Annotated in this window: 51 protein-coding genes (2 of these 51 only partly in view); 18 read left to right on the top strand and 33 right to left on the bottom strand. The window is 59.9% G+C overall.

Annotation, left to right across the window (positions count from 1 at the left end; translation table 11 throughout):
• The 15 genes from F3J08_RS06530 to F3J08_RS06460 all read right to left on the bottom strand — a co-directional run.
• Positions 1-277: the 5' portion of an OmpA family protein gene (locus F3J08_RS06530; RefSeq protein ID WP_023977364.1), read on the bottom strand. Its footprint begins 119 nt before the window's first position; only the first 277 of its 396 coding nucleotides appear in the window; its start codon is at positions 275-277; its stop codon lies off the left edge, out of view.
• 99 nt (positions 278-376) lie between these two features.
• Positions 377-2,062 (bottom strand): thiol reductant ABC exporter subunit CydC, encoded by a 1,686-nt coding sequence (gene cydC, locus F3J08_RS06525; RefSeq protein ID WP_166928863.1) that lies wholly within the window; start codon positions 2,060-2,062, stop codon positions 377-379.
• Positions 2,059-3,810, bottom strand: a complete 1,752-nt coding sequence (gene cydD, locus F3J08_RS06520) for a thiol reductant ABC exporter subunit CydD (RefSeq protein WP_166928862.1) — start codon at positions 3,808-3,810, stop codon at positions 2,059-2,061. Before cydD ends, cydC begins: the two co-directional genes overlap by 4 nt.
• A 303-nt stretch (positions 3,811-4,113) precedes the next feature.
• On the bottom strand, positions 4,114-4,428 hold the full coding sequence (locus F3J08_RS06515; protein ID WP_166928861.1) for a hypothetical protein: 315 nt from the start codon (positions 4,426-4,428) through the stop codon (positions 4,114-4,116).
• 131 nt (positions 4,429-4,559) lie between these two features.
• Positions 4,560-5,021, bottom strand: coding sequence for a type II toxin-antitoxin system RatA family toxin (locus tag F3J08_RS06510; RefSeq protein WP_062164453.1), 462 nt, complete (start codon positions 5,019-5,021; stop codon positions 4,560-4,562).
• Positions 5,021-6,004 carry a lipoyl synthase gene (gene lipA, locus F3J08_RS06505; RefSeq protein WP_370458677.1) on the bottom strand — a complete coding sequence of 328 codons (984 nt, stop codon included), beginning with the start codon at positions 6,002-6,004 and terminating at the stop codon, positions 5,021-5,023. Before lipA ends, F3J08_RS06510 begins: the two co-directional genes overlap by 1 nt.
• 8 nt (positions 6,005-6,012) lie before the next feature.
• Positions 6,013-7,416: a dihydrolipoyl dehydrogenase gene (gene lpdA / locus F3J08_RS06500; RefSeq protein WP_166928859.1), complete on the bottom strand. Its 1,404-nt coding sequence runs from the start codon at positions 7,414-7,416 to the stop codon at positions 6,013-6,015.
• A 3-nt stretch (positions 7,417-7,419) separates the two neighbouring features.
• On the bottom strand, positions 7,420-8,682 hold the full coding sequence (locus tag F3J08_RS06495; RefSeq protein ID WP_166928858.1) for a pyruvate dehydrogenase complex dihydrolipoamide acetyltransferase: 1,263 nt from the start codon (positions 8,680-8,682) through the stop codon (positions 7,420-7,422).
• 12 nt (positions 8,683-8,694) lie between these two features.
• On the bottom strand, positions 8,695-10,041 hold the full coding sequence (locus tag F3J08_RS06490) for a pyruvate dehydrogenase complex E1 component subunit beta (protein WP_166928857.1): 1,347 nt from the start codon (positions 10,039-10,041) through the stop codon (positions 8,695-8,697).
• Between the two features lie 3 nt (positions 10,042-10,044).
• Positions 10,045-11,067: a pyruvate dehydrogenase (acetyl-transferring) E1 component subunit alpha gene (pdhA, locus tag F3J08_RS06485; RefSeq protein WP_023977373.1), complete on the bottom strand. Its 1,023-nt coding sequence runs from the start codon at positions 11,065-11,067 to the stop codon at positions 10,045-10,047.
• A gap of 104 nt (positions 11,068-11,171) precedes the next feature.
• Positions 11,172-12,083, bottom strand: a complete 912-nt coding sequence (trpC, locus tag F3J08_RS06480) for an indole-3-glycerol phosphate synthase TrpC (protein WP_031239899.1) — start codon at positions 12,081-12,083, stop codon at positions 11,172-11,174.
• Entirely contained in the window at positions 12,080-13,198 is a 1,119-nt protein-coding gene (trpD, locus tag F3J08_RS06475; protein WP_166928856.1) for an anthranilate phosphoribosyltransferase, read from the bottom strand. Before trpD ends, trpC begins: the two co-directional genes overlap by 4 nt.
• Positions 13,199-13,795, bottom strand: a complete 597-nt coding sequence (locus F3J08_RS06470) for an aminodeoxychorismate/anthranilate synthase component II (protein WP_062164448.1) — start codon at positions 13,793-13,795, stop codon at positions 13,199-13,201.
• 74 nt (positions 13,796-13,869) lie between these two features.
• Positions 13,870-15,348 (bottom strand): anthranilate synthase component I family protein, encoded by a 1,479-nt coding sequence (locus tag F3J08_RS06465; RefSeq protein ID WP_166928855.1) that lies wholly within the window; start codon positions 15,346-15,348, stop codon positions 13,870-13,872.
• Positions 15,345-17,264 (bottom strand): peptidylprolyl isomerase, encoded by a 1,920-nt coding sequence (locus tag F3J08_RS06460; RefSeq protein ID WP_166928854.1) that lies wholly within the window; start codon positions 17,262-17,264, stop codon positions 15,345-15,347. The genes F3J08_RS06465 and F3J08_RS06460 overlap by 4 nt, the downstream gene beginning before the upstream one ends.
• Before the next feature lie 254 nt (positions 17,265-17,518).
• Here F3J08_RS06460 and tpiA point away from each other — a divergent pair, with 254 nt between their 5' ends.
• The 5 genes from tpiA to F3J08_RS06435 all read left to right on the top strand — a co-directional run bounded on the left by tpiA (position 17,519) and on the right by F3J08_RS06435 (position 21,669).
• Positions 17,519-18,268 carry a triose-phosphate isomerase gene (gene tpiA / locus F3J08_RS06455; protein WP_166929004.1) on the top strand — a complete coding sequence of 250 codons (750 nt, stop codon included), beginning with the start codon at positions 17,519-17,521 and terminating at the stop codon, positions 18,266-18,268.
• Between the two features lie 34 nt (positions 18,269-18,302).
• On the top strand, positions 18,303-18,659 hold the full coding sequence (secG, locus tag F3J08_RS06450; protein WP_166928853.1) for a preprotein translocase subunit SecG: 357 nt from the start codon (positions 18,303-18,305) through the stop codon (positions 18,657-18,659).
• Between the two features lie 91 nt (positions 18,660-18,750).
• A complete protein-coding gene (locus tag F3J08_RS06445) occupies positions 18,751-20,382 on the top strand; it encodes a CTP synthase (RefSeq protein WP_166928852.1) in 1,632 nt (543 codons plus the stop codon).
• Complete coding sequence (gene kdsA, locus F3J08_RS06440) at positions 20,379-21,206, top strand: 3-deoxy-8-phosphooctulonate synthase (protein ID WP_062164444.1); 828 nt, start codon at positions 20,379-20,381, stop codon at positions 21,204-21,206. Before F3J08_RS06445 ends, kdsA begins: the two co-directional genes overlap by 4 nt.
• On the top strand, positions 21,196-21,669 hold the full coding sequence (locus F3J08_RS06435) for an OsmC family protein (protein ID WP_166928851.1): 474 nt from the start codon (positions 21,196-21,198) through the stop codon (positions 21,667-21,669). The genes kdsA and F3J08_RS06435 overlap by 11 nt, the downstream gene beginning before the upstream one ends.
• Here F3J08_RS06435 and F3J08_RS06430 read toward each other — a convergent pair.
• Complete coding sequence (locus F3J08_RS06430) at positions 21,657-22,145, bottom strand: DUF3429 domain-containing protein (RefSeq protein ID WP_166928850.1); 489 nt, start codon at positions 22,143-22,145, stop codon at positions 21,657-21,659. The two genes, F3J08_RS06435 and F3J08_RS06430, sit on opposite strands and share 13 nt — an antisense overlap.
• A 100-nt stretch (positions 22,146-22,245) precedes the next feature.
• Here F3J08_RS06430 and eno point away from each other — a divergent pair, with 100 nt between their 5' ends.
• On the top strand, positions 22,246-23,526 hold the full coding sequence (gene eno / locus F3J08_RS06425) for a phosphopyruvate hydratase (RefSeq protein ID WP_023977385.1): 1,281 nt from the start codon (positions 22,246-22,248) through the stop codon (positions 23,524-23,526).
• A 130-nt stretch (positions 23,527-23,656) separates the two neighbouring features.
• The gene (locus tag F3J08_RS06420; RefSeq protein WP_062164442.1) at positions 23,657-23,986 is read left to right on the top strand and encodes a septum formation initiator family protein; all 330 of its coding nucleotides are present in this window, start codon (positions 23,657-23,659) and stop codon (positions 23,984-23,986) included.
• 403 nt (positions 23,987-24,389) lie between these two features.
• On the opposite strand, the gene rpmG is transcribed toward F3J08_RS06420, so the two are convergent.
• Positions 24,390-24,557 carry a 50S ribosomal protein L33 gene (gene rpmG, locus F3J08_RS06415; protein ID WP_023977387.1) on the bottom strand — a complete coding sequence of 56 codons (168 nt, stop codon included), beginning with the start codon at positions 24,555-24,557 and terminating at the stop codon, positions 24,390-24,392.
• A gap of 236 nt (positions 24,558-24,793) precedes the next feature.
• On the opposite strand from rpmG, the gene lexA reads away from it, so the two are divergent.
• Positions 24,794-25,504, top strand: coding sequence for a transcriptional repressor LexA (gene lexA / locus F3J08_RS06410; RefSeq protein ID WP_122039363.1), 711 nt, complete (start codon positions 24,794-24,796; stop codon positions 25,502-25,504).
• A gap of 1,088 nt (positions 25,505-26,592) precedes the next feature.
• Here the strand turns inward: lexA and F3J08_RS06405 are convergent.
• The 4 genes from F3J08_RS06405 to F3J08_RS06390 all read right to left on the bottom strand — a co-directional run bounded on the left by F3J08_RS06405 (position 26,593) and on the right by F3J08_RS06390 (position 31,139).
• Positions 26,593-26,997: a hypothetical protein gene (locus F3J08_RS06405; RefSeq protein WP_240149173.1), complete on the bottom strand. Its 405-nt coding sequence runs from the start codon at positions 26,995-26,997 to the stop codon at positions 26,593-26,595.
• 240 nt (positions 26,998-27,237) lie between these two features.
• Positions 27,238-27,843 carry a CDP-diacylglycerol--glycerol-3-phosphate 3-phosphatidyltransferase gene (gene pgsA / locus F3J08_RS06400; protein ID WP_166928849.1) on the bottom strand — a complete coding sequence of 202 codons (606 nt, stop codon included), beginning with the start codon at positions 27,841-27,843 and terminating at the stop codon, positions 27,238-27,240.
• Positions 27,844-27,943: 100 nt separating this feature from the next.
• Positions 27,944-29,851, bottom strand: a complete 1,908-nt coding sequence (gene uvrC, locus F3J08_RS06395) for an excinuclease ABC subunit UvrC (protein WP_166928848.1) — start codon at positions 29,849-29,851, stop codon at positions 27,944-27,946.
• A 298-nt stretch (positions 29,852-30,149) separates the two neighbouring features.
• On the bottom strand, positions 30,150-31,139 hold the full coding sequence (locus tag F3J08_RS06390) for a dipeptidase (protein WP_166928847.1): 990 nt from the start codon (positions 31,137-31,139) through the stop codon (positions 30,150-30,152).
• A 78-nt stretch (positions 31,140-31,217) separates the two neighbouring features.
• On the opposite strand from F3J08_RS06390, the gene F3J08_RS06385 reads away from it, so the two are divergent.
• Entirely contained in the window at positions 31,218-32,021 is an 804-nt protein-coding gene (locus F3J08_RS06385; RefSeq protein ID WP_166928846.1) for an exodeoxyribonuclease III, read from the top strand.
• A 142-nt stretch (positions 32,022-32,163) separates the two neighbouring features.
• Here the strand turns inward: F3J08_RS06385 and F3J08_RS06380 are convergent, their stop codons facing one another.
• Positions 32,164-32,883 (bottom strand): response regulator transcription factor, encoded by a 720-nt coding sequence (locus tag F3J08_RS06380; RefSeq protein WP_062164435.1) that lies wholly within the window; start codon positions 32,881-32,883, stop codon positions 32,164-32,166.
• 201 nt (positions 32,884-33,084) lie between these two features.
• On the opposite strand from F3J08_RS06380, the gene F3J08_RS06375 reads away from it, so the two are divergent.
• Positions 33,085-33,588, top strand: a complete 504-nt coding sequence (locus F3J08_RS06375) for a L,D-transpeptidase (RefSeq protein ID WP_166928845.1) — start codon at positions 33,085-33,087, stop codon at positions 33,586-33,588.
• A gap of 37 nt (positions 33,589-33,625) precedes the next feature.
• Here F3J08_RS06375 and F3J08_RS06370 read toward each other — a convergent pair whose 3' ends face one another.
• The 9 genes from F3J08_RS06370 to mutM form a co-directional block, all read right to left on the bottom strand.
• Entirely contained in the window at positions 33,626-35,479 is a 1,854-nt protein-coding gene (locus F3J08_RS06370; protein ID WP_166928844.1) for a sodium:proton antiporter, read from the bottom strand.
• Positions 35,480-35,530: 51 nt separating this feature from the next.
• Positions 35,531-36,823 (bottom strand): RsmB/NOP family class I SAM-dependent RNA methyltransferase, encoded by a 1,293-nt coding sequence (locus tag F3J08_RS06365; RefSeq protein ID WP_122049513.1) that lies wholly within the window; start codon positions 36,821-36,823, stop codon positions 35,531-35,533.
• 23 nt (positions 36,824-36,846) lie between these two features.
• Complete coding sequence (gene guaB / locus F3J08_RS06360; RefSeq protein ID WP_051395765.1) at positions 36,847-38,355, bottom strand: IMP dehydrogenase; 1,509 nt, start codon at positions 38,353-38,355, stop codon at positions 36,847-36,849.
• Between the two features lie 252 nt (positions 38,356-38,607).
• Positions 38,608-39,756: a hypothetical protein gene (locus tag F3J08_RS06355; RefSeq protein WP_166928843.1), complete on the bottom strand. Its 1,149-nt coding sequence runs from the start codon at positions 39,754-39,756 to the stop codon at positions 38,608-38,610.
• A 422-nt stretch (positions 39,757-40,178) separates the two neighbouring features.
• Positions 40,179-41,285: a DNA replication/repair protein RecF gene (recF, locus tag F3J08_RS06350; protein ID WP_166928842.1), complete on the bottom strand. Its 1,107-nt coding sequence runs from the start codon at positions 41,283-41,285 to the stop codon at positions 40,179-40,181.
• A 20-nt stretch (positions 41,286-41,305) separates the two neighbouring features.
• Positions 41,306-42,430, bottom strand: coding sequence for a DNA polymerase III subunit beta (gene dnaN / locus F3J08_RS06345; RefSeq protein ID WP_023977400.1), 1,125 nt, complete (start codon positions 42,428-42,430; stop codon positions 41,306-41,308).
• A gap of 70 nt (positions 42,431-42,500) precedes the next feature.
• On the bottom strand, positions 42,501-43,946 hold the full coding sequence (gene dnaA / locus F3J08_RS06340) for a chromosomal replication initiator protein DnaA (protein ID WP_166928841.1): 1,446 nt from the start codon (positions 43,944-43,946) through the stop codon (positions 42,501-42,503).
• A gap of 249 nt (positions 43,947-44,195) precedes the next feature.
• On the bottom strand, positions 44,196-44,465 hold the full coding sequence (gene rpsT, locus F3J08_RS06335) for a 30S ribosomal protein S20 (protein WP_023977402.1): 270 nt from the start codon (positions 44,463-44,465) through the stop codon (positions 44,196-44,198).
• 135 nt (positions 44,466-44,600) lie between these two features.
• The gene (gene mutM / locus F3J08_RS06330; RefSeq protein WP_166928840.1) at positions 44,601-45,470 is read right to left on the bottom strand and encodes a bifunctional DNA-formamidopyrimidine glycosylase/DNA-(apurinic or apyrimidinic site) lyase; all 870 of its coding nucleotides are present in this window, start codon (positions 45,468-45,470) and stop codon (positions 44,601-44,603) included.
• A gap of 30 nt (positions 45,471-45,500) precedes the next feature.
• Between mutM and F3J08_RS06325 the strand changes: the two genes are divergently transcribed.
• The 5 genes from F3J08_RS06325 to F3J08_RS06305 are packed head-to-tail and all read left to right on the top strand — an operon-like array spanning position 45,501 to position 51,049.
• Positions 45,501-46,286 carry a class I SAM-dependent methyltransferase gene (locus F3J08_RS06325; RefSeq protein ID WP_122049509.1) on the top strand — a complete coding sequence of 262 codons (786 nt, stop codon included), beginning with the start codon at positions 45,501-45,503 and terminating at the stop codon, positions 46,284-46,286.
• 6 nt (positions 46,287-46,292) lie between these two features.
• On the top strand, positions 46,293-47,495 hold the full coding sequence (gene coaBC, locus F3J08_RS06320; protein WP_166928839.1) for a bifunctional phosphopantothenoylcysteine decarboxylase/phosphopantothenate--cysteine ligase CoaBC: 1,203 nt from the start codon (positions 46,293-46,295) through the stop codon (positions 47,493-47,495).
• Between the two features lie 6 nt (positions 47,496-47,501).
• Entirely contained in the window at positions 47,502-47,963 is a 462-nt protein-coding gene (gene dut / locus F3J08_RS06315; protein WP_166928838.1) for a dUTP diphosphatase, read from the top strand.
• A gap of 36 nt (positions 47,964-47,999) precedes the next feature.
• On the top strand, positions 48,000-49,715 hold the full coding sequence (locus F3J08_RS06310; protein WP_166928837.1) for an ABC transporter permease subunit: 1,716 nt from the start codon (positions 48,000-48,002) through the stop codon (positions 49,713-49,715).
• Positions 49,712-51,049, top strand: coding sequence for a nitrate/sulfonate/bicarbonate ABC transporter ATP-binding protein (locus tag F3J08_RS06305; RefSeq protein ID WP_370458676.1), 1,338 nt, complete (start codon positions 49,712-49,714; stop codon positions 51,047-51,049). The genes F3J08_RS06310 and F3J08_RS06305 overlap by 4 nt, the downstream gene beginning before the upstream one ends.
• Positions 51,050-51,175: 126 nt before the next feature.
• Here F3J08_RS06305 and msrA read toward each other — a convergent pair whose 3' ends face one another.
• Positions 51,176-51,721 carry a peptide-methionine (S)-S-oxide reductase MsrA gene (gene msrA / locus F3J08_RS06300; protein WP_166928836.1) on the bottom strand — a complete coding sequence of 182 codons (546 nt, stop codon included), beginning with the start codon at positions 51,719-51,721 and terminating at the stop codon, positions 51,176-51,178.
• A gap of 7 nt (positions 51,722-51,728) precedes the next feature.
• Positions 51,729-53,612, bottom strand: coding sequence for a CocE/NonD family hydrolase (locus F3J08_RS06295; RefSeq protein WP_240149200.1), 1,884 nt, complete (start codon positions 53,610-53,612; stop codon positions 51,729-51,731).
• A 245-nt stretch (positions 53,613-53,857) separates the two neighbouring features.
• Between F3J08_RS06295 and ilvD the strand changes: the two genes are divergently transcribed.
• The 3 genes from ilvD to F3J08_RS06280 form a co-directional block, all read left to right on the top strand.
• The gene (gene ilvD / locus F3J08_RS06290; RefSeq protein ID WP_166928835.1) at positions 53,858-55,708 is read left to right on the top strand and encodes a dihydroxy-acid dehydratase; all 1,851 of its coding nucleotides are present in this window, start codon (positions 53,858-53,860) and stop codon (positions 55,706-55,708) included.
• 712 nt (positions 55,709-56,420) lie between these two features.
• Complete coding sequence (locus tag F3J08_RS06285) at positions 56,421-57,458, top strand: hypothetical protein (protein ID WP_166928834.1); 1,038 nt, start codon at positions 56,421-56,423, stop codon at positions 57,456-57,458.
• Positions 57,459-57,666: 208 nt separating this feature from the next.
• Positions 57,667-57,671, top strand: partial view of a DUF1868 domain-containing protein gene (locus tag F3J08_RS06280; protein ID WP_166928833.1) — the 5' end (the start) only. It continues 811 nt past the right edge of the window; only the first 5 of its 816 coding nucleotides appear in the window; its start codon is at positions 57,667-57,669; its stop codon lies off the right edge, out of view.

The following is a 57,671-nucleotide window of genomic DNA, read 5'->3' as shown; positions in this document are numbered from 1 at the left end:
TCAGGGCTGCTGCGACAACCTTCGCTCGCTCGACGGACAGCATTTCATCAGCAGAGAGATTGCCGTGGGCACCGGCATGACCAATGACTTCAATCGTCTTGGCCTGCGTGTCGCGTGCGTCGGCCGCAGCCTGATCGATGATGTTCTGGGCACTTGCCGAAACAGTGGTCGAGGCCGGTTCGAAGAAAACAGGGTAACGGTCGCGATCTGCACCGCCATTACAGGCAGAGAGACCCGTCAGGGCGAACACCGACAACATCACAGGCAGACGACGCATCTTTATTTCCTTCTCGAATCGCCGTGACATCCACGGAGCCGTGACGATGTCACTGCCTCGTGGCTTACCGCCCGTCAAGCAGACGCCCCAACTTGCTCCCTAGAGCGGCAAGGGCGTCAGACTCCCGGCCTCGATACGCCAGGCACGATCGAGGTTTTCCAGCCCGGTCAGACGATGCGCGATGAGAATGACGGTGCGCCCCTGCATCGTGCGACCCAGCGTCCGCAGGAAGGCGCGCTCGGTCACGCTGTCGAGCCCCGTCGCAGGCTCGTCGAGAATCACAATCGGCGTGTCACGCAAGAGAGTCCGGGCCAGAGCGATGCGACGCCCCTGCCCGCCTGACAGCCGTGTTCCGCCCTCGCCCACCCAGGAATCAAGCCCATCGGGCAAGGCTTGCACGGTCTCGGCCATTTCGGCGCGCTCCAAGGCCGCCCATAGGGCCTCATCGCCCACACCCTCACGACCAAGCAGCAGGTTATTGCGTATGGTATCGGCAAACAGGTGGGTCGATTGGGACAGCCACCCGATCTGTCCGCGCAGGCTCGTCGTATCGATTGTTGAAAGATCGTGGCCGCCGAACAGGATTTGTCCGGATTGCGGGTGCGCTACCTTGAGCAGCAGCGCCGCTAGACTGGATTTCCCTGCGCCTGAAGGCCCGACCAGAGCGATATGCTCGCCTGCCCTTATGGTGAGATTGATGTCTCTCAAGACAGGCGCACGTGCCGGATCCCACCCGAAGGTCACATCGCGCAGCACAAGGTCGCCAGCCTCAGGCGCCGGGCAGTGAGTGCCTGCCGCGCTCGGTTTCGCCTCGGCAACCTCGACAACACGCTGGGCCGCCTGCCCAACCTGCGTCGCCAGCACACTGGTACGCGCCAACGTGCCGATGCTCTCGAAAATCATTCCGGTAAGGAATATGAGCGCGATGCCGGAGAGGTAATCGAGCGTCAGCTTTCCGAACCCGGCAAGACCTATAAGGATCAGTACAAGCGCTGCCTGACCGCATAGATAGGACACAGCCCCTGCACCAGCCATGGCGCGCGCCTGATCCAGCTGGGCATCATGAAGCCGCGCCTCCTCGATCATCAGACGCTCTGCAAGACGGCTCTCACCGCCAAAGGCCCGTGCCTCGCGCAGGCCAGTTGCCAGATCGACCGCTGCGACGCGCAGGGACGATTCAGCGTGAAGAATGACTGCACTGCGTGATGCAGCGCGCCGAGCGGATACGACCGGTACGACACCGGCCGCGACAAGAAAGAGACCGGACAGCGCCAAGCCAAAACGCCAGTTTGCATAGCCTGCAACGAATGCAATGACCGGCAGGGACAGCGCGATACCCAGCATGGGCATGGCAATACGCAGATAAAGATTATCGAGCAGTTCGACATCGCCGACGAGACGATTGAGCAGATCACCTGCGCGCCGAAAGCCGAGACCTGCCGCAGCGCCGGAAGCGAGATTGCGAAAAAACCACACCCGGAGGGCCGCCAGGGCGCGGAACATGGCATCATGGGCAAACAGGCGCTCGGCATAGCGCAGCACGATACGCGCGCCACCGAACGCCCTCAGCAAACCGAGCCCAGCGCCCATTCCGAGCGCAAGCGAGGTCACTCTGGCCCCTGCATTCCACATCAGCGCCATGCCGCTCAGCAGGGCGAGTGCGGAGAGGATCAGGCCAAGTAGCAGACGGCCGCCATAGGGCCGCCAAACCCGAAGAATGACCCCGAGAGCCTTCCCGACATCTGGCGTAGAAGAAGGCGAAGAATGAGACGATCTTGTCGTCATGCCGGTACCTCCGATCCTACGCGGACCGTGGAAGCGCTCGGTTTCGTTACTGAAGGTGATGGGCCGAGGCGCAGCCTCTTTGTCGCGAAAGCCTGCATGGCAGCAGAATGACTGCTGAGAATGACCGTCCGTCCTTTGGCCAGATCATGAAGGGCCGCGATGATACTGCGTTCTGTGTCTGGATCGAGATGCGCCGTTGGCTCGTCCAGCAACAGGAGCGGCGCATCCTTCAGATAGGCTCGCGCAATGGCCACACGCTGGGCCTGCCCTCCGGAAAGGCCGAAACCTCCCTCGCCAATCTCGGTATCCAGCCCCATCGGCAGGTCCTGCAGGAAAGCGTCCACTGCCGAAGCTTTGATAGCCTCATCCAGCTCTGCCTGATTTGCGTCAGGTCGGGCGAAAAGCAGATTGTCGCGCAGGGTACCGGCGAAGATGACAGGCTTCTGCCCAATCCAGGCAAGATGGCGGGCGATATCTGCCCCCCGCATCGTCGCGATATCCTCCCCGTTGAAAAGGATCGCTCCATGATCGGGCCGGATGAAACCAAGGATCAGTTCGATGAGGGTCGATTTACCAGCGCCTGAGGGCCCGTCGAGTAGCAATGTTTCTCCCGGCTGCACCGTGAAGGAAATATCGTCGAACACCGCGGGCCGATCGTCGGCCCAGCGATAGCCCAGATGCTGCGCCTCTACCATAAGAGGCCCCGGCACAACGGCGTTGGCAGCGTCCTGAGCCCCTTCAGAGCTTTCCCCATCCAGTCCATGCATCGCCTCAGCCGCGCCAGCAGCCTGGGCCCGATCCTGATAGGCCAGAGCCAATCCACGGAAAGGCGCAAAGAATTCCGGGACCAAAAAAAGCGCGAAAAGGGTCTGGGCGAAATGTGGTGAAGGTCGAACATGACCCGTCGAAGGCTGGTCCTGAACGCCGGTGACGAGATGGATGAAATGACCCTGCGTCAAAACGATCAGAATGATCGCCACGACCATCGCCACATCAATGGCCGCCGAGGAAAAGAACGCCACGCGCAAAATCCTGACCGTGCGCCGGCGCAACTCATCGGCTGAGCGTGCCAGAGACGCGGCTTCGGCGTCCGTTGCGTTTGAGAGAACTATGGTCGCGATACCGCGAACCCGATCGAGAAACCGTGCCTGAAGACGCACCATCGCCAGAAATTGGTTGCGTGACGCGAGTGCGGCACCGATGCCGAACACAGCCTGCGCTACCGGAACGAGCGCCCCGCATATCGCGAGAATCAAAGCTGCACGGGCGTCTACCGCCAGCACCGCGACGAGAACAATGGCCGGAAAGACCATCCATGTCATCGAGGCAGGCAACCAGCGGGCAAAATAGCCATCCAGCGCTTCAATACGATCGACCAGCAAGGCCGCAATCTCGGCCGAGTGCTGACGGCGCAGCAAGGCTGGCCCGACATTGAAAACCGAATTCAGGGCCGATCGGCGCAGCCGTTCGCGCGACTTTACGCCTGCACGGGCCGCATAATGCTCCTGCGCAAACAGACAGATTGCCCGCAGCAGGGAAAGCACGGCGAAGGCCCCGATAAGACCGGGAACCGACTGGTCGTAACCAACCAGAAGACGGCCGATTGTCGATGCAAGAAACCAGGCCTGACCGATACCGACCAATGTCGAGAAGCAACCGATCACTACGACGGGCAGGGCCGCACGTTTGGCTGGCCCCGCATATTGCCGCACCCAGGCCCGCACCAGTTTTTTATCAACACCGCTCATGATGGGGGCATATAGGCAATGCAAACGACGAAACATAGGGTTTCGAGAGGCAGATTGCAGAACATTTAGGCTGCGGCCTTGCCTACGACAGAAGCCCCCCCAATCGTCGGGGCTGATCGCAAGGCGCGCAAACACGGCAATAAAAAACCCTGCCTCATTTGAGACAGGGTTCAAGAGCCTCCGCACCAGAACGGGCAGATGTATCAGAAAAGATTCATCATGCCGAAATGGGCGGGAAGCCGCCATTCCTAATCATGCCACTCAGACCTCACGCCTGAACCACGAAAAGGAACGCTGGGTCAATTACTGACCCGAAGACGCCGGCATCGTTGAAGCAGGCATCTTCATGTTGTTGTCCATCGGCATGGGAGCCGGAGCCGGTGCTGTGGCATTGGCCATCGGCGCGGCAGCCGGGGCGGTTGCCGGGACAGGGGTCTGGGCCTGCTGCAGGCTGCGCGCATTCAGGTCTTCGGTAGATGCCGAGCCCTTGTCGGCCTTCTGGTGGTGCATGGCGGTCTTGCTGGCATGAGCCTTGTGGCCCGTGTGCTTGGCAAATGCCGGGGTTGCAACAGCAAAGGTAGCGGCCATCAGCGTGGCGCCCAGAGCAGAAATCTTCATCGTTCGTCCTTCCTTGACACACAGATATCGGGGCCGGATTTGGGTATCGCGACGCAAACCACACCCGTCTCTAAGCAGGAAACGTAACGAAGGCGTTGCAGTTGCGGTGAAATCAAAAAACGTCCGCGTGATTACTGGCGGATCACAGCACCGGGCTGCGACGATACCCCGTAAGTATCACGCGCCCGTTTGATGAAGGCTGATACCATCAACCGGACGCCCTCATTGAACACCACCCCTATTGCATTCTGCAGCAGGCGTGAGCGGAACTCGAAATCGACGAAAAAATCGACAAGGCAGCCCCGTGGCTCAGGCGTAAAGGTCCAGACATTATTGAGATATCTGAACGGGCCTTTCTCATACCGCACACGTATGCGGTGCGGTCTTTCCAGCGAGACACGGCTCGTGAACGTCTCGCGAAATGGCCCAAAACCAACAGTGAGATCCGCGACAAGCTCGTGTTCGGTGCGTGATTTGATGACTGCCTTGACGCACCAGGGCAGGAACTGGGGATAGGCACCCACATCGGCCACGAGATCGAAAAGCTGCTCAGGACTGTAAGCGATCAATCGTTGCTCGGCATGGGTGGGCATTATTGTTTCTCCGGCTGGAGCGCATCCTGCTTCAGCCTGTTCTGTCGCGCCTCACGAAGCGCTGCGAAATCGGAATCGGCGTGATAGGACGAGCGTGTCAGCGGGCTTGAACTGACCTGAAGGAAACCCTTGGCGCGAGCCATGCGGGCAAATTCCTCGAACTCATCGGGCGGCACGAATTTTGCCACGGCAGCGTGTTTGGGCGTTGGCTGCAGATACTGGCCCATCGTGATGAAATCGACATCGGCGATACGGAAATCGTCCATCACCTGTGCCACCTCCATCTTCTCCTCACCAAGACCCAGCATCAGCCCGGATTTGGTAAAGATCGAGGCATCGAGCGACTTCACGTCATCCAGCAGACGCACGGATTGGAAATAACGCGCGCCCGGGCGGATAGACGGGTAAAGCCGGGGGACGGTTTCGATATTATGATTGAAAACATCAGGCCGAGCCCGGACGACGACCTCAAGCGCGCCGGGCTTGCGCAGGAAGTCTGGCGTCAGGATCTCGATTGTCGTTTCCGGCGAGGCTTCACGTACCCGTGCAATCGTCTGGGCAAAATGCAGCGCGCCGCCATCGGCCAGATCGTCACGATCGACGGAGGTGATGACCACATGACGCAGCCCGAGTTTGGCCACCGCTTCTGCCACGCGCTGTGGCTCGTCGGCATCCAGCACTTTAGGCATGCCTGTCGTGACGTTGCAGAACGAACAGGCGCGTGTGCAGATCTCCCCCATGATCATCATGGTGGCGTGGCGCTGTGACCAGCATTCACCGATATTAGGACACGCTGCTTCCTCACAGACTGTCACCAGCCTGTTATCGCGCATGAGCTTGCGCGTTTCCTGATAGACGGGGCTGTTGGGCGCCCTCACCCGTATCCAGTCCGGCTTGCGCTGGATCGGGTTGTCCGGTCGGTTGGCCTTTTCAGGATGGCGAAGCGAGCCTGGCTTGCGATGATCGATGGTAATGCGCTGCATGGTCATGACTAGAAGTGGAGTGCTCCACCCCAGGCTGCAAGGACTGACTCATGCATCGTTTCCGAGATTGTCGGATGCGGGAAAACCGTCTCCTTCAGCTCGGCCTCGGTGAGTTCGGATGTGCGGGCGATCACATAGCCCTGAATCATCTCCGTCACTTCAGCGCCGATCATGTGCGCGCCGAGCAATTCGCCGGTTTCAGCATCGAAGATGGTTTTGGTCAGGCCATCCGGCTCGCCCATGGCCAACGCCTTGCCATTAGCGAGGAACGGGAACCGGCCAATCTTGAGCTTGCGTCCGGTTGCCTTGGCTTTTTCCTCGGTCAGCCCCACCGACGCCACCTGGGGACGGCTATAGGTGCAACCCGGAATATTGAGCAGATGAAGCGGCTCGGGATCGTGGCCTGCTATCTTCTCGACGCAGATCACACCCTCATGGCTGGCCTTGTGTGCCAGCCATGGCGCACCCGCCACGTCTCCGATGGCCCACAGGCCCGGCTCGCCGGTGCGGCAGAACTCATCGACAATGATATGGGTCTTGTCGACCTTGACCTTGGTCTGCTCGAGGCCGAGGTCTTCCACATTTCCGACGATACCAACCGCCAGAATGACCTTGTCGACAACAAGATCGGTCGTGCCCGATGCTGTCGTGATCCGGGTCGAGACGGTGCCATCCTTCTTGTCGAGCGGGCCAACCTTGGCACCAGTCAGCACCTTGATGCCCTGCTTCTCGAAGGCCTTCTGCGCCATGGCGCTGATTTCGGCATCTTCGGCAATCATGATACGATCGGCCACTTCGGCAATGGTCACTTCCGCGCCCATATTGCGATAGAACGACGCGAACTCGACGCCAATCGCCCCGGATCCGATGACCAGAAGACGCTTTGGCAGTTCCTTGGGCACCATTGCCTCGCGATAGGTCCAGACCAGTTCCCCATCAGGCTCGAGCCCGGGGAAATGGCGGGCGCGGGCACCTGTAGCCAAAATCACGTCGGGCGCAGCAATACGACCGGTTTCCTTGCCATCCTTGCTGATGGCCACGACATGTGCCTTGCCATCGCGACCGGCGAGCTTGGCGCGGCCATCGTAAACCTTGACCTTGGCCTTTTTGAGCAATCCGGCAACACCGCGCGACAGCTGACGCGACACGGCGCGCGAGCGCGCCACCACTTTCTCGATGTCGAAGCTCACCTTTTCGGCGCTGAAGCCGAACTCGGCAAGATTGTGCAGCTGATGATTAAGCTCGGATGCCCGCAGCAACGCCTTGGTTGGGATGCAGCCCCAGTTAAGGCAGATGCCCCCCAGATGGGTGCTTTCGACCACAGCGACATTCTTGCCAAGCTGCGCGGCGCGCAGGGCAGCGACATAGCCGCCCGGCCCGCCGCCCACGACGATCAGATCGAATTTGTCCATGGGTCAGATCACCAGTCGATAGGGGTTTTGCACGATGTCACGCAGGGCATTGAGCCATTTCGCACCGAGTGCTCCATCGACCGCACGATGGTCAACAGAGAGGGTGGCTGTCATGACAGTGGCAACCGCAAGCTGATCGCCACGCACGACGGCGCGCTTCTCACCAGCGGCAATGGCCAGAATACCGGCCTGGGGCGGGTTGATGATGGCGGCGAATTCACGCACGCCAAACATGCCCATATTGGAAATCGAGAACGTGCCGCCCTGGAATTCTTCCGGCTTGAGCTTGCCGTCACGGGCACGCTTGGCCAGATCACGCGCCTGCTCACTGATTTCACGCAGGGTCTTGCGATCGGCCTGACGGATGATCGGTGTGATCAGACCATCGGGAATCGAGACTGCCATCGAGATATCGATGTCGGGGAAATGCAGCGTTTCGGCTTCGGTGAACTGGACGTTCAGGCCGGGGCAATCGCGCAGGGCCAAAGCCACAGCCTTGATCATCATGTCATTGACAGAGATCTTGAACTGCCCCTCGCCCTCGCTGGGTGATGCTGCATTGAGCTGGCCACGCAGGGCAAGCAACGCATCAAGCTCGATATCGACCGAGACATAGAAATGCGGAACGTTCTGCTTGGACTCACTGAGACGACGCGCAATGACCTTGCGCATGGACGAATTCGGCACGCGCCTGGCTTCAGCCGGAGCGGAACCCCCAGCCGTCACCGTTGCCGGAGCCTCAACAGGCTTCGCGTTCTCGACGTCGCGGCGCAGGATACGGCCGTTAGGGCCTGACCCCTTCAGCGCAGCAAGATCGATACCCTTCTGCGCGGCAATGCGACGTGCCAGCGGTGAGGCGAAAACGCGCTTGCCGTGAGATGCCGCCACCGGCGCGGCCTGAGGCTGCGCGGGCGCAGCCGAGACTTGGGCGGGAGCCGATTGCACGGCGGTCTGTGAGGCCGTCTCGGGGGCAGGTGCGGCTTTCTGCGCCGGCGCCGACTCAACGGCGTCAGGCACAGCCTCGCCTTCCTCAACCAGAATGGCGATGGGCGAATTGACCTTCACCCCTTCGCTGCCTTCTGGCACGACGATACGGCCGAGGATCCCCTCATCGACCGCCTCGACTTCCATCGTGGCCTTGTCGGTCTCGATCTCGGCAATCAGATCGCCTGACTTGACTGTATCGCCTTCCTTCTTCAGCCAGCGCGAGAGCGTACCCTCGGTCATGGTCGGAGAAAGAGCGGGCATCAGGATATTGGTAGCCATGGTCGCAGCCCCTCAGAACAGTTTGCGAACCGCGTCCACCACCCAGTCAGGCTGCGGAAGCGCATGTTTTTCGAGATTGGCGGCGTAGGGCAGCGGAATATCCAGACCACAGACGCGCGCAGGCGGGGCATCGAGATAATCAAACGCCTGCTCACAGGCCACTGTGCAGATTTCGGCGCCAATGCCAGCGACCGGCCAGCCTTCCTCAACCGACACGATACGGCTTGTCTTCTTGACGCTGTTGATAATCGTCTCGGTATCGAGCGGACGGATGGTGCGCAGGTTGATCACCTCCGCCTCAATGCCCTGCTCGGCCAGCTTGGCCGCGGCTTCGAGCGCCACACCGACCATGATCGAGAACGCCACCAGTGTAACGTCCTTGCCCTCGCGTTCGATCTTCGCCTTGCCGATGGGCAGGATGAACTCCTCATCCACCGGGCACGGGAATTTCTGTCCGTACAGGATCTCGTTTTCAAGAACGATCACCGGGTTCGGGTCACGAATGGCGGCACGAAGCAGGCCCTTGGCATCCTCTGACGACCAGGGGGCAACGACCTTCAGACCGGGCACATGGGCGTACCAGCTGGCATAGCACTGCGAGTGCTGCGCACCCACACGCGCTGCTGCACCGTTCGGGCCGCGGAACACGATGGGACAGCCCATCTGTCCACCCGACATATAGAGCGTCTTGGCGGCGGAATTGATGATGTGGTCGATCGCCTGCATGGCGAAGTTCATGGTCATGAACTCCACGATCGGCTTAAGGCCTGTCAGAGCGGCACCGACGGCCATACCGGTGAAGCCATGCTCGGTGATCGGTGTATCGATGATGCGACGCTCACCGAATTCGTCGAGCAGCCCCTGACTGATCTTGTAGGCGCCCTGATACTGGGCGACTTCCTCACCGAGCAGGAATACATCGTCATCACGACGCAGCTCTGCGGCCATCGCATCACGCAGGGCCTCACGCACCGTGATAACCGAGGTCTCTCCCCATTCGCGGTCCGGTGTCGCCACCAGTTCCTGCGGCTTCTGGGGAGCCTTTTCCTCAACTGCGGTCTGAGCCGGGGTCGTCTGGGCGGGGGCCGGGCCGTTTTCCAGCGCCGAGATATCCTCGCCCTCTTCCGCGATGATGGCAATCTGCGTGTTCACGGCGACGTTCTCGGTGCCTTCCGGCACGAGGATTTTTGCCAGGATACCGCTATCGACCGCCTCGACTTCCATCGTGGCCTTGTCGGTTTCGATCTCGGCAATGACATCGCCAGAATTGATCTTGTCACCCGCCTTGCGGGTCCATTTCGAAATCGTGCCTTCGGTCATGGTAGGCGAAAGAGCCGGCATGAGAACAGGAGCGGCCATAACTTACGCCTCCACCAGAATATCGGTCCAAAGTTCAGAGAGATCAGGCTCGGGGCTGTTCTGCGCGAACTCGGCAGCGTCATTGACGATCTGCTTCACCTCGGCGTCGATCTCCTTGAACGCCTCGTCTGTCGTACCCTTCTCGGATAGCAGCTTGTGCAGCGCCTCGATGGGATCACGCGTGCGGCGCATTTCCTCGACTTCCGAGCGATCGCGATAACGCGCCGGGTCGGACATGGAGTGGCCGCGATAGCGATAGGTTTCCATCTCGAGCAGGAAAGGCCCCTTGCCTGCACGGCAATGCGCTACAGCTTCCTGAGCCGCCTCATGCACGGCAAACAGATCCATGCCATCCACCTTGCGGCCCGGAATCTTCCAGGGCGCTCCGATTTCGGACAGGTTGTGAGCCGCAGCACTGGAACGCTCGACGCTCGTGCCCATACCATAGCGGTTGTTTTCAATCACATAGATGCAAGGCAGCTTGTGCAGGGCGGCGAGATTGAAGCTCTCATAGACCTGCCCCTGCTGGGCGGCACCTTCGCCGAAATAGGCGACGCCCACTTCATCGGTCCCGCGATACTTGTTGGCAAAGGCCAGACCGGTGCCGATGGCCACCTGCGCGCCCACGATGCCATGACCGCCATAGAAATTCTTCTCGCGCGAGAACATGTGCATGGAGCCGCCCTTGCCATGCGAATAACCGTCCTTGCGTCCGGTCAGCTCGGCCATCACACCGCCGGGGCTCATGCCCATCATCAGCATATGCGCGTGATCACGGTAGGAGGTCACGATCTTGTCGCCCGGCTTCATCGCCAGCGACATACCGACGATGACCGCTTCCTGACCGATATAGAGATGGCAGAAACCGCCAATCAGACCCATGCCGTAAAGCTGTCCGGCCTTTTCCTCGAAGCGGCGCAGCAGAAGCATATCGCGATATGCCGTGCGTACGGTCTCCAGTGGCAGGATCGGTCCGTTGTGATCGGCGAGCGGCTGAGCCGCTCCCTTATGGGCTTTGCCGGACATGCTGAGTATCTCCTGGGCCAGATCGTTGTGTCATGCACAACTCAGGGACCGGTATTTACCAGTCCCGTTGAGCAAGTCCACAACCCGGGCTGTTAATATGTGCGTTAGAGCGTGCCGAGCAGACGGCGGGCGGCGATGCCAGGATCCTGCTCGCGCAGGAGACTTTCGCCAACCAGCACGCCGCTGGCCCCTACTTCACCCACACGCGTCACATCTTCGAGTGTGCGGATACCACTCTCGGAAACGAGGATGCGATCGGGCGGCACCAGCGGGGCCAGCTTGGCTGTCGTATCCAGATCGGTCACGAGCGTGCGCAGGTTGCGGTTGTTGATTCCAATGAGCGAGGTGTCGAGCGCAAGCGCCCGGTTGAGTTCGGCTTCGTCATGCACCTCGCACAGCACGTCCATATCAAGACCACGGGCAAGGGCGATGAGTTCGGCAGCCTCGGCATCGGTCAGGGCCGAGAGAATGATCAAGATGCAATCCGCACCGATCAGGCGGCTTTCATGCACCTGCCAGGGCTCAAGAATGAAATCCTTGCGCAGGATCGGCAGCGGGCAGATTTCCTTGACCGCCTTGAGATCCTCGATCGACCCATGAAAACACGAGCCTTCGGTCAGGATAGAAAGGCAGATCGCGCCTGCCGCCTCGTAAGCCTTCGCAATGCCAACCGGATCAAAATCCGGCCGAAGAATTCCGGCCGAAGGCGAGGCTTTCTTGATTTCGGCAATCAGCCCGACACGCCGATCGGCCGCCATCTGCTTGAGCGCCTGACCGAAACCACGCGTAGGTACACTGACCTCGCGGGCGCGAGCCGTTATTTCCTTGAGCGGCATGATCTGTGAGCGCTGTTCGACATCGATGCGCGTCCGGGCACAGATACGCGCCAGCACATCCGGCATGTCCACGCCGGAAACGGGCAATGCGGTCTCTTCCTGCACAATGGTTCCGGGCACCTGAACATCAGGAAAGCCGGCGGGCGTGTCATGCGTGGGAGTGGACGAATGATCGGTCATTTCAAGCCTGACGTCTGGATCAAATGGGAGGGGTACACCGCAACGGCAGAATCGGGCGCCTGCTTCTGCGCCTGAACGAGAGCCGACAGGGCCAGCCCTGTATCGATGGCATGTGCGGCGACCTCGACATTCCTGCGAAGAAGAGTGGGGACGATAGACGCGTTTTCAAGAATGGGGAAACGGCCAGAGACATGCAGGGCGACAGCCGTGTTGAGCAGCACGGTATCACGATACGCGCCCTCCTGGCCGGAGAGCATGTCGAGCAGCTTGCTTGCATTATGGGCGGGGTCACCGCCCGCAATCGCTGCGATGGGGCGATGCGGCAGTCCCGCCATATCCGGTGTCAGGACAAGATCAAGAAAGCGCCCTTCATCCCAGGCATGGATATGCGACTGGCCCGCGAGGGTGATTTCGTCACTCCCGCCAAGATCGGTCTCGCCATGCACGGCCCACACGCACTCTGCACCGAGCGATGCCAATGTCTCGATCACGGGACGCAGCCAACGCTGATCGTAGATACCGATCATCTGTCGGCGGACTTCAGCCGGATTGCAGAGCGGCCCGATCAGATTGAAGATCGTGCGAAAGCCAAGTGCCCCCCGGACCGGCGCGGCATGGCGCATGGCCGGATGATGCAGAGGGGCCGCGAGAAAAGCCAGACGGCCCTCACGCAGGCGGCGCGTCTGCTCGCCCAGATCCTCGCACGGGGCGATCCCCAGCGCCATGAGCGTGTCTGTTGCTCCCGCCCGGGACGACAGGGCGCGGTTGCCGTGTTTGGCCACCGGCACACCGAGACCTGCAAGCACGAAAGCAACGGCGGTGGAAACATTGAGCGTGCCGAGTCCGTCCCCCCCTGTGCCGCAGACATCCATTGCCCCTTCCGGAGCATTGGGCAGGGCTGTCATGCAGGCTCGGACGGCACGCACCGCACCGCTCAGCTCGTCGACAGTCTCGCCACGCAGGCGAAGCGCCATGAGAATGGCTGCAAGTTGCTCGCCGGGCACTTCGCCCTGCATGATGAGGGTAAAGAGTGCTTCGGTCTCTTCCCCCGAGAGACGCCGCCCCTCGGCGAGCCGACCCATGACCTGTTTGAGACGACCAGACTGCATTGTCATTCAGGCTGCTTGCGACTTCTGGCGAGCGGCACGGGCGATGTTGAGAAAATTGGCAAGCATCATCTGGCCATCTTCCGAAGCGATGCTCTCGGGATGGAACTGCACGCCATGGACTGGCAGGGTCCGATGACGCACGCCCATGATCACACCATCCTGCGACCGGGCATTGACGATAAGGGTGTCGGGTATCGTCTCGGGCGCCAGGGTAAGACTGTGATAGCGCGTCGCCTGCGTCGGGCTGGCCAGACCATGAAACAGGCCGGTGCCGTCATGGCGTATGCCGTCAACCTTTCCGTGCATCGGCACAGGCGCACGAACAACCGTCGCGCCAAAAACCTGCCCGATCGCCTGATGTCCAAGGCAGACACCCAGCACCGGCACATGCGGCGCCGCAGCTGCGATCAGGTCACAACAGATACCGGCCTCGTTGGGCGAGCATGGGCCGGGAGAAATCACGATGGCTTCCGGGCGGAGGGCAAGGGCCTCCTCAACACTCAGGGCATCGTTGCGACGAACGTCACAGGCCTCTCCCAGTGCCCCGAAATGGTGGACAAGGTTGAAGGTGAAACTGTCGTAGTTATCGATCAGCAATATCATGGCACTAAGATGGCGATGTCTCGAGTGAAGGTCAAATTCCGTTACAATGCCTGACTTTCCGGCGGTTCTGCCCGTCAGCCACCACCCCTGCTGGCCTGGATCACGGCCAGCTCCGCCGCACGGAAAATGGCGCGTGACTTGTGTCGCGTCTCCATCTCCTCACTCGCGGGATCGCTATCGGCCACGACGCCACATCCGGCCTGCACATACATCCGCCCCTTGTGCAGGATCGCCATGCGAAGGCCGATACAGGTATCCATATCGCCATCAACGCCGACATAGCCGATGCAGCCCGAATAGGGACCACGCCGGGTTACTTCCAGTTCGTCGATGATTTCCATGGCGCGGATCTTTGGAGCACCCGTCAGTGTTCCCGCCGGGAAAGCGGCGGACAGCGCATCCAGCGCGTCACATTCGGGACGAATCGTACCCTGCACCGTGGAGGAGATATGCATGACATGGCTATAGCGCTCGACCACGAAGGACGACGGCACGGTGACCGACCCCATGCGTGCCACACGACCCACGTCATTACGCCCCAGATCGATGAGCATCAGATGCTCGGCACGTTCCTTGGCATCGGCCAGCAACTCGGCTTCGAGGCGTTCATCTTCCTCGCGATCCGCGCCCCTCGGACGGGTTCCGGCGAGGGGGCGCACGGTCACGACCTGATCACGCAGCCGCACGAGAATTTCAGGAGATGAACCGACGAGCGAGAAGCCATCCATCTCGACAAGGAACAGAAACGGCGCAGGATTGACACGCCGCAGTGAACGATAAAGTGCCAGTGCAGGCAGAGGAAACCCCGCCTCGAAACGCTGGCTCGGTACGATCTGGAACGCATCACCGGCTGCAATATAATCCTGAGCCTTGCGCACCTTGTCCATGAACGCATCTGCCGTCATGGTCGAAACCGGAGCGTCGAGAACGCTGCCTTCGGACAGCTCAGGTGCTGTGTCGAGAGGCGCTGCTATGAGCGCCCTGCTGGCACGCTCAAGCAGGTTCAGACCTGCCTCGCGGCTCATCCCACCCTCGCGCAAGGGCACGGCAAGGTGCAGCTCGTCCCGCACCGAGTCGAACACGGCAAACAGTCCCGGACGCATCATCACGCCGTCGGGCAGGTGCAGATCATCCTGCGGCGCATTCGGCAGCGTTTCCATCTGCCGGACCATGTCGTAGCCTAGATAGCCGAAAATGCCCCCGATCATGGTGGGCAGTGAATCCGGCAACTCGGCACGGCTCTCATCGATGAGACGACGCAGGGAAACCAGCGGCGCCTCGTCAATCTCGGTAAATACCGACCCTGCGTCGTGCGGCGCAGTGTTGATTGAGACAACGCCATGAGCACAACGCCAGACGAGATCGGGCAACAGGGCTATGACCGAATATCGCCCACGCGCGGCGCCGCCTTCGACACTTTCAAACAGCAGGCGATATGGACGCCCCTCACCGCCACCCGCCTGAGCGGGCACCAGCGAGGAAAGCTTCATGAAAGCCGCGACCGGCGTCAGAAGGTCGGCAGCCTCGATACGCGTAAGAAATTCGGTCGTCATTCCTGTCCGGTTCCCGCCTTGAGCGCCTGCTGAAGCACCGGCATGTTCGGCACTGGCTTGATCTGCCCTTCCAGCGAATGGACGAACACCACCGGCACGTCAGTGCGCAGTGTGTCCTGCAACTGGGACTGCATGGAGGCGCGAAGCGCCTTGGTGCTCTCAGGGCTTGCGGGCCTGGTCGCCTTGACCGTGAACACATACAGCGCGTCACCATCGGCCATCATGCCAGTCTTGCCAACCGGGGTCGAAAAGATCTGCGACAGCAGGGCGGATGGCAGGTTACCATTCTGCATGCGCGAGATCATCAGATCCTTCTGCATCTGCGCCTCATCGGTCGTGCCGGCCACTGCCTTGTCGAGACCACCCGATTTGCGGGCTGCCTGCATGAGCGTGGTGGCACGCTCGTCTGCCATATGCATCTGACGCTCGCGAAGCCAGTCATGCCCCACCTGCTCACGCACGGTGTCATAGGGCTTCACATGGCCGGGCTCGATCTCGTCCACGAGCACAGCAAAAGCGCTCCCGTCCGGACCGTTGACCAGCGAGGGCTTCTCGCCCTTCTTCTGACTGAAGATGCGCGCGATGATGGCCTTGCGGACGGCATCGTTCCCCGGCAGAGGCGCAACCTCACCATCTTTCGTCAAGCCCTGCGCATCGAGCGACCCCTGAGCCGGCACGGCGCCGATATCGGTCGGTATCTGCTCGAGATCCGCACTGCCCGCTATGGCATCCTGCAGCGAAGCCACGCGTCCACCGAGGATTTGCGGGGCCTGCGAGCGGGCCACTTCATCACGGATGCCGGCTTTCGCATGGTCGAAATCGGTCTTATGCGGTGCATTGATTGCCGTGACGCGGAAAACAATCCAGCCTGCGGGGCTCTCGATCGGCCCTTCGATCACGCCGGAAGGCGCTTCAAAGGCAGCCTTCGCCAGTTCAGGGCTCGGGATATCGGCCTTGCGCGCATTGGGGAAGGCAACAGCTGCTGCGGCCGGATTCTGCTTCTGAAGAGCGGCGTAATCGCCACTGGCTTTCCAGGCTGCCAGAACGGCCTCGGCAGCCGCCCGGCCCTGAAGCGTCAGCACCTCGAGACTACGCGTTTCCGGCACGTCGTATTTCTGGATCTCGAATTCGTAGAAACGCTTGAGATCGGCATCAGGAATGGTGAGCGTGCGGGCAATCGTGTCTGCCGAAAGCAGGACAAGCTTGGCATGACGATATTCTGCCGAACGATAGAGCCACGGATGCAGATCATAGAAGCGGCGAAGCTGCGCCTCCTCGGGGGCTACCGGCACGGCCACAGAGGCGCTGTCGAGACGCAGAAGGTCCACCTGATGCGCAAGCGTATTGTAGGACAGAAGCTGATCAAGAACCGAACCCGGCACCTTCATGCTATTGCCGAGACCTTCGAGCAGGTTACGCGCACCGATATCATCACGCACCTTCGCCAGAAGATCGCGCTCCGTGATATGAATCTGGCTCAGCTTGCTATTGAAGAGCTTGCGGTCGAATTGCCCGTCCGTGCCATGAAACACGCTCATGCCGAAGATCTCGTTACGAACGAGGGCATCAGGCACTTTCATCCCGTTGCGGTCCGCCAGAGCCAGAACCTCGTTCTGGGCCAGCATGCGCTGAAGCACACCCTGGGCGACCTGCTCACGCACAGCAGGGGTCAGTTGTGATGGGTTGCTCAGCCCCATCTGCTGCGCAACACGCGGCATTTCGTTCTGAATGGCATTGGCGAGATCCTGGGCCCCGATCTGTCGGGTCCCGATCTTCACGGCAATATTGGCCTGATCACCGTTATAGCTGCCGACCATATCGCCGACGCCCCAGCCAACAAAGGCCAGAAAAATGAGAAGCGCAATGATGCGCCCAAGCCAGGAATCGACAACAAGATGCCGCAAAGTCGAAATCATACGCGTCCAGGATCCGCAATTCGCCAGGGATTGATTGGCAGGACCATAGTCTGACACGCTTCACTTGACCAGACGGCGCCCTTGCCCGGGAGACATCAAGCGCCCATTCCCGGTGCAACGCTTGTCATTCATCTGACGATAAGATGATGGAAAGATGACGGACAATCGCCGTTCCCCCCTGTCTCCGGTCCGAAAACTTCCGCTAAGCAGGAGCATCGCTCGCCGGTTAATGCAGGATCGTTGAAGGATACATGATGCGCCAGATGATCATGGGCAACTGGAAGATGCATGGCCTTCGCGGTCGGGGTTCGGAACTCGCTGCCGAAATTGCAGACGCAATCGAGCCCGTTCTGGCTGAGCGCGATGTCGTTCTGGCCCCGCCCTTTACCCTGACAGCTCTCATTGCACCCATCCTGCAATCCTCTGGCATCGGGCTTGGCGCGCAGGACTGCCATGCCGAAGCCGAAGGAGCCTATACGGGCGATATCTCTGCCCCCATGCTGGCAGATCTTGGCGTCAGACACGTGCTGCTTGGTCATTCCGAGCGACGAGAACATCATCACGAAGATAACACCCTCATCCGACGCAAGGCCGTGACGGCACAGAAATTCGGTCTTTGCCCGGTTATCTGCGTGGGAGAGAGCGCGACCCAGAAACGCGATGGACAGGCAGAGGCTTGGCTGACACGCCAGATCGTGGAATGTCTGCCCAGAACGTTCCAGGGCATCGTGGCCTATGAGCCGATCTGGGCCATCGGCACGGGCAAGGCGGCAACCGAACAGGATATCGAATCCCGCATGACGCTGATTCATGAGGTGCTCCGTCGTCATCTGGAAACGGATGACAAAACACCACGGGTCCTGTATGGCGGCTCAGTCAAGCCCGAAGATGCCGCGTCCATCCTCGCTGTTTCCGGTGTGGGGGGCGTGCTCGTCGGCGGGGCCAGCCTGTCTGCCGAATCCTTTCTCGGCATCGCGAAGGCAGGTCTCTCGTCGGCGTCCTGACGGCATATATATTGCGTTTACATGAAAGCCGGACATGACCACGCTGCTGCTCGTTCTCAATTTCCTTGTGACTATCGCCCTGATCGGCGTGATCCTTATCCAGCGTAGCGAGGGCGGTGGTCTTGGCATTGGCAGCAGCCAGGGCATGGGATCGTTCATGACGGGACGCGGCACGGCCAATCTGCTTACGCGCACCACTTCAGTGCTCGCAGGCGTTTTCATGGTGCTGTGCCTTTTGCTCGCGGTACTGAACCGCGGCGCCTCGACGAACGCAGGCAGTGACATTCTGGCGCAGCCCCCTGCTCCGACGGCGCCTGCCGCACCGGCCACCAGCGCGACCACCCGGGCGCCCGCCACAACACCCGCTCCGGCGGCGCCTGCGAAGCAGTAACGCAACAGAACGAAAAATTTCTTCCGCCCGGGCCATCGGGCGGCATTCTTCTCGTTCCCTCGGAACACGATCCGGTGTAGGAGAGCCTTCCATGACTCGGTTCGTATTCATCACCGGTGGCGTGGTTTCCTCTCTCGGCAAGGGTATCGCTTCTGCGGCTCTTGCGGCTCTCCTCCAGGCGCGCGGCTACAAGGTCCGCATGCGCAAGCTCGACCCCTATCTCAATGTGGATCCGGGGACCATGAGCCCCTATCAGCATGGCGAAGTGTTCGTAACCGATGACGGGGCCGAGACCGATCTCGACCTCGGCCATTACGAGCGTTTCACCGGGGTTCATGCCCGAAAGGCCGATAACGCCACGACGGGACGCATCTACTCGGAAGTGATTGCCCGCGAACGACGTGGCGATTATCTCGGTGCGACCGTGCAGGTCATTCCCCATATCACAGACGCCATCAAGGAAGCCGTCGTGGCTGGCACCGATGGCTATGATTTCGTGCTGGTCGAGATCGGCGGCACTGTGGGCGATATTGAAAGCCTGCCGTTCCTCGAATCGATCCGTCAGTTGCGCAACGATCTGGGCCCGGCGCACACCATGTGCGTGCATCTTACCCTCCTGCCCTACATCCCCGCAGCCGGTGAACTGAAAACCAAGCCGACCCAGCATTCGGTCAAGGAACTGCAGAATGTCGGCATCCAGCCGCAGATGCTCATCTGCCGCTCTGACCGCGAGATCCCGACCAATGAGCGTCGCAAGATCGCGAGCTTCTGTAACGTGCGTCCCGAGGCCGTGATTGCTGCGCTGGACGTCGACACCATCTATGCCTGCCCGATTTCCTACCACAAGGAAGGCATGGACAATGAGGTTCTGCGCTATTTCGGCCTGCCTGTGAATGGCGAGCCCGATCTGAGCCGCTGGACCAAAATTGTCGAAACGCTGCGTCATCCCGATGGCGAGGTCCGCATCGCCGTGGTTGGCAAGTACACCGCGCTTCTCGACAGCTACAAGTCGCTCATCGAAGCGCTGCTGCATGGTGGCATTGCCAACAGCGTCAAGGTTCGTCTCGAATGGGTTGAGTCAGAGACATTCGAGAAGAATCCCGAATCGATCGCAGCGCTCGGTCGGGTCGACGGCATTCTCGTGCCGGGCGGATTTGGCGAGCGTGGCTCCGAAGGCAAGATCGAGGCCGTGCGATATGCCCGTGAAAACGGCGTGCCCTTCCTTGGTATCTGCTTCGGTATGCAGATGGCGGTTATCGAATGCGCCCGCTCCCTGGCTGGTCTCGATAAGGCCTCTTCCACGGAGTTCGGCCCGACCGACGAGCCGCTGGTCGGTCTTATGACCGAATGGGCACGTGGCAACGAGATGCTGCGCCGCCGTGAGCATGGCGAAATGGGTGGCACGATGCGCCTTGGCGCCTATCCGGCCAAGCTCAAGCCCGGTTCACGCGCTGCCGAGATCTATGGCACGACTGAAGTGCGTGAGCGGCATCGCCACCGCTACGAGGTGAACGTGCACTATCGTCAGCAGCTCGAAGCCACTGGCCTCGTGTTTTCGGGTATGTCGCCCGATGATGTTCTGCCGGAAGTGGTCGAATATCCGGATCATCCGTGGTTCGTGGGCGTGCAGTATCACCCGGAATACATGTCCAAGCCTTTTGCTCCGCATCCGCTCTTTGCCGGCTTCATCGAGGCTGCCGTCAAGAAGGCCCGCCTCGCATGAATGATATCACTCTTGGTTCGCTCACCATTGGCAACAAGCAGCCCTTCACGCTGATTGCAGGCCCCTGCCAGATCGAATCCCGCGCCCATGCACGCGATATGGCAGCTGGTCTTGCCGAGATCTGTGGCGATCTTGGCATTGGCTGGATCTACAAGAGCTCGTTCGACAAGGCTAACCGGACGTCTCTCAAGGCGCAGAGAGGGATCGGCCTTGCCGAAGGGCTCGATATTCTGGCGGGCATCCGTGAGGAATTCGGCTGTCCGGTGCTGACCGACGTGCATGGTGCAGAACAGTGCAAGCCTGCTGCCGAAGCAGTCGATGTGCTGCAGATCCCTGCCTTTCTGTGCCGTCAGACCGATTTGCTGCTCGCGGCTGGCGAGACGGGTCGGGCTATCAATGTCAAGAAGGGTCAGTTTCTCGCCCCCTGGGACATGGCCAACGTTGCCGCCAAGATCGCGTCGACTGGTAATGAGAAGATCATGCTGTGCGACCGCGGCACGAGTTTTGGCTATAATACGCTGGTGAGCGACATGCGCGGCCTGCCGATCATGGCTTCGACCGGCTATCCGGTTGTTTTCGATGCCACCCACTCTGTTCAGCAGCCGGGCGGCCTTGGCGGTGCGTCAGGCGGGCAACGTGAATTCGTGCCTCCCCTCGCCCGTGCCGCTGTGGCTATCGGTGTTGCCGCCGTGTTTATTGAAACGCACGAAAACCCCGACCAGGCGCCAAGTGACGGCCCGAACATGGTGCCACTTTCAGAGATGCGCGAACTCCTGAAAACGCTTCAGGCTTTCGACAGGCTTGCCAAGTCCAATGGGTTCTAAGCGACACGTCTATTCGGTTCAGACCGAATGGACCGGCAATCACGGGCTCGGCACGCGTTCATGGCATGTCTATAGCCGCAACCATGATATTGCGGCCGAAGGCAAACCCATAATTCACGGCTCGGCAGATCCCAGCTTTCATGGTGATCCGACGGGCTGGAATCCCGGTGAACTGCTCCTCGCCTCGCTGAGTGCCTGCCACAAGCTCTGGTATCTCGGTCTTGCTGCAGGTGCCGGCCTTGTTGTTACGGCCTATCGCGACGCCGCCGAAGCCGTGATGATGGAGAACCCGCAAGGGGATGGTGAATTCGAGAGCGCTGTTCTGCGCCCCGTCATCACTCTGGCGAGCGGAAGTTCGGTCGAGCAGGCACAAAGCCTGCACGATCAGGCTCATGCCCATTGCTTCATTGCCCGCTCGGTAAATTTCCCCGTGATCTGCGAGCCTGTCTTTCAGATCGTGTAAGGCTGGAGCGGTGCGCTGAGGCAGGCGGCCAGACAAAGCACCACGACAGCGGTTAGCAGGGCGCGGAACGGGAAGTATCCAGCAGGCAGGGCGCCCTTGCGATAGGCAGCACGCTCGGCCATCAACAACAGAACAAAGCCGATCATTTCCATCAGGATACCGCCGCGCGGTGCCCAGACGACGCCTGCATAGATGGCGATCCAGCTCCAGAGCGACGGCATGACACCGAGGAACAGCCTGCGTCGGTTGATCGCTCCCATGCCCTGTGCCGGCATGATGGCAGGCTGCTCAAGCGCCAGCCCCCAGTGAACCGCCCCCAGGAACGACAGGATGCAGCCGCCATAGGCCAGCATCGCCACGCCAATATGGGTGACTGGTCCGAGACTACCCCAGAACAAGGCCGCCATAGCGAGGGTGATAAATGGCACCAGACCGGCGATACCAAGGAAAATGACGAGCGGTGACAGGGGTCTCACGGAATATCCATCCTCATTTCACATAACGCCAGTTGACAGCGCCGGTGTCTCGACGCCTTGTGATGCCCGAAGTTCGAACGTTCAAACAGGGAGCCCCCAAATGAGCGCCATTATTGATATCATTGCTCGCGAGATTCTGGATAGCCGTGGCAATCCGACTGTAGAAGTCGAGGTTGAACTGTCCTCGGGTGCCAAGGGCCGCGCTGCTGTTCCGTCCGGTGCCTCCACCGGTGCCCATGAGGCCGTCGAGCTGCGTGACGGCGACAAGTCGCGTTATGGTGGCAAGGGCGTTCTCAAGGCTGCTGCCTTCGCTGAAGGCGAGATCCTTGACGCCCTGCAGGGCGCCGAATCGTCCGATCAGATCGCCATCGACGAAGCCATGATCGAGCTGGATGGCACGCCGAACAAGGCGCGTCTGGGTGCCAACTCGATCCTCGCCGTCTCGCTGGCGACCGCCAAGGCGACCGCGCTTGAGCTGGATATCCCGCTCTATCGCTATGTCGGTGGCGTTTTCGCGCACACCCTGCCCGTGCCGATGATGAACATCGTCAATGGTGGTCAGCATGCCGATAACCCCATCGACATCCAGGAATTCATGATCCAGCCGGTCGGCGCACCGACGATCATGGACGCTGTGCGTATGGGATCGGAAATCTTCGCGCACCTGAAGAAGAACCTGCATGCAGCGGGCCACAACACCAATGTTGGTGACGAAGGCGGCTTTGCTCCAGGTCTGAAGTCGGCAGACGAAGCACTTGGCTTCATCTCGAAGTCGGTCGAAGGTGCTGGTTACCGCCTCGGTGAAGACGTCACCTTCGCGCTCGATTGTGCCGCCACCGAATTCTATCGCGATGGCCGCTACAAGATGGACGGCGAAGGCCGCGATCTCGACTCTTCGGGCATGATCGACTACCTGGCCGATCTCGCAGCACGTTACCCGATTGTTTCGATCGAAGACGGCCTTGCAGAAGACGACTGGGAAGGCTGGGCAGAACTGACAGCAAAGCTTGGCCACAAGCTGCAGCTCGTCGGGGACGACCTGTTCGTGACCAACACCGAGCGTCTGGTGCGTGGTATCGAGAGCAACACGGCCAATGCCCTGCTGGTTAAGGTCAACCAGATCGGCACGCTGACCGAAACGCTCCGCGCCATGGAAACCGCGCATCGCGCCGGCTACAAGTGCGTCATGAGCCATCGCTCGGGTGAGACTGAAGATTCGATCATCGCTGATCTCGCCGTGGCGACTAATTGCGGTCAGATCAAGACGGGCTCGCTGTCACGCTCGGATCGCACGGCAAAGTACAATCAGCTGATCCGCATTGAAAACGAGCTGGCAACCGCTGCCCGTTACGCAGGCCGCTCGATCCTCCCGCGCGCCTAACCTTTTTTGCACTACGCAAGCATGAGGGAGAGAGTCATTCTCTCCCTCATTGCGTTTACACGATTGTCAGCGGTGGCGAGCTAGGGCTAGTCTTGAGGCGTTACACCTTGCCTGAAATCGTGGAGTTCCCGTGCAGATCGTCCGAGCCATCCGTCGTTTTGTACGCGCCGTCGTCCCGCCGGCTCTTTTTCTCGGGCTCACGGCCTATTTTGGCTGGAATGCGCTACAGGGCGACCACGGAATCAAGGCCTATCATCAGCAACTCAAACTGATGGACCAGGCACTTCAAGCCCAGAAAGACGCGGACGCTGAACAGGCCGTCTGGAAGCGCAGGATCGGTAGCCTGAACGAACGCGCTCTGGATGCCGATATGCTCGATGAGCGCTCACGCGCGATGCTCAATCTGGCCCGCAATGGCGATACGGTTATCCCGTATGGCCCTCATGAAAAGCTTTATTGAGAGCCTGAGAGGCGAGCCTCTTCCGTACAGGAGTTTTTTGTCAAGAATCTCAAGAGCGGGCATTGTGTCACGCTGCTACCTCGGGCTGAAATAGCTCCGCATCCTCACGCAGTGCTGGCAGTCAGTCTCGCTTAAACGAGCGCACTGGCATTCAGGCTGAACACTACTGCCTCACCTGCGCTCCCCTCCCTGATCTCAAAGTAGAAGATTGCGCGGCGGCTGTGCCTTGGAAAGGCTGGATGCGCCTTCGTCGCCAAGCGGGCCGGTCGCCAGCCGGATCACACATTGATGAAGCGAGGTACGACCCTGCATAAGATCCGCACCGCGGGCCTCTCCCTTCGGGAGCAAGCGGGCACAAAAAAAGCGGCTCGAAAGCCGCTCTTTTCCGTCACGTCAGCCGATCTTACTTGATCTTGGCTTCGCGGAACGCAACGTGCTTGCGAACGACGGGGTCGTACTTGCGCACTTCCATCTTGCCGGTCGCCGAGCGGGCGTTCTTCTTGGTGACGTAGAAATATCCGGTATCCGCGGTCGAAACGAGACGGATCTGGATGACGTTGGTCTTGGCCATTGGGTCCTCGCAAACTGATCTGTCGCTGCGCGCGACATGAACGGCAGCGTTTTCAAGCTGGGCGCATAAATGCTTGCATTACGCCCGCGGGTCAAGTGTTTCCGCTCAAACGGTGGATAATTTTTGATGTTCCGGGGAAAAAATCTTGAAGAGATCGAACCAAGAACCTAATAAGAACATAGTGATTCCGTGCAGTTGCGGTTTCGTACCGCCCTCGCCACGGAGAGAGGAACCCCATGCTGACACGCAAGCAACACCAGCTCCTGCTTTATATTGACGGCTATCTCAAGCGGACAGGGTTCTCGCCTTCATTCGACGAAATGAAGGACGCGCTGGAGCTACGGTCGAAATCCGGCATCCATCGCCTCATTTCTGCACTTGAAGAGCGCGGCTTCCTGCGGCGTCACCATCACCGTGCACGTGCTCTCGAAATCCTGCGTACGCCGGTCATTGAAGGTCAGTCGCTCCCTGCTGCTGCCAAGTCGGGTGACGCAAGCCACCTGCATCTCGCCCATAGTCAGGATGAGAAGCCGACACCTGCATTGCCAGACGCCAGAAGCCCAGTGGTTGGTGTGCCCCTGTTTGGGCGCATTGCTGCAGGCCTTCCTATCGAAGCCTTCCGGGATCAGGGTGAGCAGATCGACATCCCGGCAACTCAGCTCACGAATGGTGAGCATTACGCCTTGCACGTCTCCGGTGACTCCATGATCGAAGCCGGCATTCTGGACGGCGACATCGTGATCATACGTCAGGCCGAGACAGCCGAGAATGGCAAGATTGTCGTGGCTTTGGTCGATGATCAGGAAGTGACCCTCAAGCGCCTACGCCAAAAGGGGCAGTCTATCGCCCTCGAGCCTGCCAACCCGTCCTATGAGACACAGATATTTCCTAGGAACAGGGTAAGGATTCAGGGTATCCTGATCGGACTTTACCGACAGTATGGCTGACGTATCGGAATATTCCTGCGCGAGCCGCCCTGTCGATCACGGACTATTTTATAAGTAGGGATGTATCGGTGAGCCGCGCAAATACAACCAGGTAACGCGCCGGCCAATGCAGTAACGGACTACGGTTCCGGAGCCAGACCAGATCATCACCGCTCCCAGCCACGGCGGGTGAAGACCTACGCACTGGGCGTATTCTCCAATGCAGCCGCTCTCAACAACGTTTTTCGAGTGCGGCCGTGACGGCACGAGCCTGTCGCAAGAGGCCTTGCCTCTAAATCAACTCGAATAGAGATGATGCGGCTCTCACCGGGGTAGTAGCGAATGCCGAGGGGGCGTCAATATTTTACCGGTTCGCGAACGCGCTTCAACGCTTCGCGCCCCCGGTATGAGGACAGAGTTGCCATTCAGTGCGCCGCTGGATTTGCGGGGTGAAAGGGCCTCGGCGTTGTGCCTCATCCTATCGCCTTGATGCCACCCTTCGGGAGAAACAGGGATTCCGTCACTTCGCACGGTGTGACCTTAAGGGTAGCCTGGCTACTGCGTTCTCCGTCCAGGATTTGTGTAAATGCCCCCTTCCTCTGCTCTGGCCTGAGGCAAGCGCGCGCCCTTACATGAGCGTCCGAGCAAGTAAGTACGACCATGCCCCCGGCTCTCGACACGCTGACGCCACTCGCCCGGTTCACGTGCAGGTATTGTCTCGATACCCGTGGAACGAAACGGGCCGAGCCTTCGCCCTCGAATCGGATTCAGTCTGGGGCGCCGCACAAGGCCTGTTGCCAGCCATAAGAACCAGTCGGTGGCATGATGCCTGTTATCTCCGAGGAGATAGCGTTCAGCGGCATAAACGGCGATTTCAGCCTGGCGGACTGCTTATTCCTGAGGACGGAAAACACGGTGCTTGTCGACAAATGATGCAGGGATACATCGCGCGTCCGTCACTTCCCCCCACTTGCCTCGTGCGAGCGACTACGAAAAGGGGCCTTGATATAGGCCAACCCGAGAACGACAAGTGGTGATATCGCCAGGATGAAGGGCCGGGCCTGACCCTGATACTCACCAGACGTAGGCGCTTGGGGCGGCCCACAGGATCAGTGGCCCGATTTTTCCTTCTCCACGCGCACCGTGCCATCCGGCGCAATAAGTGTGCTTGTTCCATCCCCATTGGGTATCACAATGGTCCCGTTATGGGTGGGAGCGAGGTATTTATGAGCGTTATCCTCGACTGACGACGATAGCGAGGGACGCGACGACTGATGCACCCCGTTGACCACACCATCATGCTCGCCAATTTCGATCTTGCCACCATCACCCAGCTGGATGCTGCTATCATTGCTGGCGCCATGACTTTTGGTCATGGATCCGAAATAGCTATTCGTGTCAGCAAGAGCATCGCGCAAACCGTTTGGCGACGCCATCACGTCACGAAGGGTGGGCAGAGGTTGAGGGGCGCCGGGCCAGATGTTTCCGCCTTCAGGCACAATGGGCATTGCCATATAGCTATGCCCTCGAACCTTCTCCATGTTTTCCGAAATGCCCTCAGGCATGTTCGGGTTGGCCCCCGGAAAGGTCGCGGTGTCATGCAGCGATTTCCCGAGCCCGGAACAGCCACTCAATAAAACAGGAATCGCTAAAAGAGCGGCCTTTCTCATCATCTACTCCAGGGATGTGTATAGGCCTCTTTTAGGGCGACCCATCGCACAACACCAGATACAGAACATGTATAGCGCACAATACTAGTGCGTAACCTTTGCCGATGACCGGTTTGCGTCTGTACCGAGCATCCTTCCAAAGCCGGTGACGAGGTAACCCCATCCACTCATCACCGTAGGCACCACGGATATCCAGAGCATGATTGCACCGACATGGATGAACGAAATCCCCGCTATCCCGATCTCGCGGGGCATGTCATTCCCCGCCAGCAGGCAGCCGATTGCAACCATCTGGATTCCTGTTTTCCATTTTGCGAGCCGGGTAGATGGCAAGGTGGCCCGCTGGCTGGCCATAAACTCGCGCAAGCCACTGACCATGATTTCACGCACAAGGATGATAATCGCAGCGAACAGCGCACCGTCCACCAGGCGGCCATACCCTGCCAATGCGAGGAGCAGGGCGCCCACAAGCAACTTATCCGCAATCGGATCCATCATCCGACCCAATTCTGACCCCTGCTTCCAGCGGCGCGCCAGCATCCCGTCCAGATAGTCGGTAATGCACGCCGCGATATACAGCACGCAGGCAATCCCGTCCGTCCAAGCATTATTGAACGCAATCAGGGCGATCAGCACCGGGATCGACGCGATACGCAGCAGGGTCAGGATATTGGGCAGATCTGTCAGCATGAATCTTTCCCGGAGCTGCCTTCAAGTCAGAAAACACATGGAGATGAAATTGCGCACCATGATAGGACGCTCATGGTGGTTCTTCATAGCTTCTCAAGCATCATTGCGGGTGAAAAAACTCGTAAATCGTGCGGGCAGTCTCTGAATTGATTCCCGACACCGAGACAAGCTCCTCCAGACTGGCACTACGGACGCCACGCACCGAGCCGAACCGCGTCAGAAGGGCGCGTTTGCGCACGGCACCTACACCCGGCACACTATCGAGTTCAGAAACCTTGATAGCCTTGCTGCGCCCTGCCCTGTGCGTCGTAATGGCGAAGCGGTGGGCCTCATCCCGCAGGCGCTGCAGGTAATAGAGAACAGGATCATTCGGCGGCAACTGGAATGGCGTGCGCCCCTCCTGAAAGAACCACTCACGCCCGGCATCGCGGTCCGGCCCTTTGGCAATAGCCACGATAGGAATATCGCGCACATTCAATTCTGCCAGAACGGCCCGGACAGCGTTGAACTGCCCCAGCCCGCCATCGATCAGCAGGAGATCAGGCCAGTCTTCCGGCCGGGCCTCCGGTGCTTCCGGATCACGACGGCCGAAGCGACGCTCCATCACCTCGCGCATCATGCCAAAATCATCACCCGGCGTGACGGGCCCCTTGATGGCGAATTTGCGATAGGCGCGCTTGACGAACCCTTCCGGCCCGCCCACGACCATAACGCCGTAAGCGTGCTGCCCCATGATATGCGAGTTATCATAGGTCTCGATCCGCTTGGGCGGCTCTGCAAGCCCGAAGACGCTTGCCACACCATTGAGCAATTTGCTGACACCGGCGCTCTCTGCCAGCCGCCGCTCGAGCGCTTCGCGGGCATTCGTCTCGGCGTGGCGAACCACGTCGCGCCTCTCGCCACGCTGTGGCTGAAGCAATTCCACCTTGCGCCCGCGCTTGAGACTCAGCGCCTCCGAAACAAGGTCGAGCTCCGAAGGGTCGCTGTTAAGCAAGATCTGGGGCGGTGGTGGTTTGTCGTCATAAAACTGGAGCAGGAAGGCTGCAAGAATGTCTGCCGCGCTCTCTTCCTCCGCGTGATCAGGGAAGAAAGCACGATTTCCGTTATTGCGGGAATTACGGATGAAGAAAACCTGGATGCAGGTTCGTCCCGCCTCCTGCCAGAGGGCAATGATATCAGCATCGCCAATCGAGGCCGGGTTGATGATCCCCGATTCCTGCATGCTGGAGAACCCTCGGATGCGATCACGTATGGCCGCCGCGCGCTCAAATTCGAGCGCCTCAGAGGCTCTTTCCATCTCCTCGACAAGCGTCTTATGCACATCCGTGCTCTTGCCTGAGAGGAATTGTTTCGTCTCATCCACCAGCTCGGCATATTGCCCCGGGGTCACCCTGTCTACACAGGGTGCGGAACACCGACGGATTTGGAACAGCAGGCAAGGTCGTGTACGTGACGACAAAACGGCATCGCTGCAGGAACGCAGCAGAAAACTGCGCTGGATCAGGTTCAGGGTCTGATTGACGGCCCAGGCTGAGGCAAATGGCCCCCAATAGGTGGCATTTTTGACCGGGCGGCCACGCTGCTTGGTAATCTGCGGAAATTCGTGCCCTTCGGTCAGCATGATCCAAGGATAGGATTTGTCGTCGCGCAGTAGGATGTTGAAGCGTGGCTTCATCTTCTTGATATAGTTGGCCTCAAGAAGCAGCGCCTCGGCCTCGGTGCGCGTCGTCACGATCTCCATCGATCGCGTCAGGCTCACCATGCGGCGTAGCCGCTCTGGCAACTGGTTGAGCCGGAGATAGGACGACACACGCTTTTTGAGGCTCAGCGCCTTGCCAACATACAGCACCTCCCCCTTCTCTCCCAGCATGCGGTAGACGCCGGGCGTGAATGGAATGGTTTTCAGAGCCTCCCGTATGGCCTCTGCGCCCTCCTTGCGGGTAGGCAGTTCAGTGGCAGTAACGGTCTGATCGTGATGAACAGACGGGTCAGCCTGCGTGGTCTTCATGACGGCACACCATTGCCCAGGTCGCGCACAAGTTCATCCACGGAACATGTGGATAAGTCTGTGGGGCATCGCGTGACAAATTCATGACGGGCGCAGTTTGGCGCGCTTTGCGACGCTTTGCCTAATTTTTGGGCATTTGATGCTAAGATGTTGAAAATCAACAATTTTGCCTATCCGGATCGAAAAAACAGCGCCAAGACGTTGGAAATACAGGGAGTCAATCCCGGAACCGCCCTGAAAGTGGACAAATTTTCGGGTCGTCCTGGCTAGAACGATCCTGTTTTGTTCGGAGTTGCCTTTAGACGCGTTCGGCCTGCGCGAGGACGCGCAGGAAATTGCCTCCCCAGATCTTCGCAAGTTCGGTTTCACTGAACCCCTGACGAACAAGTGCCTCAGTCACCGCCGGGGATTGGCCTGCATCGGCCCATCCCTGGATGCGCCCGCCGCCATCGAAATCGGAGGATACGCCGACATGGTCTACACCAATCAGATTCGCAACATAGCGCACATGACGCGCAAGATCGGCAACATCCGCTTTGCCGGTGGCAGCGGGAACCAGAAACGAGGACATGGCCGTGATCTGGATCACGCCACCCGTATCGCGCAGACGCAGAAGCTGCTCATCATCCAGATTGCGTGGATGGTCGCAAAGGGTGCGGGCACAGGAATGGCTCGCCACGATCGGCAGAGCCGAAATTTCGGTCGCCTGCATCATGGTCGTCTTGGCCGCATGGGAGACATCCACCACAATCCCATATGCGTTCATCGAGGCAATGGCTTCACGTCCCAGGGGTGAAAGTCCGTGATGAAGGCTCTTGTCATTCCCTAAAGCCGGCAGGGGAATGGCTGCATCCGCCAGATCGTTATGTCCGTTATGGGTGAGCGTCATATAACGTACCCCCAGTGCCGCCAAAGCACTGATCCGGGAGATGTCACCACCCAGCGCATGCCCGTTCTCCACTGCGGGCACGATGGCGACGTTGCCTGAAGAAACAGCGTCCTTGACGGCTGCTGCCGTCCGGCAAGCCACGACGCCTGGGCCCGAAAGACCGTTGATCACGCCAAGCATGGCCTGAGCCCGCTCCCAGGCAGCCTGCCGCTCCGCCGGCGCAAGCACAGTCTGCGGAATATAGGCGGCCAGACAGACAGCCTTAAGACCGCCCTCGCGCAGCTTTGGCAGATCGACCTGGCGATCAGGTGACCCGGTGGCGAAATCGCCCCGGTCGGGCCACGGAATATCGATGTGAGAGTCGAGCGTCAGGAGAGATTTGTGAATCGCAGGTGTCATGCCTGTTTAAATGGTTTATTGCAGCCGCACAGCAAGAGGGTTTGCTGCACTTCCTGCCAAATTGAAGGACACTGCGCCATGCGGCTGATGACGTGGAATATCAATTCGTTGCGCCTGAGGCTGCCCCTGCTTCAGCGCCTTGGTGAGGAACAGGCGCCCGATATCATCTGCCTACAGGAGACAAAGGTCCCTGACGCCTTGTTTCCGGCAGGTCCCTTGCGTGAGCTCGGCTACGATCATCAGCATTTTCTGGGCATGAAGGGATATAACGGGGTCGCCATTCTCTCGCGCCATCCCATCAGGCCGATCGAAGCGACGCCCGACTGGTGCGGCAAGAGCGATACACGACATATTGGCGTCGTCATCGACACCACAACCGGCCCTGTCATGCTCCATGACTTCTATGTCCCCGCAGGCGGCGACATTCCCGACCCGGCGGTTAACGACAAATTTGCCCATAAACTGGATTTTCTCGATGAGGTGACGGCCTGGTTCCGGGAAAACCCGCCGATACGGTCCATCGTGGTTGGTGACCTGAATATTGCCCCGCTCGAACATGACGTGTGGAGCCACAAGCAGCTCTCGACCGTGGTGAGTCATACGCCACCCGAGATCGAACGCCTCAATGCCTGGGCGGCGACCGGGTTTGTCGATGCCATGAGGCTGGTCGTCCCGCCACAGGAAAAACTCTATACGTGGTGGTCCTATCGCAATCGCGACTGGAAGCTTTCAAACCGGGGGCGGCGCCTCGACCATGTATGGCTGACGCCAAATTTGCAGCCAGCTCTTACGAACCTCAACGTGTTGAGAGATGTAAGAGACTGGGACAGCCCGTCGGATCATGTGCCGGTGGTTTTCGATCTAGATCTGTCTGCCGCGTGACCCAAGGATAACCGATCGGGCCTCCCTCGTGACGGGGATGCCCCTCGTATAACACAGCCCATGATTCACCAGCGCGTTCAAACAAAAACCCCGGCCTTTGCAGGACCGGGGTTTTGGATCACGCGTCATGCAGACAGAGCTTTCAGCCCATCAGCGCATCACTGCCTTCCGGGTTCAGACGGTAACCACCGCCCTCAGTCAGCAGCAGCGACGCGTTTGCCGGATCGGGCTCGATCTTCTGACGCAGACGATAGATATGCGTCTCCAGCGTATGGGTCGTGACAGCCGCGTTATAGCCCCAGACCTCGTTGAGAAGCACCTGACGGGCAATCGGGCGATGCCCGGCGCGATACAGATATTTCAGGATCGCGGCTTCCTTCTCCGTCAGGCGAATGCGGCGGTTCTTGGCCGGCTCCTGAAGGATCTTGGAGGAAGGACGAAACAGATACGGCCCAATCGGGAAAACTGCATCCTCGCTGTTCTCGAACAGACGAAGCTGGGCACGCAGGCGAGCCAGCAGCTCAGCGATACGGAACGGCTTGGCCACATAGTCATTCGCGCCCGCATCGAGGCCGCGCACCACATCGGCCTCGTCATCCGAACCAGTCAGAATGATGATCGGCATACGGATACCCTGGCGGCGAAGCTCTGCGCAGAAATCGCGACCATCGCCATCGGGGAGTGTCACATCGAGCAGAATTGCGTCGACACGCACATCAGGCACGCCGAGCTTTTCCTTGGCATCGGCAACGGATACCGCCTGGATCGGTTCGAACTCGCCTTCGAGCTTGAGCTGTTCGACCAGGAGTTGGCGAAGCGTATCGTCATCGTCAACAATAAGGACAGGACGCGGACCAGGCATGTATAACCTTCTCTCTCCAGCTGGGGACGACACCCCTGAGCCAAGACCTGACTTCTCAAGGAAGAAAGACCCTTGTTTTGCCCGTGAGCCTTACACGGATATCGTGATAACGCCAATCCGATCAGACACCTCCCCCGGCGTGATACCGAGCTTTAGACGGTAATTAATCATAAATTAATGTTCAGACGTGAGGTTTGTGACATGACTGTCATCCTGCGACACGCAAACGGGTCGCGCGCGACCCTTCTCCTCGACGGAGAGCCCCTCCCTGCCCTGATCGGCGCTGCCGGGACGAGGCGGGATAAAAGTGAGGGTGACATGGCAACGCCTGTAGGCTTCCTTCCATTCAGGCACGTCTTTTATCGGGCCGATCGCGTTGCAAGGCCTGCCACTGCGTTGCGCACCGAGGCGCTCTCGCCCGATGATGGCTGGTGCGATGATCCTTCTCATCCTGACTACAACCGTCAGATAACGCTGCCTCACCCGGCGCGGCATGAGAGGCTGTGGCGCGAGGATCATTGCTACGATCTCTGCGTCGTACTGGGATGGAATGACAGCCCGGCTGTTCCAGGCCGTGGCTCGGCGATTTTCCTGCACCTGCCCCCCACCAGCGGCGCGACGGAGGGCTGTATCGCCCTTGAGGAACGCCTGTTGCGCCGCGTTATTGCCTCTGGTCATGCCGGCATCGAGGTCCGATCGGATTAGGGCCCGTTTCGGCCCTGCTTATCACAGGGCCGAAACGTCATGCGGGTAGCGGCGTCCCTTCGACTGGCGCGGCAAGGGGCTCCGCCTCGGCAGGCGGTGCAGGGGGTGTCATGAAGACCAGCATGTCACCAATGGCGGGACTGACGGGGAACTCATCTTCCGCCGAGCGTATCGTGATGGACTGGCCGCGACGTATCGACAGGAAATCGAGACGGTTCGAGACGGCGCCGAAGCTAGCCGCGCTCGCCTCGTCGGCCATCGCCGTTGCGAACCGCCACCCCTTGTCAAACAGCATGTCGATCAGGGTGAAGTTCCATGAGGGATCACCCAGCAGCTTGCCTCGGGCGTCACGTGAGAGGCCGTGATAGAAATCGAGGCGCGCCACGCCGGGGCTGATCTGGAACACGCGCTGACGTCCCATATGGGGCGCCATATGAGCACAAACCAGCCCGTTATAAATGGCATCGGCCGTGGTCGAGATCAGATAATCCGCCGGGCGCTCCTCCAAAGCCTCTTCGCCATACTGTGAGAGCAGCTCTGCGCGCAGAACCGGCACTCCCTGACGCATGGCGGGGATAAGCGTATTGGAGCGATTATCGACCAGAAGGATCGGAATACCGTTCTTGCTCAGGCATTTCGCCAGATCGATCGACCAGGGCGAAGCCCCCACGATAGCCAGAGCCGGTTCATTGGAGAGCGTGAGCTTGAGATAACGGGCGATCGGCCGAAGCGAAAAACCATGAAAAATCATGGTCCCGCCGATAATGGCGAACACGGCGGGCATGATCAGATCAGCACTGTGATACCCGGCATCGGTCATACGATACCCCGCAGCACCAGCCACAGCGGCGGCCACAATACCGCGCGGCGCGATCCAGGCGACAAACAGCCTCTCCTGCCATTTGAGCCCCGTCCCGATGGTGGAAAGGAAAATGGCAAGCGGCCGCACGCCGAACATGACAGCTGCGGTCAGCAGGCAGATTGGCAGGGACAGATGCGCGAGCACCTCGCGATGCAGGTCCGCGGTCAGCATGATGAACAGCACGGCCACCACCAGAACCACCAGGGATTCCTTCATGCGTCGCAGCTCGGACAGGCCGGGAACATGCAGATTGGTGAGCGCCATACCAAAGACGGTCGCGCCCACAAGGCCTGCGCCCTCCATGCTCATATTGCAGATGCTGAAGATCAACAGCGCCAGCGTGAGCAGCAGAGGCGTCTTGAGCGGCTCTGGCATGAGGTCGCGCACAAACAGATAACGCACCAGATAGGCTGGCAGGATACCGACAGCGAGGGATTCCGCTGTCGAGGCCAGAAGATCGGGTAGAACCGTGGTGAGAAAGACATCCGTGCCAATCGGCACGCGTGTCGCCACCACCTGAAGCACGACAGCAGCCAAAATGGCGCCAATCGGGTCATTGATGATGGCTTCCCAGCGCAAAAAGGCGGCGACACGGGGTTGCAGCTTGTTATGCCGCAGCAGTGGCAGCACAACTGTCGGGCCGGTGACGGTAATGATGGCACCAAACAGCGCCGCCACTCCCCATTCCATATGCGCAATGTAATGCGCTGCCGTCCAGCCCAGAACCCAGGAAATAGGCAGGGCCAGCATGGTCAGGCGCGTCACCCCCTCGCCTGCCTCGCGCAGCTGGCGGAAGTCGAGGAGCAAGCCGCCTTCGAACACGATGATGGCAACCAGGAGGGACACCAGCGGACGGAAAATCCATCCGAGAGCCGCCGAAGGATGAAGTATCCCAAGCCCCGGCCCGAAAATGAGGCCAAGGGCAAAAAGGAGCACGATGGCGGGAAGACGAAACTTCCATGCCACCCACTGAGCCCCGATCCCGGCCCCCAGTGTCAGAAGCAGCCCGACAAACATTGCTAGCGCCATGATAACCCGTTCACCCCTGCCCGGTCGTATAATGAGACGATCTGGAAAACCCTAGCCGGCCCTGCGCTGAAGCACGGCAGCAAAGAAGCCGTCCGTCTCGTCGCGCAAGGGGGTCAGGGCAAAACCGGATTCACCGCGCAGCTTTTCGGGAAGCATGTCACCCCCCGCAGCGACACGCTCGAACTGGTCATTGCGCGCCAGAAACGCGGCAACCTGCGCTTCGTTTTCCTCGGCCAGCAGCGAGCAGGTTGCATAGACCAGACGCCCGCCGGGTTTGACCAGTGTCGAGGCGCGATCAAGAATATCGGCCTGCTTGGCCTGCAATTCGATGATATCCTGCTCCACGAGCCGGATCCGGGCATCAGGGTTGCGACGCCAGGTCCCTGTGCCCGAACAGGGGGCATCCACCAGCACACGATCAAAGGCGCCGGCACGGCGCTTGACCCATTTATCGCCGCTGGTCAGCAGATGACGTTCGACATTATGGACGCCCGCACGACGCAGACGCTTGACCGCGCCCTCAAGCCGGGGTGCCGATACGTCACAAGCTACGATCTGGCCCTTGTTCTCCATGCCCATGGCGATGGCGAGCGTTTTGCCACCCGCGCCTGCACAGAAATCGACAACGCGCTCGCCCGGCTTCGCGTTGAGCGTTCCGACGATGAGTTGGCTTCCCTCATCCTGTATTTCGATAATGCCTTCACGGAAGCTCTGCGTGGCGGTCACGTTCTGGCGCCCCGGCAGGCGAAGTCCCCAGGGAGAAAGCGGTGTGGGTGACGCCTGGATCTGCTCGTTTCTGAGCGCCCGGATGGCCTCGTCGCGATGTCCCTTGAGCAGGTTCACGCGCAGATCGAGCGGGGCCGCATTGTCGAGCGCAGCCATTTCCGCCTCCAGCGTCTCGCCGAAAGCGCGCTCGAGATAGGGCTGAAGCCAGTCAGGATATTCCAGACGCACTGGCTGGGGCATATCGGGGTGATTGAGCTCCCGCCCGCCGAGGGCAGCCAAGGCGGCATCCTCACGTGATGTCAGGTGTGACTGGGCAAAGCGCTCACCGTTGAACAGGTTGCGCACGGTGCCGATTTCCTCACCGCCGAGAATGAGCGACGCCGCGCAGAGCGTGCGGGGTGACGGGCCACCGGGGATGTCGCGCAGATGCCAGTGCAGGCGGCGCCACTGTCGCAGCACGTCCCATATGCGGGCTGAGATGACCCGGCGATCACCGCCACCAATGTAGCGGCGTTCGCGGAAATAGTTATTGGCCGTTGCATCGGCAGGACGGCGGGGGGCAGCCTCGATGGCGCAAAGCAGATCGATGGCAGCAGAAAGTCTGGCGGCGGGAGTCATGCTCCCGCGCTTACAAGCTTTTGTCAGTCCTGGCGATAGTTAGGTGCTTCACGCGTGATGGTCACATCATGGACGTGGCTTTCGCGCAGGCCAGCATTGGTGATGCGCCGGAACCGCGTACGCACCTGCAGATCGGCCACGGTAGCCGAGCCGGTATAGCCCATGCCCGCCTTCAGGCCACCCACGAGCTGATGCACCACGGCCGCCATGCTGCCCTTGTAAGGCACCTGACCCTCGATCCCTTCCGGCACAAGCTTGAGCGAGTCCTTGACCTCGGCCTGGAAATAGCGATCGGCCGACCCACGCGCCATGGCCCCCAGCGAGCCCATGCCACGATACGCCTTGTAGGAGCGTCCCTGATGCAGGAACACCTCGCCTGGGCTTTCCTCACAACCGGCCAGCAGCGAACCGATCATAACCACATCCGCCCCGGCACCAATGGCCTTGACGATATCGCCCGAGGTGCGGATGCCACCATCGGCAATAGCGAAGATACCGGCTTCGTGGCAGGCGGCTGACGTTTCCATGACGGCTGAGAACTGCGGCACACCTACACCAGCCACAACGCGCGTGGTGCAGATCGAGCCAGGACCGATACCGACCTTGACGCAATCGGCGCCGACATTGGCCAGAGCAAGGGCAGCCTCCGGGGTGGCGACATTGCCAGCAATGACCTGGATACCGGCATGGCGGGATTTCAGGGTGGCCACCGTGTCGAGCACGCCGCGCGAATGACCATGCGCGGTATCAACAATCACGATATCCACGCCAGCCGAGACCAGCGCTTCGGCACGGGCCAGCCCGTCGGCGCCGACACCAATTGCGGCGGCGCAACGCAGGCGGCCAAACTGATCCTTGATTGCGAGGGGATGAGCCTCGGCCTTGTCCATATCCTTGACCGTGATCAGACCGATGCAGCGGTTCTGGTCATCCACCACCAGCAGCTTTTCGATGCGATGGCGGTGCAGCAGATCCTGAGCCACCGCGGCGTCAGCCCCGTGACGGACGGTCACCAGATTCTCGCGCGTCATCATGTCACGCACGGGCGTGTTCAGATCACTCGTGAAACGCATGTCGCGATTGGTAAGAATACCGACGAGCTCACCACTGCCCGGCAGCACAACCGGCAGACCGCTGATGCCATGCTGGGCCATGATGGCATGCACATCGCGCAGGGTCTGTTCAGGCCCGACCGTGACAGGGTTTACAACCATGCCGGATTCGAAGCGCTTGACGCGGCGCACATGCTCCGCCTGCTCCTCGACGGACAGGTTCTTGTGGATCACGCCCATGCCGCCCTGCTGCGCCATGGCAATGGCCATCGCATCCTCGGTCACGGTATCCATGGCCGAGGACAGAAGCGGAATATTCAGTTCGATCGACCGCGTGAGGCGGGTGCGTGTGGAAGCCTGGGCAGGCAGCACGTCCGAAGCGGCAGGCTCAACCAGCACGTCATCGAAAGCGAGGGCTTCGCGGATGCGGTCATGAGACACGCTGCGCGAAGCAAAGTCACCAACCCGTTCGCCAGCCATTCCGGTCGGTGTTTCATTGGTCGTGGTCATGTGCCGCAGCCTCCCCGCATATCAATCAGGAAAGCCCGCGGCTTTCCCACCGTTGGCGCGTCCTCTTAGACCAAAGCGGTCCGTGTTGAAAACAGGAGAATGCGTGAGCCTTTGCAAATTTAACCTGTTTGCCATCGACGACACAGCATGCCGGCAGCTCGATCGACGGCGCACCAGCCCGGATTCAGCATGGTTGATCCATAGTCATGCGCCGGGCCAGGTTCAGGCGGCCGCGATGGCACCTACCGGCGAAGCCTCGCCACGAAGAAAGTCCCGGATCGTCTGTGCAGCTCGGAAAGAGGCGCCGCGTCGGGGCTGCGAGCCAAAAGTCTCCTGTATGACGCGTTCCTGACGCGCCTTGTAGAGCGCATGACGCGATTCCGCCTGTGCCAGTGCCTGATAGATGTCTTCCGGGCGCTCCACCACGTCCCCCAGTGTCCAGTGACGAAAATGGGGATTGTTCCGCCACGCCACCCCATGGGGGTTGAGAAAAACACAGGGTCGCGGGGTGATCAGGAACTCGTAAACCTGGGAGCTGACATCACCGATATAGAGTGACGCCCGCGCGGTGTGGGTCATATCGAGCATTGAGGAAGAAGCTGTATCGAGCCGCACCCTTCCTCCCACAACTTTCTCAAACTGCCGGCGCCGCCGCCCAAAATCCTTGTGAAAAATCTTCACATGGGGTGCAACAAGCAGGTCGTATCGGTCGAGACGATTGACGGCCTCAGCAAGCGGCGCGAGATAATCCCGATAGGACGAAAGTCCCTTTTTGTAATGGGGATTGTAGAGGGCCAGTGGTCTCGCGCTGCTTTCCGAGCCGCGAACGATCCGATCACCATTGACCGCATCGAATTTTGGGTAGCCGATGATGCGGGTCTGTGCTGCCGTCGCAAGCTTCTTGGCGAGAAACGCCTCAGCGATTTTAGGTCCGGAAACAAGAGAGAGATCAAACTGGCGGATAAGGTGCTCGTCATTGACCTCACGATCGCCCGCACCATGCTGGATCAGGATCAGAGCGGGTCGCTCAAGCCCCATTTCACGCAGTAAGCCTGCCGAGTATTCTGTCGCGACAACGGCATCGAAAGCTTCCAGCTGGGCGACATTGGCGCGCATGACGACTTCGCGTTCAGAATCGAGACGGCGTAGACGGCGTAGCAGCGAGGCTCGTGCGGGCACCCTGAGAGTGCCGCGAACAATATGACCACCGAGTTGGTTCGTCTCACGTATACAGTCGAGATGCTGCGCGGTCTCGGGGAAGCTGACGAATTCCGTCACCTCGACATTGGGAAGCTGGGACAGGGCAGAGGAAACAGCGGCTACGTGATAGCATTGATAGGGCTCAGCCACGTAAAGGAACGCTATTTTCATCCGGGGCCTCAACTCCTCTGGTTCTTACAATACCCGCCTTTCATACGTCAAAAATTTATAACAATGAGTAACAATGTAATTCTCGAATTGACCAGATTGTGGCAATCACGGCAAAATTACAATGCTATAGTCTACACAAGTGGAGTATATCTCAAAAACTTCAATTATTATTTTACTGAACATGTAGTATTTTTATTATTTATTATATGGTTTTTGTTTTTGTAGTTCCAAAAATCCGATGGTATTATATTTTTCCATATATATAAGTATCTTCCTCTTTGGAAATATAAAGCACCACTTTAATCAACGTTAGGACTCATCACTTCTGTTACAGTTACTCATATCTTGATTTGCAAATTTACGCCGCTCTGGCGCGTGACAGCGACTCACTGTTACAATTCTGTGACAAAACAGGTGCCCAGTCAGGCGGTAAACCGGCCTTCAGCCACGCCGCGATAATCAACTTCCGAACCCAGCGCGGCAAACTGCTCACGGTCCGTCCCGGTCAGAAAGACCTCGAAGTCCCGCTCACGCAGATAATCCAGCAAAGCCTCCCGCCGCCGTAAATCAAGATGATTGAGGGGCTCATCGAGCAGGATAAACGGGGCCCGGCCCGTCCGAGATGCTATCAAACCGGCATGGTTGAGAATGACATGAACCAGCATGGCCTTTTGCTGACCACTGCTGGACAGGGCTGCCGATCGACCACTGGCGGCATCCTGAAGGCCGAAATCGGTCTTGTGCGCGCCGACACTTGTCGTGCTGCGCTGTGCATCTTCGCTTCGGGCTGCATTCAGCTTTCCCCGCAGGCCTTCCTCAACCACGAGCGCCGGCCTGCGATGCAGTTCAGCCGCGATCTCGCAATCCAGCCCCACACGTGCGACTGGGAACCCCGTGTCATCTGTCAGCGCTGTCGCGTTCATCGCTTCCGCCAGCGCCATGCGAGATGCGGTCAGCGCCACCGCGTGGCGCGCGATACTGTCCTCGAGAGCATCCAGCCAGCTCTTCTGATCCGGACGAGTCGCGAGAAGCCGGTTGCGTTGGGTTACGGCACGCTCATGCGCTGCGCTCTCGCGCGCATGATTGGGATCGAGCGCCAGAACAAGGCGGTCGAAGAACCGTCGTCTCCCGGAAGCCGGGTCGCTGAACAGGCGGTCCATCTGTGGGGTCAACCACGTGACTGCGCAGTAGGGCGCAATCTGCCCCTGATTGCGGATCACCTCGTTATTTAGGCGGAAAACACGTCTGACCGGATTAGCCGGGTCGGTACCGGTGGCGAGGTCCATGCCCTCACCCGCCACATCATTCAGGCGGGCCACAACGCCCCATGGGCCACCATCCTGGCGCTGGATCTGAGCGTTGGAAGCTGCCCTCAATCCACGCCCTGGGGCAAGAAGCGAGAGCGCCTCAAGCAGATTGGTCTTACCCGCCCCGTTCTCACCCGTGAGCACAACGAGGCGGCTTTGCGGCGTCCAGACCAGACGCTCGTAATTGCGAAAATTCGTGAGAACGAGCCTGTTGATACGCAAGAAGGCGGCCCGCTCCCGAATCAGACGCGCATGGGCATCAGCACGTAAAGCGCTGTCGGCAGGTTGGTGTCGCGCACGAGGGTCGGTGCCGCACTGTCGGCGAAGGCAAACTCGGCCTCGACGTCGATCTGGTCTGTGATGTCGTTGAGATAACGCGCCTGAAAGCCGATCTCCAGCGTCGGGCCATCATAGGACACGCTTGTCTCGTCCAGCTCTTCCTTGGCCATGCCCTGGTCAGGGCTGATGGCGGAAAGGGTCAGCAGGTTGGTCTGCACGGCAAGCTTGACCGGGCGAGAGCGCTCCTGACTGATCGCCGCGACACGAGCCACAGCGTCTGCAAAGGCCTGCTTGTTCACCTTCAGGAAACGGTCATTGTTTTTGGGAATGACGCGCTCGTATTCCGGGAACGTTCCGTCAATCAGCTTCGAGGTCAGCATCACAGCGCCGACACGAAACTGGATGCGGGTATCGGACAGGCTGACCTGCACCGTGCCAGCGCCCTCATCGAGAAGCTTTCGGAGTTCGGCCACGGTCTTGCGCGGAATAATGACGCCCGGCATATCGGCTGCCCCGGCAGGCAGATCGGTCTCGACGCGGGCCAGACGATGGCCATCCGTTGCGACAGCACGCAGCTTGCTCGTCTCGCCATCCTTCGCGACATGGAAATAGATGCCGTTGAGATAATAGCGCGTTTCTTCGGTCGAGATAGCGAAGCGGGTACGATCAACCAGCCCACGCAGCACCGCAGCCGGAATGGAGAATTCGCAGGGCAGATCACCGGCAACCATTGAGGGAAAATCCTCAACGGGAAGCACATTCAGGCTGGTGGCATAACGTCCGGCGCGCAGCGCCAGCGGGGCGTCACCGCCACCGTGATCAAGTTCGACCACCGAGCCGTCCGGCAGCTTGCGCACGATCTCGTAAAGGACACTGGCCGGGGCGGTCACTGCACCGTCACGGGCGCCTTCGGCAGCCACTTCCTCGACGACCGCAATTTCCATGTCGGTAGCGGTCAGACGTAGGAGATTGCCCTCGATGGAGAGCATGACATTGGCCAGGATGGGGATCGTGTTGCGCTTTTCCGCAACGCTCTGGATATGGGCAAGGGCACGGATCAGCGTTGTGCGGTCAGCCTGGAATTTCATATGATCGTAGACCCTCGAACACCCGAAAAACAAAAAAACAGTCTAGCAGAGCCGCTTGCCGCGGCAAAGATCAGCCCTCAAGCATACGACGCAGCAATTCCACGTCTTCTGCAAAGGCAACATCACGCTCCATCAGTTCCTGCACGCGTGAGACAGCATGCATGACCGTGGTATGGTCACGGTTGCCGAATTTACGGCCGATTTCCGGCAGGGAGCGGCTGGTAAGCTGCTTGGCAAGAAACATGGCGACCTGACGCGGTCTTGCCACGGCGCGTGCGCGACGGGCCGACGACATATCGGTCAGGCGGATATTCCAGTGCTCCGACACCTTGCGCTGGATCTCCTCAATGGTCACACGACGGTCATGCGCCTTGAGAATGTCATGAAGCACGTCCTGCGTGCTTTCCAGCGTGACAGGGCGGCCAAAAAGATTGGCGTGGGCAATCAGGCGATTGAGGGCCCCCTCAAGCTCACGCACGTTCGAGGTGATCTTGTGGGCCAGGAATTCGAGCACCTTGGCAGGGACGGCAACTCCCGAGGCAAGCGCTTTTGCTTCCAGAATGGAGATACGCAACTCGAACGTTGTCGCGTGGATATCGGCCACCATACCGCAACCGAGACGGGTACGCAGGCGATCCTCCAGCCCCGACAGATCGGAGGGCGACTTATCGGCACTGACCACAATCTGACGTCCCGCATCGACCAGGGCATTGAACGTATGGAAGAACTCTTCCTGCGTATTGTCCTTGCCGATCAGGAACTGCAGATCATCGATCATGAGTACATCGACCGAGCGCAGCTGCTCCTTGAATTCCATCGTCGATTGCGAGCGAATGGCCGCAATGAAGCGGTACATGAATTTCTCGGCCGACATATAGGCGACTGAGACACGCCCACCGCTCGTCAGTTCCGAACCAATGGCGTGCATCAGGTGCGTCTTGCCCAGACCGACACCGCCATAGAGAAAAAGCGGGTTGAACCCGGGGCTGGATGGCTTTTCAGCCACACGGCGGGCACAGGCATAGGCAAACTCGTTGGGCTTGCCCACAACGAAGCTGTCGAACGTAAAGCGCGGATCGAGTGGCGCTGCCAGATCGTGTCGCGCGTCCTGCACAGCGGCAGCCGGAGCCGCCGGGGCCTCGATCTCGACCACTGGGGCCGCAGCCTCGACGGCTACCGGCGTTGCGAGCCCATCGCCAACGCGCTGGACCTGAAGCTCAACGTGGTGAACAGCGCGGTTCTCGTTACGCCATAGCTCCTGCAGGCGGTCGCCATACTGGCCACGCACCCAGTCACGCAGAAAGCGCGTTGGCAGAAAGAGGGTTATTTCATCCTCTTCCAGCGGGCCAAGCACAATCTGTTGCAGCCAGGTGCGGTACTCAACGTCACCCACCTCGACGCGCAGTCTTTCGCGTACCTTGACCCATTGGGAAGCAAGGACAGGATCGGTTCCACTGGTGCAGGAAACCGTTTCCGTCACTGCAGGAAGATCCGTATGAGACCCTTCGTCTGCCATCACTCCCCCGAGTTGTAACAAAAGACACGACAGGAGCCATCACGTGCAATGAGGCATGACCTTCCTGATCCCCGGCTAAAGGGCGGACAGAATAGGGCAAACAGCGCGCGACAGGCAAGCTTAACCGGATGTCATAAAGCGGGACGACCGGCGAAAAAAAAGAACGGATATGGTCGCGTGACCACACCCGTTCTTTCTGTAGGCTCAGACCGGGGAGCGCCTCAGAAGAGGCACTACCCTGTTATCTGATCAGGCCGAAGCCAGAGCCTTGATGCGAGCCGAAAGGCGCGACAGCTTGCGGCTGACGGTGTTGGCAGCGAGAACGCCCTTGCCAACAGCGCGCTGCATTTCCGGCTGGGCAGCACGCAGAGCGTCGTTTGCTGCAGCCTTATCACCTGAAAGGATGGCGCTCTCGACCTTCTTCACGAAGGTACGGACGCGGGACATGCGGGAAACGTTACGCTCACGGCGACGCTCGTTCTGACGGATGCGCTTGCGCGCAGAGGCGGTGTTAGCCATTTCTACTCTTCAGCCCTGTTCTGTTCGGCTTGTTAGGTCGTCTTGCAACGACAATAAAGCATACCGGCCAATCATCTCTAAAAGAGACGCAGAGCCAGCGGAGGGCTCGCCTTTAGTCCAGTTTCACGCTGCCAGTCAAGCGTCCTCTAAAGAAAGTGGCAGCTGACGCCGCGGACAATAGAAGCTTGACCGCCCTGCCTGCACCAGACGACGGATTCCCCCGCATGCCGGAAAGCCCGGACATTCGGGACAGGGCTCCCCTTCGCGGCCATAAACCTGATGCAGATCCTGAAACGCCCCCTTTTTGCCTTCGGCATCCACATAATCGCGTAAGGTGGATCCCCCTGCGCCGATCGCCTCAAGCAGCACGGCGGGGGTGATCTCTGCAATACGGGCAATCTGCGTTTCATCCAGAGACGAGGCCAGACGTTCGGGATGAATCCCCGCGCGATACAGGATCTCACATACATATATATTGCCAAGCCCGGCGACGACATGCTGGTCGAGCAAGGCGGTCTTGATGGGCGCGCGCTTGCGATGAAGCTTTTCATGAAGATAGGCAGCATCAAAGCCGGGTTGAAGCGGATCAGCGCCAAGCTGTCGCAGCAGGGGATGCTCGCGCTCCCGCCCTGCATCGGCCAGCAGAAAGCAACCGAAACGCCTTGGGTCGACAAGGCCGATATGTGTCCCGTTATCGAGCATCAGCGTGACATGTTCATGACGCTGGGGCTGATAGGCCCTGCCTTTGGCTGATCCGGGCGTGATCCTTATCCTCCCGCTCATGCCAAGGTGTATCAGCAGGGTCGGCCCACGCATGAGGGTAATCAGCATGTATTTGCCCAAGCGCACTGCATCACGGATCTTCTTGCCATCCGCCCGGATCGAAAGATCATCGGGCACCGGCCAGCGCAGATCGTGACGCACCTCGGTGCTGATGATACGGCGACCGGCAAGCGCCGATCTTAATCCATTCAGGATGGTTTCAACTTCTGGTAGCTCTGGCATCTTGGGTGCCGACACTATATCCAGAGAGACATGACCGACAACGCATCATTTCCCCCTCCCGAATCAGCTCACGCCGACAGGGACGAAACCACCGATTTCGGCTATCGCTCTGTCCCGCGGGCTGAGAAGAAACCTCTGGTGCGCGCCGTGTTCGACAGCGTGGCGGGTCGCTATGACGTCATGAACGATGTGATGTCGCTTGGTATCCACCGCGTGTGGAAGCGCATTTTCATCAACACGCTCGCACCGCGCCGGGATCTGAAGCTGCTCGATCTGGCCGGAGGGACCGGCGATATCAGCTTTGGCTGGCTGCGTAGCAATGGCGGCCCTGTCCTGCTGACGGACATCAACGCCTCGATGCTCGAGGTTGGACGGTCACGCGCTGCCAGCAAGGGATATCTGACGGATATCGAGTTCTCGGTTGTCGATGCCGAGGCCATTCCCCTGCCCGATCGCAGCGTCGATCGTGTTTCGATCGCTTTCGGGCTGCGCAACTGCACCGACAAGGATGCTGTCCTGCGCGAGGCCCGTCGCGTCCTGCGTCCGGGTGGCAAGTTCTGCTGCCTCGAATTCTCCCATGTGCAGGTGGCGGCTCTGGCCCCGATCTATGATGCCTGGTCGTTTGGCGTTCTGCCCAAGATGGGTCAGATCATCGCCAAGGACTCCGAGAGCTATCAGTATCTGGCGGAAAGCATCCGCACCTTCCCCGAGCAGGAGGTGCTTGCCGAGATGATGCGCAATGCGGGCCTTGAAAAAGTCAGTTACCAGAATCTCTCTGGCGGTATCGCAGCCATCCATTCCGGTTGGAAGCTCTGATTTTCCATGCGCGCCCGGGTCATCCTGATCATTGGCGGTGGTATTGCTGCCTATAAATCACTGGAACTGATCCGGCTGCTGCGCCGGAGCGACATCGCGGTCGAGTGCGTATTGACGCAATCGGCCACGCATTTCGTAACGCCGCTCGCTGTGCAGACTCTCTCGGGGGCGCCGGTGCATACCGAGCTGCTTTCCCTGGCCGAGGACAGCCAGATGGATCACATCGCGCTATCCCGCAGCGCCGATCTGATTGTCGTCTGTCCTGCAACCGCCAATATGCTGGCCCGCATGGCGAACGGTCTGGCGGATGATCTCGCCACGACACTACTGCTTGCCACCGATACCCCGGTGCTGGTCGCCCCGGCGATGAATGTGCGCATGTGGCAACATCCGGCCACACAGCATAATCTAGCCACCTTGCGTCAGCATGGCTGCTTCTTCGTCGGGCCGGACGACGGCGAGATGGCCTGTGGCGAGTTTGGTCCTGGTCGACTGAGCACGCCGGAGACCATTCACGCGGCGATCGAGGCCGCATTGTTTCCCCATACGCCGCTCACCGGCCGTCATGTGCTCGTCACGGCGGGGCCGACCCATGAGCCGATCGATCCCGTACGGTTCATCGCCAATCACTCATCGGGCAAGCAGGGCTACGCCGTGGCAGAGGCCTGTGCGCGGCTTGGTGCGCGGGTCACGCTCGTCAGCGGGCCCACAAACCTGACCTGCCCCGCCTCTGTGACACGCATCGATGTGCAAACAGCACGCGAAATGCTGGCGACTTGCGAAGCCGCCCTGCCAGCCGATGTCGCAATCTGCGCGGCTGCGGTGGGCGACTGGCGCATGGAAGACATCGCCACGCAAAAGCGCAAAAAAATACCCGGCCAGCCCCAGACACTCGCCCTTGTCGAAAACCCGGACATACTGGCGACACTCTCGGAGACCAGACCGGAACGCCCGGAACTTGTTATTGGCTTCGCCGCCGAAACAGAGCACCTCGAACACAATGCCATCAGCAAACGGGCGCGCAAAAACTGCGACTGGCTGCTGGCCAATGATGTTGGTGCGGATCACAGTATCTTCGGCGGGGATCGCAACAGGATCCTGTTCCTTTCCAATGCCGCGCCCGATTACTGGCCCGAAATGACCAAGCGCGATGTCGCAGCGAAACTCGCCGCTCTGATCGCCGACCATTTTTCCTCTGCCTCAAGGTAAGGTTTCATGTCTCCGCTTCCCGTTGAACTCGTCAGGCTTCCTCATGCCGAGGGGCTCGACCTCCCCCATTATGCCAGCAGCGGGGCTGCGGGCATGGATCTGCTGGCCGCCATCGACTCGGATATGATTATCCGCGCCGGGGAACGCGCCCTCGTGCCGACAGGTCTCAGGATCGGCCTGCCCGCTGGCTATGAGCTGCAGATACGCCCGCGATCAGGTCTTGCGCTAAAGCATGGCATTACGCTGCCCAACACACCCGGTACGATCGACGAGGATTATCGTGGCGAGATCGGGGTGATCATCCTGAACACTAGCCGCGAGGATTTCGTCGTGACACGTGGCATGCGCATTGCCCAGGCCGTTCTCGCTCCCGTCATTCGTTTGACATGGGTCGAGGTTTCCGAGTTGGATGAGACGGCACGTGGCACCGGGGGTTTTGGCAGCACAGGTATCCTGCGCACACCCTGACATCACCAATACGCCTCTGACGCGAGGAAGGAGAGCATGTCGCCATTTCAGGCGCGACGCGGCACACGCGGGCCGGATCGTAAGGCAGGACTGACAGCATCGCTTGTCGGTATCCTCGTCGTGGTGGCGGCGCTGGCCCTCGTCTCGCGCCTGGTTCCCGCGCAGCTGGCGGCCTTCCAGCATCACAGCATGACAACGCCCCATTTCCGCTCTCTGGCCGGGCTCGGGGTATTGCTGGGCGATCTGGGTCATACGACGCTGCGGATGATAGCGGCCACCGTAGTCGGCGCCCTGCTGGGTGCATGTCTCGCCCTTGCCGCAGCGAAGACCCCGCCTGTGCGCGGTGCAGTGCTCACCGCGCTGGGCGGTATGCATATGGTTCCGCTTCTCTGCCTCCTGCCCTTTCTGCATCTTCTCGGCTTCGAGGTTTCCGCTATCGGAATCACCGCGCTTTGCCTCGCTGCCCCTATTGCCAGTGCAGCCCTGGGCGCCTGGAGCACGATTCCCCGCGCGCTCGATGAAGCGGCCAGAGGGCTTGGTCTGACAAGCTGGCAGCGTCTCTGGCGGCTCGAAGCCCCTTATGCCATCCCGGATTGTGTGACGGCCCTTGCCCGCACCATGCCGCTGGCCTGGTCGCTTCTGATGGCTGCCGAAATGCTGCCGGTAAACGGCACATTGCCGACACGCCCCGGGCTTGGCACCCACGCTGCGCAGGCCGCGGCTCTGGGGTCGTTCTGGGAGTGCCTGCTGGCAGCCGGGCTTATCGGTGTTCTTGCCTTCCTTTACGATAGCTGCCTTGTCTTTCCCTGGCAGATCTGGGCGGATCGTTATCGCCTGCGCCCGGTTTTTGAGCATATTGCCGATCCCTGGATGCTCAAACTCTGGCGCCGTACCCGCCTGCTCAAGATCGCCGGTGAACATATGCGGCGCTGTCTTGCATGGCTGGGCGATATGCCGATCGGCCGTCGTGGCTTCCGCCCTTCCGGCGCGACACACACGGCCTCACCACTGATCGGGCTCTCATCGCTCGCTTTTGCCCTGCTGATCGTGATGGGCTTTTTCTACCGCCATCATGCGCTAGGGCTGCATGATCTCGTTGTCGTGGCCGAGCAGAGCCTTGTCTCGGCCCTGCGCATGACGCTCGTCCTCCTCCTTGCTCTCGCGCTGTGGCTGCCGCTGGGTGTCTGGCTCGGCCTGACGGCACGGCGCGCCGAGATCGCGCGCATGGTGACGCGCTTTCTGGCGCTCTATCCAAAGAACATCCTGTTCCCGCTGCTGTGCCTCGGCCTGACATTGCTTGGGTTGTCGCGCTTCGTCTGGCCGCTTGTTCTGTGCTTTTTCTTCATCCAGTGGCTTTTGCTGGCCCAGATCCTGCGCGGCATGAGGAGCTTTCCGGTGGATCTGCTGCAAGCCGCCCAGAACATGCAGATTCGCGGCTGGCTATGGTGGCGCAAGATCATTCTTCCCGGCATCGCCCCCATCCTGCTTGAGGCCGTCAGCGCGGCCTCGATGACGGGATGGACCATTCTGATCCTTGCCGAACGTTCGTCCTGGGCCCTTCATGGTGAGGATGGCGGCGGCATCGGGGCTTATGTGGCCAGAGCCATCGAGAATGGCGATCTGCCACGCGTCGTGCTTGGGGCTGCCGTTATCACCCTGTGCATTGCGTTGGGCGAATTCATGGTCTGGCATCCTATCCGCCTGCAGATCCGCCGCCGTATCCCGTCATCCCTGAGCCCGCCCGCCAAATGAGCATGGAGCCCGTCATGCAGGAAAGCCTGCTCTCGATCCGCAATTGCCTGCAGGTTTATCAGAAGGAGAGCAGCACCGACCTCCCCGTGCTTGAGGATGTCAGCTTTGACCTCCATGCGGGTGAAATCGTCGGGCTCGTCGGGCGTTCAGGCTCCGGCAAATCCACGCTTTTGCGTATTGCCTCAGGATTGATCCCGCCCAGCGCTGGAGAGATTCTCTGGAAAAACCAGAAGCTAACCGGGCCGACACCCGACATCGCCATGGTCTTTCAGTCCTTTGCGCTGTTTCCCTGGCTTACCGTCCAGCAAAATATCGCGCTTGGGCTCGAAGCCAAGCGTCTGCCGCGTCTTGAATGTGAACAGCGCTGCGATGACATGATCGATCTCATCGGCCTCAATGGCTATGAGAACGCGTTGCCCAAGGAGCTTTCCGGGGCCATGCAACAGCGCGTGGGGCTCGCCAGGGCTTTGGTCATGCAGCCAGACCTGCTGCTGATGGATGAGCCTTTTGCCTCGCTCGACATGCTCACCGCTGAAAATCTGAGGACGGACCTGATCGAGCTCTGGTCGGAGAAAAGACTGCCGACACGCGCCATGATGCTCGTGACCCATAACGTGGAAGAAGCCGTATTGATGTGTGACCGCATCCTGCTTTTTTCATCCAACCCGGGGCGAGTCTCGCATGAGCTGACGGTACCGTTTCCCCATCCGCGCAACCGTGACGACGCCGCATTCCGGCACTTCGTCGATCATATCTATACCCTCATGACACGCAGGGCGCCCCTCATCTCGGAAGCCAGTCTTGAGAGCGGCACCGCTGCGCCGCCCCCCCATCCCATGGCGCTGGTCCTTCCGCCCATCCCCATCAATGTCCTCGTCGGCCTGCTCGAATCGCTGGCAGCCGCCCCGCTCAACGGTCGAGCCGATCTGCCCCACTTAGCCGAGCGCCTTCAGATGGCGCTCGACGATCTGTTTCCGCTTGGTGAGTCCCTGCAGCTTCTTGAACTGGCCGAGCTGGAAGATGGTGACATTCTCATCACCGAGGCGGGCGCCCGTTTCGTACTGGCCGATCAGGATGAGCGTCGGGAAATCATGCGCGCGGCGCTGCTCCATCATATCCCGCTCATCCGTTCGATACGCGCCGTGCTGGATGAGCGCTCCGGGCATCGCACCGGGGCGGATCGCTTCCGGGAAGAGCTGGAAACCACCATGTCGCCGGGCTACGCCGAGCAGACGCTCATGACAGCCACCAACTGGGCGCGCTACACCGAGTTGTTCGATTTTGACGAGGAAGCCGATCAGTTCATGCTTGATCGGGAGGCCACCGGGTACTGAACGACCAAAATCTGGTTGGTTTCAGCGACATCCGGCGCCGTGACGACTTACCGCTTGAGGCCCGCAGTACAAGGCGCCGGCCCGGCCCGCCATGATACGCGGACCGGTTAACACAGATGACCCTGATCAGGCCTTCAGGCGATCGCGATACATCTTGCGGGCTTTCGCGACCTTCGGGGCAACCACAGCGCTGCAATAAGCTGTCTCGGGATTGCGCGCGAAGTAGTCGTGATGCTTTTCCTCGGCTTCCCAGAACACAGCGGGGCCGGCAATTTCGGTCACGATCGGATCTGGCCAGACTCCTGAAGCCTCGATTTCCTGCGTAACCTCGCGGGCAATGGCGTCCTGTGCCTCATCCAGCGCAAAAATGACCGAGCGATACTGCGTTCCGATGTCATTGCCCTGACGGTTGAGCTGGGTCGGATCGTGAGTGGTGTAAAATACGCGCAGGATGTCGCCATAGCTGATTTCCTGCGGATCGAACACGACCTCCACCACTTCCGCATGGCCTGTCGCGCCTGAGCACACCTGCTCGTAACTCGGGTTCTCGCGTCGGCCGCCGGCATAGCCGGGCTGAGCGGACTTGACCCCGCGCAACCCGGTGAAGATCGCTTCGGTGCACCAGAAGCACCCGCCCCCGATCAGGGCTTTTTCCACAACTGCCTCGCTCATGCGCGCCTCACTGGTTTACAACTGGAAGATAGATGCTGCTGGCCTGAGCCCCACCGTGAGAGATGGTCTGCGTTGCAGTCTTGTAGTCTGCCGCCTTGGCATCGAAGATGTTCGAGACATAGGTTTGGGGGTTGCGATCGTAAAGGGGGAACCAGCTCGACTGGATCTGCACCATGATACGATGGCCCGGCAGAAAGACATGGTTCACCGCAGGCAGGGTGAACTTGTATTCCTCGACCTTGTTCGCAGGGATCGCCTCGGGATGCGCAAAATCGTGACGGTAGCGACCACGGAAGATATCCATGGAGACCGCCAGCTCGTAACCGCCCATCTCGGGACGATCCGCCGTGACGCCGGGATAGACATCGATCACCTTCACCACCCAGTCGGCATCCGTCCCTGTTGTTGCAGCGAACAGATCCGCTGTCGGCACGCCTGATACACGCACCGGATGATCCAGAACCGGCGTCTGATAGGTCAACACATCGGGGCGGGATTCCGCAAAACGCTGATCGCTGACCAGCCAAGGCTTCCAGCGCGCGCCATCGGCAAAGCTGTACGGCCGCGTCATGAATGGCACCGGGTGGGATGGATCGGACACATAGCTGTCGGTACCGGGCTTGGCACGCTCGAAGCTCAACCCGTTTGCCTCGCCCAGATAGAGGCGCTCACCCGTACCTGCGCAGCTCTCACCGCAATTTCCCAACCAGCCGCGCAGGTGATCCCAGCGGTTATCACCCGTATTATAGATGATGGCGTCATCAAAATTGACCTTGGCACTGCCGGGCTTGAGATACTGGTCAAAGAACGGACGCATCACATGGCTGCGATACCAGAGCGCCGTATCGCCGTTGAAATGCAGCGGGCCGAGTGTCGAGCCATCGTAATTCACACCGCTATGGCGCCACGGCCCCATGACGAGGATATTCGGCACCTTGGGGTGGTCCTTGCGCAGCATCATCCAGCTATGGATGGCGCCCCACATGTCCTCTTGGTCCCAAAGCCCCTGCTCCCAGATGGTCGGTACGGTGAGAGGGTGCTTTGCCAGAAGCTTGTCGAGCGCCTGATCCTGCCAGAAGGCGTCATAGGCCGGATGAGCCTTGGTACGCTGCCACCAAGGAAACTGGTCGAGCCCCGCCTTGGTCGCAAAAGCGCCTGCCGACCCGGCTTCGAGGAAGTTCGTATAGTCATCGGCATTCTGGCGGGGGATGCCGTCGCTCTCGCCCTTCTTTGTCATCTGCATGGTGAAGTAGTCGAAGCTGCCCTGACGGAAAGCGCCGTAATGGAACCAGTCATCACCCATCCAGCCATCGACCATGGGGCTTTCAGGGGCAGCCACCTTGAGCGCCGGATGGGGGTTGAGGAGCGCCATTACCACGGTCCATCCTTCATAGGATGACCCGGTCATGCCCACACGGCCATTGCTCTGCTTCACGTTCTTGATCAGCCAGTCGATCGTGTCCCACGCATCGGTGGTGTCGTCGGTCTTGCTGGGGTTGAGCGGGCCGATGGGCGGGCGCGTCATGACATAGTCGCCCTCCGATCCATATTTGCCGCGCACGTCCTGAAAGACGCGGATATAGCCGCCATCGACAAAGACGCCGTCACCCTGTGGCAGCACGTTGCGCATTTCGGCAGCGCCCGAGACACGATCAGCGCGCTCGGAAGCATGATAGGGCGTGCGCGTCAGCAGGATCGGGGCTTCATGGTCCCTGGCTGCTTTCGGAATGACGATAACCGTGTGAAGCTTCACACCGTCACGCATCGGGATCATGACATCCTGCTTGATATAGTCGCGCGCCGTCTCTGGCATCTGGACATGGGCAGGAATATCCGAGCCGCGCTGCACCATATCAGGCGTGACAGGAAGACCGTTTCCTCCCTGGGCCAGGGCTTGCGAGGCCCCTAGCAGACAGGAGGTCACAAGAAGCAGGGATCGGGTCAAATGGCCAACGCGCACGCGGTTTTTCCTCTGGTTCAATGACAAGCGGCGCGATGATTGAACAGACTTCCCCTTGCGGCAAGCGATTGGCCACGTTATTTCGCACAGGGTAATAAAAATACTCGTGCGGGCTCGTTGCTATTGCATTTCATGCGCAACACGCCCCCTCACTCCAGCTCTCCCGGATCAGTCTCATGCCTGCCTATCGTTCCCGCACCACCACCCACGGCCGCAACATGGCCGGTGCCCGCGCGCTCTGGCGTGCGACGGGCATGACGGACAAGGATTTCGGCAAGCCCATCATCGCGGTCGCCAACTCCTTTACGCAGTTCGTGCCCGGTCATGTGCATCTCAAGGATATGGGGGCGCTGGTCGGTGGGGCTATAGCTGAAGCCGGTGGCATTGCGCGCGAGTTCAACACCATCGCGGTGGATGACGGGATCGCCATGGGCCATGGCGGCATGTTGTACAGCCTGCCCTCGCGCGAGCTGATCGCCGATTCAATCGAATACATGGTCAATGCCCATTGCGCCGATGCGCTGGTGTGCATCAGCAATTGCGACAAGATCACGCCCGGCATGCTCATGGCCTCGCTGCGTCTGAACATCCCGGTCGTGTTCGTATCGGGCGGCCCTATGGAAGCCGGCAAGCTGGATGGCCCCGGCATCAATCGCAAGCTCGATCTCGTGGATTCCATGGTTGCCGCCGCCAACCCGAAAGTATCGGATGCGGAATCGGAAGCCATCGAGCGTTCCGCGTGCCCGACCTGCGGGTCCTGCTCGGGCATGTTCACCGCCAATTCGATGAACTGCCTGACCGAGGCACTCGGTCTTTCCCTGCCGGGCAATGGCAGCCTGCTGGCTACCCATGCTGATCGGCGCGAGCTCTTCCTTGAGGCCGGACGTCTGGTCGTTTCGCTTGCCCGTCGCTGGTACGAGCAGGACGATGCCACGGCCCTGCCGCGCAGCATCGCCACCAAGGCAGCTTTCGAGAACGCCATGACGCTCGATATCGCCATGGGTGGTTCGACCAACACGGTTCTGCATCTTCTGGCTGCCGCACGTGAGGCCGGGGTGGATTTCCACATGGCCGATATCGACCGTCTGTCGCGCAAGGTGCCCAATCTGTGCAAGGTCGCGCCTGCAAAGAACGACGTTCATATGGAAGACGTGCATCGTGCAGGCGGCATCCCGGCCATTCTGGCCGAACTCGCCCGCTGTGACCTCATCGATACAACCGCCCATACCGTCCATGCGCCGACCCTTAAAGAAGCGCTGACGAAATGGGACATTCTCGAAGGCGATGACGACGCCTGCACACGCTTTCTGGCCGCACCGGGTGGCGTGCGTACCACCCAGGCCTTCTCGCAATCCAGCCGCTATCATGCGCTCGACACCGACCGTCAGCACGGCGTGCTGCGCGATCGCGCCCATGCTTTCTCGCAGGATGGTGGACTGGCTGTGCTCTACGGCAACCTCGCCGAAGCGGGCGCCATCGTGAAAACGGCGGGCGTTGTGGATAGCCTCCTGACCTTCACCGGGCGGGCCCGCGTATTCGAAAGTCAGGAAGACGCCGTGTCAGGCATTCTGGCAAACAGGATCGTCGATGGCGATGTCGTGGTCATCCGCTATGAGGGCCCCAAGGGCGGCCCCGGCATGCAGGAAATGCTCTACCCGACCAGCTATCTCAAATCGAAGGGTCTGGCCGAGACCTGTGCCCTGATCACGGATGGTCGCTTCTCGGGCGGCAGTTCGGGGCTCTCGATCGGTCATATCTCACCCGAAGCAGCCGAAGGGGGATTGATCGGCCTGATCGAGGATGGCGACCAGATCGAAATCGATATCCCGAACCGTGTGCTGCGTGCCGTGGTGGCGGCTGATGTGCTGGAAGCCCGTCGTGCTGCGATGGAAGCAAAGGGGGATGCCGCCTGGACCCCAGATCGCGTGCGCGAGGTCTCTCCGGCGCTGCGGGCCTATGGCCTTCTCACCACCAGCGCCGCCAACGGTGCCGTGCGCGATCTGAGCCAGATCTCGCGCAAGGGCTGACCGACTGGCCATGATTCCGGCTCTCCTGAGGATCATGGCCAACTCTCCCCTGGAGACGCGCCCGGGACCGCATGCACCGGATGGCATCAGTACCGCAGGGTTAGAAAGTCTACCGTGTACCGTTGAGACTTGAGACAAACCTGTGCCTTACAGGGGGAACGGTGAGCGAGCCTCCGGCCCCCGTAGGCAACCGCCAACAGGGGGCTCTCGCAAAAGACCATTCTAAAACGGACCGTTCATCCCCTCCCTAATCGGGATGATCGGCTGCGCTCTCCCCACTCAGGAGCTTTCGTGCGCCTGCTGCGGCCTGCCTCAGATCACGGGTTATCGCGACACCGAGAGACAATCACGAGTGGGCCATGACCGAGCACGGGAGACTTACCAATACCCCGCGCGTTGCAGGCGGCCCTGCCGGGACATCGCCACCTGCGGCAGAGAAGACTTCCGCAATCGAGGCGGAAAATACTTTGCGCTCCTGACAGCCCGAAGAGGCCTTTTCGAATCCTTGGTGGCTTAGCAATGCGGTATTGCCACGCCAAAAACATTTCGAATTGATATCATTCTCTCACCGCTTATAGACTTTCCGTCAGACCGGAAGGGTCCTGTCTTCGTTCAGTAAGGTCCTGATTGCACCGAGCGCGATTGAACCTGGGACTTCATCCAACGTCTGCGTGATCCGAACCGGCAGTCGCCCATCGGGGAGATTCGTGCCATGCTGCATATCAGGACGTATAAAGCTCTCCTGACCCTGGTTGCGCTCGCTGGCACCGGCGTTTCCAGAGCCCAGACAACCGATCGTATCGCGAACGCGGCAATCGTCGCGCAGAACTGCGTCGAGGGTGCCACGATCCTCCCTCTGCTCGGCGGTCCGGATGACGCCCCCATAATACCTGTGCGCGTCGAAGGGCACGATGCAGCCATGTATGTAAGCCCCTTATTCGGCCATCTGTTTGTCAGAAATGCGGGGGCAATCTGGTTTATCCAGGGACCGAGTCACCCGATGATCGCCCAGGACCAAACTGACGCACCGACTGAGACAACAAGGGTCGATACACTCGAGATCGGGCCGATCGTGCTCCACGACCTCGTTGCAGAGCGCTATGATGACGGCCCGCTCAGATTACTGGCTGGCAAGCCGCTCGTGGGTATCATCGGGCGTCCAATTCTTCAGCATTTCAGGCTCATGCTCATGCTGGATGTTCCCCATGAGAAGCTGGGCCTGCTGGCCTGGCGAGACGGGCCTCAATGTGCCGCAGGGCCGGAAGGGCTTTTCACGCGCAAGCCTGCGATCATCGATCTCGATCAGGAGGACCGCATAACAGCCTTCATCGACAATCACCCTGTCCATATCAGGCTCGACCCCGATCTTGTTCGTAGCGCCCTGCCAAGGGAGACGGTGACGGAAACACTGGCGTCGGCTGCCGATCTGGAGAAGGACCAGCCCGTCGTAACGAAATTCGGGACCCTGCAACGAGGCGTTCGCCATCGCTTCAATGACCTGCGTCTTGGCACGCGCGACTTCGGACCGACGGAATTCCTCGTGCTGGAAAACCTTTTCGACGGCGCCTTGGGCGCAAGCTTTTTCAGGCACGAGGTTGCCTTGATTGACTTTCACCATGGCAAGTTTCTCTTCGCACCGAGCACGTCTCAGGTAAGTCAGCCGGATCTTGGCCTCCATTTCGATGCCTCGCATGAGGGGATCGCAACCGTGCATGATACGCCACGCGAGGGCATGAATGGCCGACCCTGAGCCTTGATGGGTCAACTGGCGCACCACGCGACGCCCTGAACCAGGGACTCCATCGCCGTTCCGACCCAATGCCGGATCGTACCGCAGGAAAACGCGTCAGTGCCATTTAGCGAACATGTCATGCACAAATGCGACATTTCGTGCCATTGAGATGCCTCGTCGTTACTTGCCCTGCGCAGACATGCCCAAGGCTTACGGAATGTCCCTCATGCA

This window comes from Asaia sp. As-1742, assembly GCF_011753235.1.
GTDB lineage: Bacteria > Pseudomonadota > Alphaproteobacteria > Acetobacterales > Acetobacteraceae > Asaia > Asaia bogorensis_B.
Note: the sequence above shows the minus strand (reverse complement) of the source record. Positions and strands in the feature narration are given on the sequence as shown.

What these genes read in the sequence shown, in the direction of transcription:
- cydC (WP_166928863.1), bottom strand. Translation starts at nt 2,062, where the DNA reads ATGACGACAAGATCGTCTCATTCTTCGCCTTCTTCTACGCCAGATGTC.
- cydD (WP_166928862.1), bottom strand. Translation starts at nt 3,810, where the DNA reads ATGAGCGGTGTTGATAAAAAACTGGTGCGGGCCTGGGTGCGGCAATAT.
- F3J08_RS06515 (WP_166928861.1), bottom strand. Translation starts at nt 4,428, where the DNA reads ATGAAGATTTCTGCTCTGGGCGCCACGCTGATGGCCGCTACCTTTGCT.
- F3J08_RS06510 (WP_062164453.1), bottom strand. Translation starts at nt 5,021, where the DNA reads ATGCCCACCCATGCCGAGCAACGATTGATCGCTTACAGTCCTGAGCAG.
- lipA (WP_370458677.1), bottom strand. Translation starts at nt 6,004, where the DNA reads ATGCAGCGCATTACCATCGATCATCGCAAGCCAGGCTCGCTTCGCCAT.
- lpdA (WP_166928859.1), bottom strand. Translation starts at nt 7,416, where the DNA reads ATGGACAAATTCGATCTGATCGTCGTGGGCGGCGGGCCGGGCGGCTAT.
- F3J08_RS06495 (WP_166928858.1), bottom strand. Translation starts at nt 8,682, where the DNA reads ATGGCTACCAATATCCTGATGCCCGCTCTTTCTCCGACCATGACCGAG.
- F3J08_RS06490 (WP_166928857.1), bottom strand. Translation starts at nt 10,041, where the DNA reads ATGGCCGCTCCTGTTCTCATGCCGGCTCTTTCGCCTACCATGACCGAA.
- pdhA (WP_023977373.1), bottom strand. Translation starts at nt 11,067, where the DNA reads ATGTCCGGCAAAGCCCATAAGGGAGCGGCTCAGCCGCTCGCCGATCAC.
- trpC (WP_031239899.1), bottom strand. Translation starts at nt 12,083, where the DNA reads ATGACCGATCATTCGTCCACTCCCACGCATGACACGCCCGCCGGCTTT.
- trpD (WP_166928856.1), bottom strand. Translation starts at nt 13,198, where the DNA reads ATGACAATGCAGTCTGGTCGTCTCAAACAGGTCATGGGTCGGCTCGCC.
- F3J08_RS06470 (WP_062164448.1), bottom strand. Translation starts at nt 13,795, where the DNA reads ATGATATTGCTGATCGATAACTACGACAGTTTCACCTTCAACCTTGTC.
- F3J08_RS06465 (WP_166928855.1), bottom strand. Translation starts at nt 15,348, where the DNA reads ATGACGACCGAATTTCTTACGCGTATCGAGGCTGCCGACCTTCTGACG.
- F3J08_RS06460 (WP_166928854.1), bottom strand. Translation starts at nt 17,264, where the DNA reads ATGATTTCGACTTTGCGGCATCTTGTTGTCGATTCCTGGCTTGGGCGC.
- tpiA (WP_166929004.1), top strand. Translation starts at nt 17,519, where the DNA reads ATGCGCCAGATGATCATGGGCAACTGGAAGATGCATGGCCTTCGCGGT.
- secG (WP_166928853.1), top strand. Translation starts at nt 18,303, where the DNA reads ATGACCACGCTGCTGCTCGTTCTCAATTTCCTTGTGACTATCGCCCTG.
- F3J08_RS06445 (WP_166928852.1), top strand. Translation starts at nt 18,751, where the DNA reads ATGACTCGGTTCGTATTCATCACCGGTGGCGTGGTTTCCTCTCTCGGC.
- kdsA (WP_062164444.1), top strand. Translation starts at nt 20,379, where the DNA reads ATGAATGATATCACTCTTGGTTCGCTCACCATTGGCAACAAGCAGCCC.
- F3J08_RS06435 (WP_166928851.1), top strand. Translation starts at nt 21,196, where the DNA reads ATGGGTTCTAAGCGACACGTCTATTCGGTTCAGACCGAATGGACCGGC.
- eno (WP_023977385.1), top strand. Translation starts at nt 22,246, where the DNA reads ATGAGCGCCATTATTGATATCATTGCTCGCGAGATTCTGGATAGCCGT.
- rpmG (WP_023977387.1), bottom strand. Translation starts at nt 24,557, where the DNA reads ATGGCCAAGACCAACGTCATCCAGATCCGTCTCGTTTCGACCGCGGAT.
- lexA (WP_122039363.1), top strand. Translation starts at nt 24,794, where the DNA reads ATGCTGACACGCAAGCAACACCAGCTCCTGCTTTATATTGACGGCTAT.
- F3J08_RS06405 (WP_240149173.1), bottom strand. Translation starts at nt 26,997, where the DNA reads ATGGCAATGCCCATTGTGCCTGAAGGCGGAAACATCTGGCCCGGCGCC.
- pgsA (WP_166928849.1), bottom strand. Translation starts at nt 27,843, where the DNA reads ATGCTGACAGATCTGCCCAATATCCTGACCCTGCTGCGTATCGCGTCG.
- uvrC (WP_166928848.1), bottom strand. Translation starts at nt 29,851, where the DNA reads ATGAAGACCACGCAGGCTGACCCGTCTGTTCATCACGATCAGACCGTT.
- F3J08_RS06390 (WP_166928847.1), bottom strand. Translation starts at nt 31,139, where the DNA reads ATGACACCTGCGATTCACAAATCTCTCCTGACGCTCGACTCTCACATC.
- F3J08_RS06385 (WP_166928846.1), top strand. Translation starts at nt 31,218, where the DNA reads ATGCGGCTGATGACGTGGAATATCAATTCGTTGCGCCTGAGGCTGCCC.
- F3J08_RS06380 (WP_062164435.1), bottom strand. Translation starts at nt 32,883, where the DNA reads ATGCCTGGTCCGCGTCCTGTCCTTATTGTTGACGATGACGATACGCTT.
- F3J08_RS06375 (WP_166928845.1), top strand. Translation starts at nt 33,085, where the DNA reads ATGACTGTCATCCTGCGACACGCAAACGGGTCGCGCGCGACCCTTCTC.
- F3J08_RS06370 (WP_166928844.1), bottom strand. Translation starts at nt 35,479, where the DNA reads ATGGCGCTAGCAATGTTTGTCGGGCTGCTTCTGACACTGGGGGCCGGG.
- F3J08_RS06365 (WP_122049513.1), bottom strand. Translation starts at nt 36,823, where the DNA reads ATGACTCCCGCCGCCAGACTTTCTGCTGCCATCGATCTGCTTTGCGCC.
- guaB (WP_051395765.1), bottom strand. Translation starts at nt 38,355, where the DNA reads ATGGCTGGCGAACGGGTTGGTGACTTTGCTTCGCGCAGCGTGTCTCAT.
- F3J08_RS06355 (WP_166928843.1), bottom strand. Translation starts at nt 39,756, where the DNA reads ATGAAAATAGCGTTCCTTTACGTGGCTGAGCCCTATCAATGCTATCAC.
- dnaN (WP_023977400.1), bottom strand. Translation starts at nt 42,430, where the DNA reads ATGAAATTCCAGGCTGACCGCACAACGCTGATCCGTGCCCTTGCCCAT.
- dnaA (WP_166928841.1), bottom strand. Translation starts at nt 43,946, where the DNA reads ATGGCAGACGAAGGGTCTCATACGGATCTTCCTGCAGTGACGGAAACG.
- rpsT (WP_023977402.1), bottom strand. Translation starts at nt 44,465, where the DNA reads ATGGCTAACACCGCCTCTGCGCGCAAGCGCATCCGTCAGAACGAGCGT.
- mutM (WP_166928840.1), bottom strand. Translation starts at nt 45,470, where the DNA reads ATGCCAGAGCTACCAGAAGTTGAAACCATCCTGAATGGATTAAGATCG.
- F3J08_RS06325 (WP_122049509.1), top strand. Translation starts at nt 45,501, where the DNA reads ATGACCGACAACGCATCATTTCCCCCTCCCGAATCAGCTCACGCCGAC.
- coaBC (WP_166928839.1), top strand. Translation starts at nt 46,293, where the DNA reads ATGCGCGCCCGGGTCATCCTGATCATTGGCGGTGGTATTGCTGCCTAT.
- dut (WP_166928838.1), top strand. Translation starts at nt 47,502, where the DNA reads ATGTCTCCGCTTCCCGTTGAACTCGTCAGGCTTCCTCATGCCGAGGGG.
- F3J08_RS06310 (WP_166928837.1), top strand. Translation starts at nt 48,000, where the DNA reads ATGTCGCCATTTCAGGCGCGACGCGGCACACGCGGGCCGGATCGTAAG.
- F3J08_RS06305 (WP_370458676.1), top strand. Translation starts at nt 49,712, where the DNA reads ATGAGCATGGAGCCCGTCATGCAGGAAAGCCTGCTCTCGATCCGCAAT.
- msrA (WP_166928836.1), bottom strand. Translation starts at nt 51,721, where the DNA reads ATGAGCGAGGCAGTTGTGGAAAAAGCCCTGATCGGGGGCGGGTGCTTC.
- ilvD (WP_166928835.1), top strand. Translation starts at nt 53,858, where the DNA reads ATGCCTGCCTATCGTTCCCGCACCACCACCCACGGCCGCAACATGGCC.
- F3J08_RS06285 (WP_166928834.1), top strand. Translation starts at nt 56,421, where the DNA reads ATGCTGCATATCAGGACGTATAAAGCTCTCCTGACCCTGGTTGCGCTC.